The following is a 57,671-nucleotide window of genomic DNA, read 5'->3' on the forward strand; positions in this document are numbered from 1 at the left end:
GACTTGCTTCAGCTTCTCGAGCGAGTCGATCAGGGTGATTGCCGCCAGACAGGGCAAGAGGACCTTTGACAATGGTTCGACCATGAATCGCCAGGCATGGTCCGGATTGGAGCACGCTGATCCTGCGATCACCAGGCAAACCCAGAAGCCGAGCATCGCCGTCACGACCCCCTTGGCCCGCCCGAATGACCACGACCCGAAGCCATGGAGGGTCCATCCCATGAGCAATCCCAGCGCCACGACCAGACTGTATCGCCCCCCTTGCGGCAGGGAGTGGGCCCAAAGGTAATCGGGCCTGAGGATGGCGAACGCGATATAAACAAGCAATCCGATGAAAGGCTTGAACAGCGAGGTCGCCGCTCCACCGTAGGTCAGTAGCAAGGTGAAGATCAGGCCCTTCATCGATGCGAATCCCTTGCCAAGAGATGGGCCTCAGATAATATCCGCAAAGCTCCGCTCAACCCTTCGGAAGTAAAGGCATCCGACCACCAGGAAGATCAGGCTCACCGCGCCGGAGACGGCCAGGGAGTAGAAATCGAAATTGCCTCCCAGCACGGCAACTCGGAAGTTGGCGATCAGGCCGTAGGCGGGATTCAGGGGGAGCACAAGGTGGCTGAGCGAGCCGAGCTCGGAATCGGCCTGCAAATAGATGCTCGGGGTGGCGAACATCCAGAGCTGGACCATGAAGGGAACAACGTAGCGAAAGTCGCGGTAGGCCACCGTCAAGGCGGACAGCAGTGTTCCCACGCCGAGAGCGGCGATCATGAGGCCGAGGAACAACAGAGGGACCAGCAGGATGTTCCAGCCAGGCAGCATGCCGAAGCACAGCATGGCGAGGAGGACCAGGCCGAAGCTGATCACGAAGTCCACGGCCCCTGCCCCGACGGCTCCCATGGGAATAAAGAGACGGGGGAAGTAGACCTTCGTGACGAGGTTCTGATTGCCGACCACGCTCTGACCTGCGGTGCTCATGGCATTGGAGAAAAACGTCCAGGGAACCAGGCCCGCCAGGACGAAGAGGGGATACGGGATGCCGGAGGAGGCCTCGGCGGCAACTCGCCCGAGGAAGAGGCTAAAGACGACCATCGTGGCCAGGGGCTGGATGATCGCCCAGGCCGCGCCGAGCACCGTTTGCTTGTAGCGGACCTTGACATCGCGCCAGGTCAGGAAGTAGAGCAACTCGCGGTAACGCCAGAGTTCGGCGAAATCGACAATCTGCCAACCAGGCCGCCGCGTGATGACCGTGACGGGGGGTTCGTGCTCGGGTTCTACGGAGGCGTGGGTCGGCAGATCGTTCTCTCGTAGAAGCTCAGTCGTCGTGCTCACAACTCCTCCGGTCCGATGCTCGGCGTCGCTCAATCAAGTGTCCTGGGATGAATGGCTGTCCGTGATTGCCGTCGTGACGCTCACAACCGCGATGCTACGTCACTCGGATCCAGGAGTGTGGAGAACGCATTGAGGCAATGCTCCCAGCGATGCGTCTCCTCCACATAACGACGGCCGGCGGCGCCGAGTGACTGGCGACAATCCTCGCGGGAGAGCAAGCGGCTCAGATGCTCGGTCCACTGCGCGGGGGTCGCGGCTTCGAGCAGATGCGTTCCCGGTTCCACCGCCAAGCCATCGATCGCCTGGGAAGACGCCACCACGGGCTTGCTCATGGCCATTGCTTCCAGAACCTTGTTTTGCACCCCTCGAGCCATGAGCAACGGTGCCACCACGACGGCGCTTCGAGCGAGGTGCGGACGAACATCCGGGACAGAGCCGATGAGCTCGACTCCTGGAATCTCGGCGAGTCGCACCACCTCAGCTCCGGGATTACGACCCACGAGCGCGAGACGGGCTGCGGGATGTCGTCGCAAGACGCTGGGCCAGACCTCCCGGCAGAACCAGCGGATGCCGTCGATATTCGGACGGTAATCCAGGGCCCCCACGAAGACACATCGGGAGGGGTCCGATGGTTCAGAAGAGGGCTGGAAATACGAGAGATCGACCCCGTTGGTGACGGCTAGGACAGCACCGTCGCCTTCGGGCTGCAGTCGCCGATAGAGGGCAGCTTCGGCTTCGCTAACCAGCGTGACGGCCCGGGCCCAGCGCGGGAGGGAACGCTCCAGGCGGCGGACACGATCCCCTTCCAGTCGATAGAGCCATGCGCGAACGCCTCGCCCCGCCTCGGCGTAGTCGAGCCATTTTTGACTGTCGACATCGACCAGATCGACGATCGCCGGAACGTCTCGGAATTCTGGGAGTCGAAGGTAAGGCGCGACGCTCGAGGCGGATGCCAGAACGGCTTGAAATCGTGTTTGGCGGCCCCAATCGCGGAGAACTGTTCGTAACTGGGTCGAGGCGAATGCCCCCTCTGAGGCGGTCCGACCGCTGAGCATTGACAATGCGATCTGAGCGCGACGCGTCCAGCGACCAAGAGGGACGATCGCGACGCGATGACAGAGATGTTCTAGCGCCTTGGTAGTTGAGGCAGTAACCGGTTCATCGGCAAGCGTCGCGAGATGAACACGAGAGTGTCGGGCAAGAAATCGGAGCAGGTGATAGTTGCGGATGCGATCCCCCTTGTCCGGGGGATACGGCACCCGATGCGTCACATAGAGGAGTGCTGGAGCATGCTGGGCGGTTTCGGGGACTGCGGGTGTTGATTCCACGTGGAGCGTCACGTCATGCAATCCCCAATTACGGGTACCCACACCATCCCTTGATCAGGCCGGATGGGGCTCCGGGGTAGACTCGACGAGCCCCCGATAGGAACGCTCGGCGATCTCCTGGCTGGGAACCCGGAGCAGGGTCTTCGAGACCCAGAACGGAACGCCCGCCAGATAATTGGCCGTTCCCAGCAGGATTCCCAGATCCATGGCAAGGCTGACATGCTGGATGTAGTACAGATCACAGGCAAGCTTGCGGCGAACACTCTCAAGATCGGTGTCCGGCGGCAGTTGGACCTGAGCAAGGCCGGTCAGACCAGGGCGGACCAGAAGACGCTGGCCATAATGGGGGATCACCTCCTCCAGCGTGGCCACGATTTCGGGGCGTTCCGGCCGAGGCCCAACCAGGCTCATCTCACCGCGGAAGACGTTCCAGATCTGGGGTAACTCGTCGATCTTGAGTTTTCGGAGATAGACCCCGATCGGAGTGACCCGGACATCGCCGCGGACATCGCTCCAACGCGGGCCGGTTTCGTCCTCGCAGCGGTCATACATGGTTCGAATCTTGTAGATCGTGAACGGACGACCGCCCTGGCCAAGACGGGTTTGCGTATAAATCACCGGGCCGCGCGAGGTCAGGCGAACGCCCAGCATCGCCACGAGCATGATCGGAATCGCCGGAATCAGCAGAAGAAGCGTCAGCACAACATCGAGCAGTCGCCGAAACACCTGATACCATCCCGCAGACGGGACCTGGATCGTGTCGAATTCCGAGGATCGGATCTCGAAGACATTGCTCTTCTGGGCATCATCGTTTTTCATCAACATCCCTCCGAAGCCTGCTGGGCACAGGGGTTTTATTCTAGGATTCGAGTCTCAACTCATATTAGCGGCACGAACACGCACACTAGAAGCTATCAGGTCATTATGATTTCTCCTGATCAAAAAGCGCTGCGTCAACGACAGGAATGAGCTCTTTCATGAATTCCATTCGTTGGCTCGCTTGCTCGCTGCCGTCTTCATCGGCCGACGCATCTCGCACCACATAGAGCTTGTAAAGATGCCGTTGGGGAGCATAGGCGAGGCGAGGGTTCTCGGGGGCCTGCCAACCGTCACCGGCATTCCAGGCCCAGCAAATTTCGAGGCGCTCGGGAACGGCCGCCTGCTCCTTGACGAACAGATTCCGCCAGAAGTTCGCCGTCTGGTTCGCGCCGAGCTCGAGTTGTTCCGTCAGGTTGGCCGATTCGGCGTGAAACCCTGCCCCTCCGTAGCACCATTCGGGGGTATGCGCGGCGATCGGACCGGGTCGACCGCAGACGAGCATCACCGTGTAGGTCTGGCCCGCGGCATTCGCGTAGCGACGGACGACATAGCCGGCAATTTCACCAATCTGGACTGCCTGAGGATCGAGTTCGAAGTCGTACGCCTGCCATGAGCCGATCGTTTGATCGATTCCCTGGAGCCGATCCACCGCCTGCTGGAGCTCTTGCGAGGCTCCCCAGCGACCACTCAGATCGCCATGAGCCCAACCGGCCAGTACGATGAGGATCACTGCAATTGGGAACGCGAGGAAACGCATGACGGACTCCCAGAGGCGACTCAATCGGAGCATGCTCATCCTGCCGAGGCAGCGCCCTGGCTTGTGGTCGAGCCTGACGCACCTGAGCCGTAGCTGTAGGAATACGCATATTGAGACCCGTACAGGTCTCCCTGGACTCCCGTCATCACTGCGCCGAAGATCGGAATGCCCACCGATCGGAGTCTATCGACGGCGGCCTGGACCTTGGGAACGCGGCTCGCACTACGAAGGACCGAGTAGATCGCTCCATCGACGTTCTGACCCACCAGCAGGGCGTCGGCCACGGGTATAACGGGGGCGGTATCGACGACCACGAAGTCGAACTGCTCACGGAGCTGGCGGAAAACCGCCTCGGCCCTGGGTTGGGAGAGGGCCTGGATGGACCGCTCATCCACCGCGCCGGCGGGCATGATCCAGAGATCGACCGCCGGCGAGGGGTGAATGGCGGCCTCAACATCGGCTTCTCCTCGCAGGAACTCACTCAGGCCGGGTGCCTCGGCAATGTCGAAGAGCCGATGGACATCGGGCTTCCGCAAATCACAGTCGACCAGCAAGGTCCGGCGACCGGCCCGGGCCAGGCTTGTGGCCAGGTGGCTGGCCAGTGAGGTCTTCCCTTCGGCCGCTACGGCGCTGGTGATCATGACCGATCGGACCGAGTCGGTCGCCGACGCCCGCAGCAACAGGGTCCGCATGGCGTCGACCGACTCCAGCAACATGCTCCGCCACCGCGTGCTCGACTCTTCTTCAGCAAATGCGGCTTGTCGTCGGCGTGCCGGCAAGGCTGGCAGGGCTCCAACCAACCGGAGCTGCAGTTCGCCCATGATCGCGTCAACCGTGTGAATCCGACGGGTGCGGTATTCGAGGAAAGCGACCCCGAGTAAGGCCATCCCAAAGGCACCCATCCCGGCCATCCCGGCCATTTTCGGTCGTTTATCGTCCTGAAGCCGAGGGTTCTCCGCCTTCTCGGCCAGGCGCACGCGCTCCGGAGCGTTCAGTTCGACATTGAGAGCTTCGACCTCACTCCCAATCCGAGTGGCCTTCGCGTCGATCTGTTCCAGCTCATCCCGGACCTGGTCGAGCATCCAGGTATCCTGGTTGATTTGCTGCCGTTCGACATTCATCCCCTCGACGCGTGTGCGGGCCAGATGCTCCAGTTCCTCGAGCACACGTAGTTGTTCCTTCATGACGTTCACGTCATTGTGACCAGCGGTTGAGCCAACGGACTGGGACTGCTGGGCAAGCTGCATGCGGAGCTGGGTCGCGTATTCCTCCCGTGCCTCCTGAAGCCTGGAGATGTCTTGTTCAAGACGGCGGATGGCCGGATCACTCGGCCGACGAATCAGCCGTTGTTGTTGCTGAAGCCGATCCACCCGACTGGCAATTTCAGCATCGTACTGGGCGATTGTGGGATTTTCTGCCACCTGAGCCTCGATCGGCAGGCTGGACCCATGACGTGCCATCGGTTTCGATCCGGAGGGTGATTCCTCGCGAACCGCGATTTGTATCCGGAGACGCTCGATCTCCCGACCGAGAGTGGCAAGGTCTTGCAGCGCGAGTTCGCGACGTTCCAGCAGCAATTGTTCCGAGAACTGAATCGTCTCGCGGTCGTTCGAACCGAGCTGTTCTGACAGAGCCTTGAGCTCCTTGCGCTTGCTTTCGAGCCGCTTCTGATAGTCGGTGTAAATATCCTTCAGTTGCTCGTGATGAGCCCGGCGTTCCGTTTCGGTTTTGTTCAAATGTTCGCGGAGATAGGCATCGCTCACCGCATTGACCAGCACCGCCACTTCATTGGGATTGGGTCCGGTCATGGCGATCCGGAGCACTTCACCCTTGTAATTTGCCTGGATTTTCTCTTCGAGCCAGGCAATCGGGTCGGGATATCGCTCATCGAGCTGTAACGGGGTCACCGACTCATCATTCAGGGCGGCATTGAGTATTGTGTGGCTCTTGAGCAAGGTCAATTCGGTCTGCTGATAGGTTGCAAAATTCGCCTGCGCCTCGCCGGTTTCGAAGATGATGTGCGGTTGCTGTCCCGCCACGAGCAAGAGCGCCTGGGCCGAATATTCCGGAGCCGGCAGGATCTTCAGGCAGGCCCCGGCGGCCGCGGCGGCAAAGACAACACCGAGCGTCACCGCCAAGACCCAGCGGTGACGCAACGCCTTGAGCAGGTCCAGGGCATTGGGCATCCCGGTCGACGCCGGTGCCACCGGTCGGCTCGGTCGCATCCCCCGCTCAGCCAAGTTCTGAGAACGCAGGGCGGGGGCATCGGATTTCGGCCGGGGGGCCGGGATCGCGGGTGGGCGGTCGTCCGGCATGGTCATCGAATTCCCTCTCTCATCAACGTTCGTCGAACTTGCTCACTCATGAGGTCGGATGATCGCGCCGGCTGGCGTTGGTGATAATCGGGGCCAGTGGCGGGGGTCGGCGTTCCTTACGTGCCTCGGCCGAGGTGCGCGTCGCAGGACCGACCTCGACCGGAGCAAGCCGCCCCCGCTGGCTATCAGCGGGGTGATCCTCGACAAAGGCGTGGGAGAGAAACCAGAGTTCCACTCCCAGCAAGAGCAACGCCAGCGGGATCATAAGGAAGCCGGCCAGGTCGTGATACACGAAGCTGGACAGCTCCTCGCCAACCGTCTCGCTCAGGATACCGGTCACGGTGATGCGAGCCACGTTGACAATCAGGGCGATCGGTACCGCACTGGCAATGATCACGAGTTTGTCGAGCCAGGGCCTGTCGATCAGGATTGCCACGCCCGTCGACAGCGCGAAGAAGAGGAGCATCATGCTCAGGCCGCTGCACGCCTCGGCCACTCCGAGGGTCGACTGCGTCATGCGGATGATGTTGCCTTCCCCCACGGCCGGAAAGCCGACGGTTTGCAAGACAAACGTGCTCGCGATCGTGGCCAGCCGTTGCAATGGCCAACCAAGGGCCATCTCCAGGCGGAACGGCAGTGGCACCATGAAGAGCAAGAACGCCACTGCGGGCCACGACCATCGCAGGGCCTTCAGGCCACCCACAAGGGCGAATCCACCGGCGATGGTCACTATCAAGGACACCGCATCGAGCCAGTCGTTGTACGCATACCCGGCGGCGATCTTCAATCCGGCTCCTAGCCCAATCAGCGGGACTCCCAGCCAGCTCATGCGGAGCTCGCCCTCCTTGATCCGGTCGCGACGCAACCAGAGGAGCACCGCGGCGAAGGCGGGCACCAGATAGCCATGGGCGTAGCGCGGGTCATAGGTCCACCGGTCGACCATGATGGTCAGGATCGGCAAGTAGGCCCAGACCAACGCCGCACTGATCCCCAGGACGGTAAGGAGTGGCACAACCGTCGAGGAGCGGATGGGAAGACTCGTCGTCCTCGATTCCATGGTGTCGTGAAACTCCCTGGATTTACGCGGTTCCTGGTTCAACGCTGGCGGCATTCCCAAGGTTGTCTGAGTTTCGCGTCATCAGGGCACACTTCGTGCCCGTGGGTTGCGCGGCGATCACCGGCCCCATTGAAGGCGCACCATGACCGTGTCACCGAGACGGTCACAGCCTTAGCTTAGGCCATGATGTCTCTTTCCCTGTGATTCATACAGCGATCATCGCTGCAGTTGCGTTGCTAGAGAGCACTCAATGCAATGGGCCGACATCAATTCGACCGTGTTCAATACCTTTACCCGTACTCAACTCGACCGTACTCAACACCAGGGAAAACGTTGGGGGCTCTACTCAAATAGTCCGATGGTTTGCCATTGTGACGCCCCGCAGACCACCACGTCAACAACCAATATCTCATTTCCATAAATAGGTTTTATTATGACGTCGATTCCGCCAAACAGCCGCCAACTAATTCCACACAGTACCACCATCAATCTCGCCATTCTCCACGTCATCCAGGGAAAAAGTTGTCTTTCTCACAAAACATGAAACAGAAATATCATTAAACATTGAATACAATGATTCCCTTGAACTACGCCATCGATTTCCGTGTCGCCCATGACCATTTTCCTCATGAAACGCATGATGCAATCATCGTCACGACCCATCTTGAGGTACTCGCAATTCGCGAAGTTTTGAAAACGAGAAATTCAGGCGCTGCTTTTCATGACAACCTCTGATACGCTTTGTTATCCTAAAAAAAATTGGGGAAATGATGGCAAGCGGTCAGGTGGCGCTCGAAATTTGGTCCCTGGGGTACGGAGTTGAGCAAGGTCTCTTGCCAATAACCAACGGGTGAATTGAGTCCCGTTCGTTCGGACACTCACCTCAAAACGGCTGTTTGCGTTCTAGACTTTCATGTTGACGAATTCGGAGTTGGTATCCATTCTGCCGCGAATCTCGCGTGTCCCCCCCCAAAGACCTCGGTTTCTACTGCGACGTGATGTCCCGTCGCAGGTCACCCATTCCGGTCAGGGTTTGCGAGGAACGACCTCATGCTCGACGAGAAGTCGCTGCGTCGCCCGGATTTCATGGAGGGGATTGCCCTTCGCCTGGCTGATGGTGGTTTTTGGACCGTACCCATGCCTCCCCAGGGCCTTTCGACATCAAAGCCTCTCACTGCGGCTCGAGGTCGCACCCTGGAATCCTTCGGTCCACGTTATCTTGCCCTACTTAACGCCGTGCGAGACGCTGAGGACGATACCGAGGTTCTTCGCTTCGAGCTGGCGTTGGCGATCTGCCTCCTCCGGCAGAACTATCAGCTCGATCCCTCGACCCTCGCAAGCTTGTTGAGCTTTACTCACAAAGATGATCTGACCCGGATGCAGCGCAGCATGTCTGAGGTTGCCTCAGCCCACCTTCGGGCTGTGCCGCCCCCTGAAGAACAGCCCCATCGTGCGTCTGAAGGTCGAGTGTTCCAGTCGTCGAGGGCCCGCGTATTTTCTACCTGAGCAGATTGCTTCAAGGGATCCGGCTGTCCCTGCGCGAAGCATCCTGGCTTTAAAACAAATCAACCGGTTCATTGCTCTTCCAGGGAAGAACAACGACGATGAGATCATCGGATTGTGATCGTCCTGGATCCGGAGCGCGATCGTGTCGGAGGTAGCCATCCCCGGAGATGATGGGCAAGGCAAGCCGTGCGTGCTGTTTGTCGACCTCGACGGAAGTCTTGTCACAACCGATTTGCTGTTCGAGCATGTGTTTGTCCTGATCAAGCAAAAACCCTGGTGCGCTCCCCTGCTCCTCTGGTGGCTGCGTCTTGGCAGGGCAGGTCTGAAGGACGAGGTGGCTCGTCGGGTGACCATTGATCCGACGACCTTGCCGTACAATGACGCCGTGTTGACGCAGATCCAGCAACTTCGAGACGACGGGACTCTCCTGGTCCTCGCCACCGCCGCCCCTCGGGCCTGGGCCGACGCGGTGGCAAACCACCTCGGACTTTTCGAGGCCGTGCTTGCGACCGAGCCGGGCCGCAATCTTAAGGGTTTGGGCAAGCTCAACGCCATCCGGGCCTTCTGTCGTGATCGTGGTCTGGTCCACCTCGATTACCTCGGCGATGCGGCTCCCGATATCGTCATCTGGAGCAATGCCCGCCGCGCGTATGTCGTCTCCCCCTCTCGCCAGCTCGTGCGACGGCTTCAAAAGCATCTCCCACCTTCAGTCGAGGTTTGTCTCCTCGGACCTTCGCGACGCCCTCTCCTCGCAGCCATCAATGCCTTGGAACCTGCAGGTTGGTTGAAAAACCTGCTGGTTTTCCTCCCCTGGGTCCTCTCCGGAAGGTGGAATGACCCTTCGGCCGCGGGTTCAGTAATCCTTGCGTTCCTGGCGATGGGTCTAGCAACCTCGAGCGTCGGAATTCTTCAAAGCCTGATGGAGCTGGCAACGGATCGATTGCACCCGATTCGACGCCAGCGCTCGTTTGCCTCAGGACAGCTCCCACTGACCTGGGGTCCCCCCATGATCGTCGGCCTGATGTCGGCTTCGCTCCTGCTCGCCGCCACGACCCTCCCGGTCACGACTCTGGCTGCCGTGATCGGCTTCGGATCGCTTGCAATGATGGCCGCGATCTTGATTCGGGAATCCTCTTCCCTGGGAATGCTCATCACCCTCCTTCTCGATTTCCTGCGGCTCCAGGTCGGCGCGTCGGCCCTTCACACCGAACCAACTGCCGCGATGATCATCATTGTCACCGCCTTGTCCTTAACGCTCTCCGGATTGCGAAGAGCTTCGCCACCGTCCCAGGCCACTCCCCACCATTCTCGCCCGGCGTCCTGACATCCGACTCCCGGGGGAGGAAGTCTCCCGATCTGCCCTGCCCCGACTTTCAGCCTTCCGGGGAACAAAGAGCCATCCTGGAGATCCGACCGTTGAGGGAGGAACTCCTCCCCTGATTCCCGCAGTGTGTCCGACCATCGGGGGAGGATTGTCCGACCTTCGAGGGAGGAGTTCAGCCGCGATCTGGTGACCTTTCGCAATGCATGTCCGACCTTTGAGGGAGCGATGACGACAGAAGATCCGACCCTTGAGGGAGGATTCCCAACGGGGGCCTCCTCGGCATTCTCCGACCATTGAGGGAGGGTAATCCGACCGTTGAGGGAGGATCCTCACGACCATTGAGGGAGGAATGTTTTAGGGACAACGACCAATGAGGGAGGACCTTCACGACCAATGAGGGAGGATTTCACGACCAACGGGGGAGGATTTCACGACCAACGGGGGAGGACTCTCCGACCATTGAGGGAGGGTTGTCCGACCATTGAGGGAGGAAATTTGCCATAAGTCATTGTGGCGTATAGGCTATTTTTCGGGTAACTCTTATAACTCTTTAACTGGTGTAACTGAGTAACTAGAAGTTGCTGTCTCCGAATTGATTCAGAGAAAAGGGGACCAGGCGATGCGCGACGAGGCGCCGAACGAGCAGATCGAGGCGGTGCTCCAGGACCGGGGAACCGGGGGGCGGGATGAGATGAACATCGCCGAGTTCCCGATCACGCTCTTGGCCGACCGCGCGCCGAGGGGTCAGCGTCGGATTGAATACTCCGACCGCATCTTCGACCCCGGGACCAATCGGGAAATCGATCGACGGCTGGTCATCAGTGCCCCGGAGGAATACGGCCTGCCGACGGCGATTGACGATGACGTGATCTTGGCGTTGATCCAGCTAACCCGGCGGCAGAACGGCTTCGCCAGACCGGAAGTGCATTTTACAAGGCTTCAGCTGATCGACCTGCTCGGATGGCCGGACAAAGGGCGAAGTTACGATCGGATCACCGCCTCGCTCGACCGATGGGCGAGTACCTATCTGAAGTATGAGAATGCCTGGTGGGACAACGAGGGGCGGCGCTGGACGAGCGGCGGCTTCCACATCATCGACAGCTACAAACTTGGCGACGGCCGGGCTCCCGGGGGGCGGGCCTCACGGTGCCGGGTGGTCTGGGGAAGGGAATTCTTCAAGAGTTGCCAGGCCGGTTATCTGAAGGGGCTCGATTACGATCTTTACATCCGGCTCACGAGTCACCCGGCGCGGCGGATGTACCGGTTCCTCGACAAGCGGTTCTATCACAAGTCGGAGTGGGAGTTTGAGCTCAAGGACTTCGCCTTCGAGCACGTCGGTCTGAGCCGGACTTACCGCGATGCCGGCAAGATCAAGGAGAAGCTCCGCCGGGGGATCGAGGAACTGGAACAGGTAGGCTTCTTGGAGCCCTTGCCGCCGGACGAGCGGTTTCTCAAGCAAGGGCGAAGGTGGCTCATCCGGATGGCTCGAGCCCGCGAAGAGGTAATCGCTGTCCCTCCCTCGGAGGTCGGAGCCGATCCGGTCGTTCAACTCTTGATCGACCGAGGCGTCTCAGCGGCAACGGCCGTCGACTTGGCCGAAAAGTACCCAGCCGAATCGATCGCCCGTCAGATGGAGGCGCTCGACTGGCTCGTGGCACGAGAGGACCGCCGCATTCGCCTCAGCCCGGCGGGCTACCTGGTCGAGGCGATCCGGAAGGATTACGCCCTGCCCCGAGGTTTCGCCACCCGGGCGGAGCGCGAGACGAAGCGTCGGGAGGCCGAGGACCTGTTCAGCCAGGCTCACCAGGACCGCCTCCGTGAGCGTGAGCGGGTCTCCCAAGAGCGAGCCGCCCGTCAGGCGATCGACGGCTACTGGGAGGCCCTGAGTCCCGACGATCGGGCCCAGATCGACGCCCAGGCCCTCGATGCGGCCGATCCCGAAGTGGCCGAGGCGTACCGGGCGATGACCCCCGCCTCGCTCCGGGCGGTCTTCTTCCGGGACAACATCCGAGAACCGTACTTGCGGACCCTACTGGCCGATCAGGTCACATCGTGACTACAGGTCCGAGAACAAATCCGGAGTTGGGTCCAGAGGTCCGACCTTCACGGGTTTCACTGAGCCAAGTTGAGCGTCATTGATCTTGGAACGAGGAGGGAAGACCGGTGCTGCTTGCCGTCGTGATGACGCTCAGAAGACCCCCGCTTCGATGAGGAGTCGCCGGAGCTCGACCCGATCTGAATGGTTTATCGCGAGCACTTGGAGCGTTGTCCGTCCCACGGCTGTTCTGGCGACAATGACTGGTCCTGCCCACGCGAAGTGCGAGCCCCACCGATTCCGGCGCGGGTGAAACAACGGGGTCAATTTCCGGCTCACCGGGTCGAGCCCCGCGATGTTTGGGCCTTTGTGGAAATTGCAGTGAGGGCAGCAGAGCGCCAGATTGTCCAGGGTTGTCTCGCCCCCGTGCTGCCGGGCGATGATGTGGTCGATGGGGAATGTGAATTCGGAGACGAAGGAGGGGAGCCGACAATATTCGCAGCGGTGCTTGGCTCGCTCCCTGACGTTCCGCTCGAGCGAAGCATTCATGAGGCATCAGGGCTCTTGCCCGGCCTGCTTTAGGGCGAGGATGGCCTTGGCCCTGAGCAGCGAGAGCACGGTGTCAGCCTGGATGTAAGACTCAAGTTCGTCCCGTTCCTCACGGGTGAGGTGTCCCTCCTGCTGCTTCTGGAGAAGGTCGAGCATGCGCTGTTTGTCCTGGTCGCGAATTTCCAGGCTGAGGAGGAATCGCGCGGCCTCGGGCGGGACCGGACCGCCCTTGGTTTCCAGGGCACGGCTCAGGATCGTAACGCCGGTCGGTTTTGCGGTCGCGGATGGAGGCTGCATCGTCGCTTCTCCCACAGAGGTGTTCGGTTCCATCCTACCACAGATCACCGCTCTTGCGGCCGAGATGAGGTCCGGCTTTCCCTGCCCTGGCCTGCTCTGCCTTGCCCTGCTCTGGCGGCAGTTGCCGTTTCAGCGGAGGCGTTGCGCCGTCGAGGTCATCCAGTCCACGGTTCTGCGAAGGCCTTCCTCAAAGTCGATGATGGGCGTGTAGCCAAGCCCCTCGCGAATGGCGGTCAGGTCGGCCTGAGAGTCGCGGACGTCACCTTCGCGAGCCGGGGCAAACTCAGGGCTGATGGCGGTGCCGAGGGCGGCGTTGAGGTCATCGACGAGTTCGCGCAGGCTGATGCGCCGTCCGGTGCCAACATTGTACACGGCTCCACCGAGCGGACGCTCCGATCGCAGGGCGAGCAGGTTGGCGTGCACGACGTTGGCGACAAAGGTGAAGTCTCGGGTCTGATGACCATCACCGTAAATCGTTGGGTTTCGTCCCTCGGCCAGGGCACGCGCGAAGAGGGAGATGACACCGCTGTACGGGCTCGACGGATCTTGTCGGGGGCCGAATACGTTGAAGTAGCGGAGGCTGACCGCGTCGAGGCCCATCGTTTTCGCGTAGACGCTGACATAGTGCTCGCCTGCGAGTTTCCCCGCGGCGTAGGGGCTTAAAGGGTGAGGGAACATCCCTTCGTGCTTCGGGAGGATCTCGGTGTCGCCGTAGGCGCTGCTGGAGGCGGCAAAGACCACCCGTCGCACCGTGCCGGACAGCCGGGAGGCCTCCAGCACGTTCAGGGTCGCCGTCGGGCCGCTCGCATGCGACAGGAGTGGTTCTCGGATGGATCGGGGAACGCTTGGGATCGCGGCCTGATGGAGGACCCCGTCAGCCCCTTCCACTGCTCGTCGGCAGATCTCGAAGTCGGCCAGATCACCTTCGATCCATTCGAAGGCGTCTTTCAGGTGCTCGAGATTTCCACGATGCCCGGTCACGAGGTTGTCGACGACCCGGACACGATCCCCTTCGGCCAGCAAGGCTTCGACCAGATGGGAGCCGATGAATCCGGCTCCCCCGGTGACCACGATCAGCTTTCCCGAGGGATGCGACATCGACTTGGCTCGCTTGTGTTCACAAAGGAGGGGGCATTGCGTTCACCGTGCCCTGCCGGCGTAGTGACAAACGACAACGGTACTCAATGATGAGGAGCGTTCCGAGGGGCCGCCACCCCTTTGGTGTGGCCTCCCGTTGCCAGGACGTAACGCGCGAGTCTTGGTCAGTGAACGGAACGGCCTGACGGGCGTGACTCCCCTGCTCTGTCTCCTGCGCCGGTGGTGCTGGTGATCTCAACCCGCAGTGAGGTGATCACCCGGTGATCACCTCCTCAAGTCCCTCGCATTTTGGATCCCCTCCAAGACGCAATTCCCCCCGAATGCTTTGCGGTCCTGGATCGCCCCGCCAGGGCGCGATCACCCGGTGATCGCACCCTGGGGGCGGATGGCGAGATCAAAAGGAAGGCAGGGTGATCACCCGGTGATCAGAAGGATCCAGGTTCGTGGTGAGATGGTCCAGGCCGCGTTCAAAACGCTTCACGCAGGACCAGAGTTCAAGGCGCGATCACCGGGTGATCAAGGCGCGTTCCGGTCACGATTGAGGGGCGGAGTTGGAGAACTGCCAGGGACCTGAGAGCAGCCGTCATTGGAAGATCGAACGGGGGTGATCACCGGGTGATCGCGCTTCCGGAGAAGGACTTCATGAGCGGCGCGGCGACGGTCGATACCAACTTCGGAAACCCGAGCAAGGGAAGGAGCGCATGATGGCCATTGTGGCGATGGTGAATCAGAAGGGGGGCGTGGGCAAGTCGAGCACCACGATGCATCTGGGAGGAGCCCTGGCCCGGCGAGGGCTCCGGGTCCTGGTGGTCGACAACGACGCCCAGGCGAGCCTGACCAAGGGCTTGCTCGGCGACGAGTCGGCGAGGTCTCTTGACCCGGTCACGACCGTCTATGCCCTGTACGCCGGCGTCCCGACCCCGGAAGACCTTCTTGTCCGGGCAACCGACTTCGACGGCCTGGCGCTGCTGGCCGGCTCTCCCGCGTCGATCAGCTTCAACGTGCCGGACCCGCACCTGATCGACCCTCGCGAACAGGCGGTCCTGCGCGACGCCCTGCGACCGATCGCCGAAGGGTTCGACGTGACCCTCATCGACTGCTGCCCGAACCTCCAGCGGGCGACCTGGTCGGCGCTGCTCGCCTCCGATGCGGCCCTGATCCCGACCATGCCCGAACTGTTCGGCGCACAGGGGCTGGCCGAGGTCCGCGACTGGGTCGCCCTGGTTGAGCAGACCTGGGGTCGGTCGCTTCCGGTTGCCGGGGTCTTGATCACCATGTTCAACGGCCGTCGGGCGATGCACCGGACCTTTGCCGAACTTCTGGCCGACGGATGCCCGGAGCTGTTCGAGGCGACCGTGCCCGAATCGGCCGACTTCCCGGAGGCAATCGCCGCCGGCAAGCCGATCCACTACCACAAGGCCCGGGGCGCGGCGGCCAAAGCCATCGACGCCGTGGCCAACGAACTGCTCACGAGGCTGGCCGATCTGGGCCTGAGGGCGGACACGGACGAGTCGGACGACCTTTCGAGCAAGGAGGCCGCCTGATGAGCGCCGAGCCGTCGAAGGCCGACAAGGCCAAGGAAAAGACTCTCGCGAAGTACGGGGCGTCGATGAAGTCGAGCCTCGGCTTTAATCGCACGCCCGGTACTCCAGCCGGTATGGCCCCGCCAAGCGGGGTTGTTGGCGCTCGGATGACAGGAGTCATCAACGACCGGGAGGCCGCGGTCATCGGGGTCGATCGGATCGTCTCCGATCCCGATCAGCCGCGTCGCGAGTTCGATGATGAGGCTCTCGATCGGTTGGCGGCCTCCCTCAAAGGTCGGGGACAGCTCCAGAACGTCGTCGTGTACTGGTCCGAGGATCTCGGGTCGTATGTCCTCGTCTCCGGAGAGCGCCGGTGGCGAGCCGCCCGGCGGGCAGGGCTGACGACCCTGCGGTGCAAGATTCTCGACCGCAAGCCGGACGACTCGGATCGCCTGTCGATCCAGCTCGTCGAGAACTGCGTCCGGGAAGACCTGCGACCCGTCGAGCAGGCCGCAGCCTTCCGAGCCTTGATGGAGGCCAACGGCTGGAGCACCCGGCAACTGGCCGACGCCCTGAACATGGCCCAGGCAAAGGTCGTCTACGCGCTTGGCTTGCTCGACCTGCCGGAGGACCTCCGCGATCGCGTCGACCAGGGGGAACTCGCTCCTCGAACTGCCTACGAGATCGGCCGCCTTGACCGTCCCGAAGACCAGCGAGCCCTGGCCGATCGGGTCGCCCTTGAAGGCCTGACCCGCGACGAGGTCGCCGCCGAGGTTCGAACTTCGCGCGATGCGGCCGACGACGCGACAGGACGTCAGACCTCTCGCAAGGCCGGGACCAGGAGCAAGGGCAGGGGGGGGGCGGCCTCCGGTTCCAGGGGCAAGGCGTCCGTCCGACTCCCGACGACGAAGGTCTTTCGCGTCCCCGGGGGGAGCAAACTGACGATCGAGAAGGCCCGGGGGCTCGACGCTGAGAGCTACCGCGCCGCGGCTCGATTGCTGCTCGAACATGCCGATCGGCTCGATCCCCCCAGCAAGGCCACCGCGCTGGCGGCGGGCTCAGCGGCCCAGCCCCAGTCCCTTGCTGAGTCTCAGCCCGACGTGGCGGCCTGAGCTTCGCCTCTCGGCTCCCTCGATGCTGAGGGGGCCGTAAGGCTCGGCGGGAAGAAGACGAAAACACGACCGAACAGAGTGCAGCTTCTCGCCCAAATGACCACGCTGGCCCCCCACCTCCGTGAGCGGGATCCGACGAATAACACCGCGATGACGCAGCCGGTTGACGCCAAACCAGGCAGCGGTTACGTTCCAAGCGTTTCCAGGGTTGCGTCCATGCGTGATCGCTCAGGCTTTCTTCCGCTCGGCGAGTACCTCACCAACAAGGATGCGGCTCGTTTCCTCCAGGTCACTCCCAGGACGCTGCGCAACTGGGACCGAGCCGAGACGCTCACGCCGAGGCGGTATCCGATCAACGGTTACCGCCTTTCTCGTCGCGAGGATCTGAAAGCCTTGCTCGAACAGGTTGACCGGGGCAGCGGGCCTTCTCGCGCTCGTTGATGGCGGTTGCGTGATTTTCCCTGAGGCTCCACTCCATGACGACTCGATCGCAGCCTTCCGGATCGCAGGAGGAGAGCCGCGTCGATTGGCAGTTCCGAGTCCTTGCCGAGGCGATTCCGCAGATCGTCTCGACCCATCGTGCCGACGGCTCCTGCGATTACATCAACCGCCGCTTCCTCGAATTCACCGGACTGACGGTCGAGCAGACTCTCGGCTTCGGCTGGCTCAGCGCGATTCACCCGGAGGACAGGGATGAGTGCCTGGCTCGCTGGAATCGAGCGGTCGAGCGGGGCGAGTCGTTTAAGATGGAATACCGATTCCTCCGGCACGACGGCGCCGCCCGCTGGTTTCTTGGCCGGACCGAGCAGTTACGAGATCATAAGGATCGGCCCGTCCACTGGTTCACCACAGCCACCGACATCGACGATCGCAAGCGGGCCTCCGACCAGGCGATGCACCGTGATCTGTTCACCCGACGAGTCCTCGATAACCTCTTTGCGTTCGTCGGGGTACTGGAGCCTGATGGCACCTTGATCGAGGCCAACGAGGCCCCACTCCGCGCCGCCGGCATTTCAATCGAGGATGTGAGAGGAAAGAAATTCTGGGATTGTTACTGGTGGAACCACTCGGAACAGGTCCAGCGGCAACTCATGGAGGCCTGTGGTCGAGCCGCGCGAGGCGAAACAGTGCGGTACGACGTGTCGGTACGCGTGGCCGGTGCCCGCCGGATGCCGATCGACTTTCAGATCGCCCCCTTGCGTGATGACTCGGGGAGGATCACCCATCTGATCCCCTCGGCCGTCGACCGGGTTGACCGCGAACGTCTTGAGGAGGCTCGCCTCGAACGCGAGGAACGGTTCCGGATGGCTCTGAAGGGGGCGCATGCAGGGACGTTCGACATCGATGTGTCACTCGATGAACCACCGGTCGTGACCGAAGGAGTCCACCGGATCTTCGGGTTCGCTTCTGGGGAGCAGCCGAAAACGCGGGAGTTTCTCAGTCGTGTTCATCCGGACGACCGCGCGGTCGTGTCCGAGACGATCCGAAGATCGGTCGATCAAGGCATCGGCCATGACATCGAATACCGCGTCCTTCGGCCCAATGGGAGCGAGGTCTGGGTGGCTTCGCGAGCCGAGGTGATTCATGGTGAGGACGGCAAGGCCAGCCGTCTGATCGGCGTCTTGATCGATGTGACCGATCGCAAGCAAACGGAACTTGCCCTCCGCGCGAGTGAGGAGCGTTACCGGACCCTCTTTGAATCGATTGATGAAGGATTTTGCACGCTTGAGATGATTCTCGATGTCGATGGGCATCCGATCGATTACCGCTTTCTGGAAACAAACCCCGCCTTTGAGCGTCACACCGGCCTGGTGAACGCCGTGGGGAAACGGGTGCTCGAACTGCTGCCCGACCTGGAACACCACTGGATCGAGACGTACGGTCGGATTGCCGAGACAGGGGAGTCCTTACGCTTCGTCGAGGAATCCCCGGTCATGGGCCGCTGGTTCGAGGTCGAGGCGTTTCGGATCGGAGATCCGAAACGTCGCCGGGTTGCCTTGCTCTTTACCGACATCACAGAGCGACATCGGGCCGAAGATGCGCTCCGGGAACAGGAGCAGCGGCTCCTGCTGGCCCTGGAAGCCGGAGAACTGGGGTTCTGGGACTGGGACCTTGCCAGCGATCGTGTCCACTTCGGAGGGCAGTGGGCTCGAATGCTTGGTTACGAGCTTGATCAGATCGAACCGCATGTCCGATCCTGGGAATACCGGCTCCACCCCGAGGATCGAGACCGGGCGATCGACACGCTGAACCAGCATCTTGAGGGACGCACGCCGGACTACGAATGCGAGTTTCGGCTGCAACACGACGACGGGACCTGGCGTTGGATTCTGGCCCGAGGCCGGGTGGTCGAGCGTTCCCCAGACGGAAGGCCTTTGCGCATCCTGGGAACTCATGCTGATGTCACCACGCGGAAACTTGCCGAGCATGCGCTCGCCGAAAACCGGGAACTGCTTCAATCGATCATCGATAACGCCGAGGCGGCGATCTATGCCAAGGATCTCGAAGGGCGGTTCATCCTCAGCAACCGGCACCACGCCGGCCTGGCTGGCTTGGAGCCCGAGGTCTTGCTCGGCCAGACCGACGCCGAGATCGGCGATTGGGCCTCCGGCGCCGAAACGTATCGCGCGAACGATCAACGCGTGATCGAGGCCGACGGTCCCATCGAGTTCGAGGAGGTTGTCCCGACCGTTTTCGGGGAGCGTGTCTTTCTCTCGGTCAAATTCCCACTCCGCGACGCGGAAGGCCGCATCCATGCCGTTTGCGGGATTTCCACGGATGTCACGGAGCGGAAACATGCCGAGCGGGCGATCCAAGAGGCCGCCGAGCGATACCGGCTGATCACGCTGGCGACCAACGACATTATCTGGGACTGGGATCTCTCGACCAATCGTCTGAGCTGGAGTCCGGCGGCCCTGCACCACCTGGGTTGCTCACCGGAAGACCTGGAGACGTCGATCGAGTCGTGGTACGACCGCATCCACCCCGAAGACCGCCGCCGGGTGGTCGAGAGCATTCACGCGGCAATCGACCAGAACGAGGAAACCTGGAGCGACGAATACCGCTTTGCCAGAAATGACGGCTCCTATGCGACCTTGCTCCACCGCGGGACCATTGCTCGCGATGACGAGCGGCGACCCTCTCGGATGATCGCTTCCATGCTCGATGTGAGCCAGCGACGGGCGATCGAGGAGGCGATGGCCGAGGCGAAGCATCTGGCCGAGGCGGCCAGCCGTGCCAAGAGTGAGTTCCTGGCGAACATGAGCCACGAGATTCGGACGCCGATGACCGCCATTCTCGGTTATGCCGAAGTCCTCTCGCGACAGGTCTCCAATCCCGACGATCTTCAGTGCGTCGAGACGATCCGCCGCAATGGCCAGCACCTGTTGGCAATCGTCAACGACATCCTCGACCTATCCCGGATCGAGGCCGGACGTCTTGACCTGGATCAGCGTCGGTTCGAGCCTGATCGACTGGTCGCGGATGTGCACTCGATGATGGAAGTTCGGGCCCGAGAAAAAGGGCTTCAGTTGCGAATCGACTTCCCCGATCGATTGCCGCAGACCATCGAGAGCGACCCGACCCGGCTACGGCAGATCCTGGTCAATCTGGTCGGCAACGCCATCAAGTTCACCGAATCGGGAGAGGTCTGCATGGTGGTGCGACTTGAGGACGATCCGGTGTCTCCCCGATTGCGCTTCGAGATCGTCGATACCGGCATTGGTTTGCCGGCCGATCAGGTCCATCGGCTTTTCCGGCCCTTCGAGCAGCTTGATAGCTCGATGGCCCGTCGTTACGGCGGTTCGGGGCTGGGCTTGGCCATCTGTCGCCGGCTCGTCGAACTGCTCGGCGGCACCATTGCCGTCGAGAGTGAGCTGGCCCGCGGGAGCCGCTTCTTTTTCACCATTGCTACGGGAACGCTGACGGGTGTCCCAATGGTCGAGCCTCGCAAGCCGTCCGAGACGGCCCGCGATCTGAGCCCTGAGGAACCCCCTCGACGCGTAGCTGGCCGGGTGCTGGTCGTCGATGATCGTCCCGACATTCGGAGCCTGGCCCGGATGTTTCTGGAAGATGCCGGGGCCCGAGTGGAAACGGCCGAAGACGGCCTGGACGCCATCGAGGTCATCAGCCAATCCGAAACAACAGGCATGACCTTTGACGTCGTGGTCATCGATATGCAGATGCCTCAGGTCGATGGTTACGATGCGGTCGCCCGCCTTCGACGCAACGGATTTCGTCGCCCGGTCATCGCACTAACCGCCTCTGCCATGCGGGGCGACCGCGAGCGATGCTTGGAGGCCGGTTGCTCGGACTATCTGCCGAAACCGATCGACCCCCGACGGCTGGTCGAGATGGTCGCCCGGTACGCTCAGCATCGAGACGCACCTCAGGAGCCACCCAACGACGCTGGCCAACATGCGAACCCATCAGTGTTGCGAAATTCGCAGCACGAGCGAACCCCGGCACGTACCAGCCATCGGGTCCTTCTGGTCGATGACAGCGCGGATCTTCGTCGGGTGATCTCCCGATTGCTCGAATGGTCGGGCCATGAGGTACAGTCGGCCGGTGACGGGGGAACAGCGCTTGAGCTAGCTCGGACCTTTCGACCCGACATCGTCCTGCTCGATCTCGGCTTGCCCGACATCACTGGCGAGGAACTGCTGAGCCAGTTGAAGCAAATTGCAGGGTTGGAGACAGTCGTCTCCATCGCCGTGACCGGCCGGAACCTGCCTGCGGACCGAGTGCGAACTCTGAGCGCCGGATTTGATCACCATGTGGTTAAGCCAGTTGACATTGATTATCTTGTTTCCTTGTTCCCGAGTAGCGCCGCCAATTCCAAGTACAAAAGCGAATGATTGACAAAAATAATTATCATAAAAATAATGTAAGCAAGTAAAATAACTTTTCTAATCGAACTTGCAGCGAGGATGCTGTTGTCATCTTGGCTGATCGCTCAGACATTTCCCTCTGAAAATGCACCCGAGAATCCTGGGTTTTTGCTACACTCAATCATCATGGGATTGAATTGGGCACGGTCAACCTGAGACGCGGAAGGAACGCGTTTCTCCTTGAGAGAACGTGACAGAAACGCGCGAGAAAGTGGTCGAAAATGGACGATCAACACCCAAAGACGTGGCATCATCTGGCTGCCAATGAGGTCGTCACACAGTGGGAGAGCCACGCCGAGCGAGGTCTGGCGGACCGTCTGATCTCGGAGCGTCGGCAGCGATATGGTCGCAACATCCTCACGCCGGCCCGAGGTCAAGGGCCGCTCGTCCGGTTCTTGCTTCAGTTTCACCAGCCCTTGGTGTACATCCTGCTGGTGGCAACGATTGTCACCTTGGCGCTTGAGGAGTATATCGAGGCTGCCGTCATCTTCGGGGTTGTCCTGATCAATGCCGTGGTCGGCTTCGTTCAGGAAGGCAAGGCTCTCAAAGCCATCGAGGCGCTGGGAAAAACCCTGGTCGCTGAAGCCACGGTGATCCGGGACGGCCGCAAGGTACGCATCGATTCCACCGAGATTGTGCCGGGTGACCTCGTCTTGCTGCAATCCGGAGACAAGGTTCCAGCCGATCTGCGATTGCTCCGCACCCGAGATTTGCAGATCGCCGAGGCGGCGTTTACCGGCGAATCGGTCCCGGTGGAGAAGGCCAGTGCCACGTTGCCGGAAGCCGTTCCGCTGGCCGACCGCACGAACATGGCGTACGCCTCGACACTGGTAACGTTCGGTCAGGGATCCGGGGTGGTGGTGGCCACCGGCGACCACACCGAGGTCGGGCGGATCTCGCAGCTCATGGCATCGGTCGAGGAACTTCAGACTCCGCTCACGAGGCGGATTGCACAGTTCAGTAAGATCCTGGTCGTGATCATTCTGGCGCTGGCGGCGATCAACTTTGCCTTCGGTCTGGTTCGCGGACAGGAACCGGTCTATCTGTTCATGGCGTCGGTGGCCCTGGCGGTTGCGGCCATTCCCGAAGGACTCCCGGCGGCGGTCACGATTATCCTGGCCATCGGCGTCGGCCGGATGGCCCAGCGGCGGGCCATCATTCGCAAGCTTCCGGCGGTCGAAACCCTGGGAAGCACGACGGTGATCTGCTCGGACAAGACCGGGACGTTGACCCAGAACCAGATGACCGTCACCTCGATCGTGGCCGCCTCAGAGCATTTCCCGGTCATGGGGGTCGGCTACGATCCGGAGGGATTCATCCAGGCGCCAGTCGGCGAGCAAGCGATGCTCGATCCTTCAGAAGTCGTGCAACTGTCGGTCAACGACCTGCACCGACGAGTGACCCTGTTGGAATGCCTCCGCGCCGGTGCTCTTTGTAACGACTCGCAGTTGGTTCAGAAGGAACACGGGTGGGACATTCAGGGGGATCCGACCGAGGGAGCTCTCCTGGTCGTGGCCGCCAAGGCCGGCCTCAAACCAGAGGTTTTGCACGAGGAGAATCCCCGGGTCGATTCGATCCCGTTTGAATCCGATCATCAGTACATGGCAACGCTTCACGATCAAGGGCTTGATCGGCCCCGAGTGGTCTACGCCAAGGGATCGGTCGAGGCGATCTTGCAGCGGTGCGACTCGGCGATGGATGCGGTCGCTCGCCCTCACCCCTTGATCGCGGAGGAGATCCACACTCAGGTCAGCGAGCTCGCCGCGCGCGGACTCCGCGTTCTGGCCTTCGCGCGCAAGGAACTGGCGGCCGAGACCTCGAAGATCGAGCACGAAGATCTGCGATCGGGACTGACCTTCCTCGGTCTTCAGGCCATGATCGACCCGCCGCGCCCCGAGGCCCTGGAGGCGATCCGGATGTGCCAGTCGGCGGGGGTACGGGTCAAGATGATCACCGGCGACCACGCCCTGACCGCCTCGGCCATTGCTGGGCAGCTGGGACTGGAGCAGGGGACCTCGTCCTCGACCGCTTCGCTCGACCTTCCTCGGGCAATCACTGGCCAGGAACTCCACCAGTACTCCGAGGAGGAACTCATCGACGTGGCTGATGAGACGGCCGTCTTTGCCCGGGTGGCTCCCGAGCAGAAGCTTCGCCTCGTCCGGGCTTTGCAGGCCAGCGGTCACGTTGTGGCCATGACCGGCGACGGTGTGAATGATGCCCCTGCCTTGAAGCAAGCCGACATTGGCGTGGCCATGGGCAAGGCCGGCACTGACGTCGCCCGAGAATCGTCGGACATGGTGCTGACCGACGACAATTTCGCGTCGATCGAAGCGGCGGTCGAAGAAGGCCGAGGGGTCTTCGATAACCTCACCAAATTCATCGTCTGGACCTTGCCGACCAACGGCGGGGAAGGACTCGTGATCATGGCGGCGGTTCTGCTCAGCACCAAGTTGCCCATCTCTCCCGTGCAAATTCTTTGGGTCAACATGACCACGGCCATCATGCTGGGGATGATGTTGGCCTTCGAGCCGAAAGAACGCGGGATCATGGACCGCCCTCCCCGCGACCCGCAAAGCTCGATCCTCAACAAAAACCTGCTCAAGCGGATCGCCTTTGTGAGCCTCCTGTTGCTGATCGGTGCCTTCGGCCTCTTCGAGTGGATGATCGAGTTCCGGGGAGCGTCGCTGGCCGAAGCCCAGACGGTCACGGCAAGTGTCTTCGTGATTGGAGAGCTGTTTTATCTGTTCAATTGCCGGTCCCTGACTCGCTCGATGTTTCAGATCGGTGTCTTCTCCAACAAGGCAGCCATCGGCGGCGCGATCGGGATGCTCGTCTTGCAGGTTCTGTTTGCCCACGCCCCGCCGATGAATCAACTGTTCGGCACCGCCCCGCTTTCGTGGGGGGTCTGGCTGTTGATTGTTGCGTTCGGCGTCGCGCTCTATACCATCGTCGAGATCGAGAAATATCTCGTCGGCTACATCTTGCAGGGTGATTCCTTCAAACCGATACCGCATCATCACGAAACGCCTGGGTCGGACCACGGCCGATCCTCGAGTCAGGATTGAATGGTGTTTCTTTCCCAGCGAGCACTCGCGGTGCTTCCTTTGGACGTTGGAGACGAGATGCTGACGCGACGAACCTTACTGGGTGCCATGAGTGCAGCGCCGATGCTCGGGGCAAGGGTGAATCAAGGTCTGGCACAGGCTCCCAACGGTGCACCCGACCGAACGCGAATGGCAGTGATCACGACCGAGTGGCGCTATCATTCTCACGCCTGGCACATGGCCGAGCGGTTTCTCCACGGCTATCCGATTGCCGGGCGATGGCATACGCCTCCCATCGATGTGGTTTCGGTGTATGTCGATCAGTTTCCTGAGAACGATCTGAGCCGTCAGCGCTCCGAGGAATTCGGATTTCCGATCTTCCCAACCATCGCCGAGGCCCTCCGCGTAGGGGGGGATCAACTGGCGGTCGACGCCGTCCTCATCATCGGCGAGCACGGCAACTACCCTCGGAACGCGTACGGCCAGACCCAGTACCCTCGCTACGAGTTTTTCAAGGCGGTGACCGATGTCTTCCGCCAGGATGGGCGCTCGGTGCCGGTCTTCAATGACAAGCACCTGTCGTGGCGTTGGGATTGGGCCAGGGAGATGGTAGACCTCTCCCGAGAACTCGACTTCCCCTTTCTTGCTGGTTCGTCCTTGCCGGTCACGTGGCGGATGCCCTCGATCGACCTGCCCTACGACGCCTCGGTCGAGGAAATGCTCTGCGTTGCGATGGGAGGGGTAGACAGTTACGACTTCCATGCTCTGGAGACGATCCAGTGCATGGCCGAACGCCGTCGCGGCGGCGAGACCGGCGTGGCCGCCGTTCAGGGCCTTCGAGGTGAAGCGGTCTGGGAGGCCATGCAAGCCGGCGACTGGATCTCGGGAGGCTGGGACCCCCGGCTGTTCGAAGCCTGCCTCTCGCGCAGTCATACCCTGGCCCAGCCGGAGACGTTCAGCCACCGGTATCCGACCCCGGAGCAGATCCGGGCCTGGGTCCAGGATCCCGTGGCTTACCGAATCGAGTACCGCGACGGCACCCGAGCCACCATGCTCCTCATGAACGGTCTGGTCGGCGACTTCACCTTCGCTGCCCGGTTGACGGGGGAGTCTGAGCCGCTCTCGACCCTGTTCCACCTGCCGCCGAACCCGAACGTCGTCTACTCGGCCGCTCTGATGTCCAAGGCCGAGGAAACCTTCCTGACTGGCAAGACCCCGTATCCGATCGAACGAACCCTGCTCACAACCGGTCTGGTCGAATCCTGCGTTCGGTCGCTCGGCGACGGTGGCGAACGATCCGAGACCCCCCACCTATCCGTCCGCTATCAGGTTCCTCCCGCCTCCACGTTCGCGCAGCATTGAGGGTGTTCAGGGCCTAAGGAAGACGTTCGCTTCGGATCCGTATCTTATCCCCGATCCTTGATCCCCTTGAGGTGGGGAACTGCCTGGCCGCCACCTTCATAGACCGGACCGGGCCTTCTCAAGGAAGACTCCGAGCACGGCATCTCCGCAGGTGGTCGAACGTCATTCTGAGCGTTCAGGGTGATGCACTGAGGCATCAATGTCGTGTCAGGGTTGGGGGAAACGGTTTAAAATCGCAAGATGTGGGAGCGAGGGCGATCGCTGCGGGAAGGGCGAACGACGAGGAAGCAAGATCCGTCCGAGGAGGATTGTGATGGCAGGTCGGGGATCAAGGCCGCTCGGCGTCTCCTGGTATGCCGTGCTGGCGGTAGGCCTGCTGGTACTGACAGTCTACGGGTCGATCATTCCGCTCCGGTTTCAACCGATGCCGTACGAGGAAGCGATCGCCCGCTATCGGGCGGCGACCCAGTTCGACCCGACCCTACTCTTTGCCCGGGGAGACTGGGTGGTCAACGGGTTCCAGTATGCCCTGCTGAGTTTCTGTCTGACCGCGGCCTTGAGTGTCGACCTCCGAGCGATTTTCCGACTCGTGGCGGTGGTGGTGGTCATCCCGATCGGATTCCTGCTTGCGTCATGGCTGGAGTTCCTGCAGGTCTATTTTCCTCCCCGGACCGTCTCGGTGAACGACCTGATCGTCGAGGGCACCGGGATCGTGGCCGGTGCCCTCGCCTGGCTGACGTTCGGACAACCGCTGACGAACTGGTTGCGGCGCTTCTGGGAGATGAAGGGGCTCGCCGGCCTGGCGCGCCAGGCCTTACCGCTTTATGTCGCGGTCGTGCTTGTGTTCAGTCTGATCCCATTTGACTTCGTGGTCGACACTGATGAACTGGTCGCGAAGGCTCGACAGGGACGAATCGCGCTCACCCCGTTCGGCCACCTCCTGTCAGGGGGGACCAAGGCCTGGGTTGGGCTTCTGATCCACCTGGCCACGTTTGTTCCCCTCGGGGCCCTGGCTGCTTGGGTTTCAAGATCGTGGTTCCTGCGGTGGACCTGGGTGCTCACGTTGGGATTGGTAAGCACGGTCGTGATCGAGGTCTTGCAACTTTTTGTCTACACCCGTTATTGCGATGTGACCGACATCCTGACGGGTACTGCCGCAGTGATGATCGGCTGGTGGGTTGCCCTGTCGATCCGAGACCGCCAGGCCGCGATCCGCCTCGGAGGCACGGGACTGCACGATGCCTGGGAAGTCCTTCACACGACCATCCTGAAAGGCCACCGCCTTTCGTGGACGGCAGCGGTGCTGGGAGTGCTCTGGGTTGGGCTCCTGATCGCGGTGTCCTGGCAGCCGTTCACGTTTTCCACCGATCCGGAGCAGTTCCGTCAGTCCGACGCGGACCTGAGCGACGAGAACACGAGGGTCTTTGGCCTGCGTCGGATGAACTGGGCTCCCTTCATCGACTACTACTGGAATAGCCGCTACGGAGCCCTCGATCAGATCCTGTCACGGTCCCTCTCCTTCGCGCCGATCGGCGTGGTCTTCGCGCTAGCGTTCGGGCGGAAGGCGCGATGGGGGATGGCCACGACGCTGATCGTGGCGGTCCTGGTGGGGGGAATCATCGAGGTGGGGCAGTACTTCATCCCCGAGCGGCACCCTGGGACGACCGACCTGCTCATCCAGGTCTTCGGGGCCTGCCTCGGTTTTGCGTTGGCGAGGCATATCATCAAGGCTCTCGGTCCGGACCAGGAAGCCGTGGGGGAGGCTCGCTACCACTACGGGGCCGTGGGCGCCCGACCATCGAGAGTCAGCTCGGGATCGCCCTTCCGAAAGTTCGTTCCGCGTCGTGAGGGTGCGGGGCCGATTGCTGCGGGGTGGCAACGGTTGACTCATCAGGCTCCGGAGGGCTTGAGCCGAGTGGCGATCGCATTTGACCGTTGGTTCGAGCCGCTGTCTTATCCGCTGAAGGTGATCATCATCTCGGCCACGGCCGCATTGTTGACCGTGGGCCTGGTCGTGATCGCCGAACGATTGGGGTTGATCTGAGGGAGTGAGGCGGTCAGGAAACGGCTGGTTCAACAAGTCGGCTCAGACCAGCAGGTCGCGGAGGACTCGGCCGTGGACGTTGGTCAAGCGGCGCTGGATGCCGTTGTGGTAGTAGGTCAGCCGTTCGTGGTCGAGCCCGAGCAGGTGGAGCACGGTGGCGTGGAAGTCGTTCCAGTGGACGGGGGATTCGACGGCTTTCCAGCCGAGTTCGTCGGTCGAACCGTAGGCGATTCCTGGGTTCAGGCCAGCGCCGGCGAGCCAGACGGAGAAGCCGTATTGATTGTGATCACGGCCGGTGCCAACCACATCGGCGGCTGACTGCGTGAAGGGCGTCCGCCCAAACTCGGTGGTGAACAGGACAATCGTGTCGTCAAGCAGGCCTCGGCGGCGAAGATCGCGGAGTAACCCGGCGACCGGCCGATCGATCCGCAAGGCTTCCTGCCCGTGGTTCTGCCGGACGTCCTCGTGACCATCCCAGTTGCGTCGGGGGCTGCCGAAGGTCCCTCCGGAAAAGAGCTGAACGAACCGGACGCCCCGTTCGAGGAGCCGTCGGGCCAGCAGGCAGGAACGACCGAACTCGGCCGATTCGGGGCGGTCGATGCCGTAAAGGGCCAGGGTTTCGGACCGTTCGGAGGCAAGATCCGCGACCTCGGGCACAGCGGTTTGCATGCGGGCGGCCAGTTCGTAGGCCCGGATCCGGGCAGCGAAGGCGTCGTCTCCCGATCGGGAGGCGAGGTGGTCCTGGTTCATGGCATCGATGAGCGCTCGGGAGGCGCGTTCGGCGTCGGGATCCACTGGGCGATCGGGGAAAAGGTCCTCGATCGGTGCCCCTTCGGATCGGATCATCACCCCCTGATGCTGGGCCGGAAGGAACCCATTGGACCAGTGGATCGCCCCGCCTGCAGGGAGTTCCCGGGTGTCGGGAATGACAACGAAGGCAGGAAGGTCATCAGCCTCCGACCCGAGGCCATAAGAGAGCCACGAGCCGAGCGCAGGGAATCCGTTGAGCCGGAAGCCGGTATTCTCCTGGAACATGGCGGGCGTGTGATTCGACGTCTCGGCATACATCGACCGGATGATCGTCAGCTCATCGGCCAGCTCGGCGAGCGTGGGGAACAGGTCGGAGATCATCAGTCCGCTCTGACCGCGTGGTCGGTACGTCCAGTCCGGCGCCCTCAGGCGGCCGACCTGCCCGAAGAACACGTCGGGCCGCTCATCAGAGACCAGCGACTGGCCGTGCGCACGGATCAACTCCGGCTTGTAATCAAATGAGTCAAGATGACTCATCGCCCCGCAGAGGCAGATGTGGATGGCCCGGGAGGCTCGGGGGGAAAAATGCGGAGGGATCGCCTCAGACGCTTCGGACACGTCCGATATCCCGGCCCGCAGCGTGCCGTCTCGGAGCAAGAGCGACGCCGAGGCCGCGGAGGCCAAACCGTTTCGAGCCCAGCTCAAGAAATCGCGACGGTCCATGGTGGCCACCCCGGCGATCTGCCGAGAATTCGAGGAATGAATTAATCAATGAACAGAAATTCGTTACTGTTGAACAGCGCTCGGCAGACGGTGGCAAGACCGTGTTCCCTGGCGACCTCAGCCGCTCGGGATCGCTCCTCCTGCGAAGGAAGGCGGCTCAGCGCAAGCAAGTAGGCCAGGTCGATCCGGGCCTTGAGGTCGGGTCCTGCCTCAGACTTCAGCCGATCGGCGAACCATTCAGACAGGTCAAGCACCATCGTGTTGTTCAGCATCGCCAGGGCCTGAAGCGGTGTGTTGGTCACGGTCCGGACCGGTGCGGTCGTCGACGGGTCGGGGCAGTCCAGGGCGTCGAGGAAGCCGCTGCGCCCCCCCCGAGCCCAGGTACGGAACAGAGTCCGGCGATGCTCCCCTGGACCCATCGGATCGGTTGGCAGGTAGTGGGTAGTAATGGTCCCTTCAGCTCGGGCGATTTCGAAATCGCGAAACCCCGGCCCATCGATCGCCGGATCGAGCACCCCGGAGACGGCGAGCATCGCATCGCGGACCATCTCGGCGTCCAGCCGCTTCGCCGGGTTCCGCCAGAGGAGGCGGTTCTCGGCGTCGATCCGGACCGATTCAGGGTCGAACCGCGAGGCTCGCCGGTAGGCCGAGGACGACAGGATGCGGCGGTGCAGGTGCTTGAGGCTCCAGTCGTGCTCGATCAGATCGCTCGCGAGCCAGTCGAGCACCTCAGGATGCGAGGGATGACCCCCGTTGAATCCGAAATCGCTGGGGGTCGCGATCAGCCCGGTGCCGAAGTACGCCTGCCAGATTCGGTTGACGATCACCCGGGCAAACAAAGGGTTCTCCGGGTGGCTGATCCAGGTGGCCAGGCGGGTTCTGCGCTCCGCATCGGGAGCCTCAGGATCGATCCCAAACGTGCTTGGAACCGCGTTGATTGCCGAGAGGCCGCCGGGAGCAACGACCTCGCCCGGGCTGGCGGGATCGCCCCGGATCAAGAGACGAGACGCTTCCGGCTGCCGAGGCGCGACCGCATAGGCCTTGCGAGGCCTGGCCAGGCGATCCTGGACCCGGTCACGTTCAGCAAGGAGGTCTTCGCGGACTCGGCGGAGGTCGGCTGGCAGGGCCTCGGCAATCGCTCTCGGATCGATCGGGGCACCCTGATGGAAGGAGGCGGCGACTTCCTCAGCCGTCATCGCACAACCATACACCGCGGCGCGGGCGATCTGACCGGCGAGCATCCGGTTGCCCCCCGGGTTTCCGTGCCGGAGGCCGAAGACAACCTGAGCCTCGCCGGCCTTGAACGTCTTCAGGCCGGAGGATCGGTAGGGGGAGCCATACGGTTGGCCATCGCGATAGGCCGTGATTGTGCCGTCGGCCTCGTAAACGAGCGCAAGATGAACGAAGCGGCGGTCGGCCTCGACCTCAGGAGGGCCTTCGAATGATTTCGTCCGGGAAAAGCCGTCGCTGCCGGCCATCCAGTGCCCCTCCTCCTGTTCGCCGAAGACGATCGCGTCGAACGTCTGGCCGTCGAGCGTCTGCACGCTCACGACCCCGCCGCCGCGCTGCGAGAGGGTGTCGAGCTGGACCCAGGCTTCCAGGGTTTTGACCCCGAGATCCTCCGTCAACGGGGCCGAGGCGAGATAGCCGGAGGATCCATCGACGACCAGGCTCTCGCCGTCGAGCCGCGCACCGCCCCGAAGCGATCCGGGTAGACCTCCCTGCAGATCGGTCGGGCCGCGATCGAAGTCCCACCGAGCCGCGGGAGCGGGAATCGCATCGAGCGATTCGGAGAGAGCTCGACCTCGCAATCGTTCTCGGATCGGCTCTTCCAGGGTCCGCAAGCGATCGGAGATCTCCGCGAAGCTGCGGCGGTCGGCCACGAGTTCCGGGTCGATTGCCGAAAGGTCGCGGACCCCGTGGCGGACCCCGTCGAGCGCCGAGGCCATTCGGTAGTAATCCGCCTGGGGAATCGGGTCGAACTTGTGGTCGTGGCACCGGGCGCAGTGGACCGTCAGACCGAGGAAGGTCTGCGAGACGGTACTGACGAGATCTTCCAGCTCGTCCTGACGCACCACCTTCCGCATGGCCTCGCTCTGTTGCCCCTGGCCGACGGAGTCGTAGGAACCCGCCACCAGGAAGCCGGTCGCCTCGATTGCGCTCGGATCGTCGGGGGCCAGCAGATCGCCGGCGAGTTGGAGGCGGGCGAAGCGGTCGTAGGGCATGTCGGCGTTCAGCGCCTGCACGACCCAGTCGCGGTAGCGCCAGGCGTCGGGCCGGAATTCGTCGTGCTCGAAGCCGTTGCTCTCGCCGAAGCGGGCCAGGTCGAGCCAGGCCCGCGCCCATCGGACCCCGTACTGAGGAGATGCCAGCAGCCGATCCACCAGGCGATCATAGGCGTCGGCCCGGTCGTCGGCGACGAACGCCTCGACCGCATCTGGCTCGGGAGGCAGGCCAGTCAGATCAAACGTCACGCGACGGATGAGCGTGCGACGATCGGCCATCTCAAGCGGTTGGAGTCCTTCCCGGTCGAGGCGATCGAGGATCATCGCATCGATCGGGGTTGCTTCCTCCGAGTGAGCCAACACCGTGAGGTCCGGTCGTCGGAGCGGCGCCAGCGACCACCAATCGCGCCCCGCCCTGTGATCGGTCGAGGCAGTGAAGGGGTCGATCGGGTCCGATCCCCAGGGGGCTCCGCGTTCAATCCAGGCCCGCAGCCGTTCGGCCTCCTCTTCCGGCAAGGGATCGTCGGGCGGCATGAGACCGTCCTCCACCACGATCCAGAGAAGGCTCTCGTCGAGGTCGCCCGGCGAGACGGCCGGGCCGCTGTGGCCGCCCTTGAGCGCTCCTGCCTTGCGAGACAGATCGAGCCCGCCTTTCGGGTCTGGACCGGCGTGGCAGTCGAGGCAGCGAGTGGTCAGGATCGGGGCGACTGATTGATCGAACTCGAACTCCGGCGGCGGGTCCGGCTGACCGATCGCGACCGAGCCGTACGACAGGGTCGCCGCGAAGATCAGGGCAAGGCGCATCCCGCACACTCCTTCGGCTTCCGGATCGAGATCGACCCTCACGACCCGCATACAGATCGAAGATGATTGCTCATGTCCGATCGTTCCCGACCCATCCCGGTCCGTCAAGCCTCCGGCGGGTCCGGTCCGCGGTGCAATCGCCTCAAGCGGTTCGGATCACCTCCGAAATATCGAAGGCCGATTGAGCCTGGAGGGAGAAGTCGAGGCCAGCGATGGAACGGGCCGAGGCCGAGGGTGCCGGGAGCCATTGGGCAGACATCGTGACGCGATCCGGTAGACTAATCTGCAGGAGGGTCTCCATCATGCCGCTGCGCGACCATTTTCGCCCACCACTGGATCAGCTCATGTCGTGGGACGGGGTCCATGGAGGCTGGCCCATGAAGATCGTGGACCACCTCGGCCCAAGGCTGCCCGGCCGGTATGTGGCCGCACCACACATCCACCTGGGATCGTCAATCGAGGTGGCCGTGGCGACCTTCGATCGGCCCGAGGCAGGGGCGGAACCCTTTGCCGGACCGGACGAAGGCGGCGGGACGGCAACGGCGACCGCCACGGCGACGATGACCGCGACCTGGGCGCCGCCGAAGCCGACGCTGGCGATCATGGCCGACGTGCCGAAGGCGGACGAATACGAGGTGCGCGTCTATGACACCCGGAGAGGGCGTCGGCTGGTGGCGGCGGTCGAACTGGTCAGCCCTTCGAACGAGGACCGGCCGGAGCACCGCCGGGCGTTCGTAACCAAGTGCGCGGCGATGCTGGCCGAGGGGGTCTGCGTGGCGATCGTCGACGTCGTCACGACCCGGGCGGTCAACCTGTATGGCGAACTCCTGGCAATGATCGGCCATGCCGACCCGATGCTCGGGCACGATCCCCCCTTGATCTCGGCCGCCTCGTGCCGATGGATCCGGCGCGGCGGCACCCGCGTTTTCGAATCCTGGGCCTACCCGCTGGAACTCGGCAAGCAACTGCCAACCTTGCCGCTCTGGCTGGCGCCCGAGCTGGCCGTACCGCTCGACCTGGAAGCCAGCTACGAGGACACCTGTCGAGCGCTGCGCATCCCGTGACCGTTGTGGGGGGCCGAGTTTCGCTTCGGCCGTCATGCCGATGAGACCCCGGCCGCCGGCCCCTTGAAGATTGGAGGCCGAGGGATCATCTCGGAGCAGCCTGGTCCTCAAGGGGCCTCTGGCTGGCCGGTCGCGCCGGGACAACGCAAATCCCTTATGGCGATGTTCTGCCCGTGATCCAGCGCACTGGCAAGGCTTCTGGGCCTTCGGGGACAAGTTTTGCGTGGTAGACTCACCTGGGAGAATCTGGCGACGTGTCTTGCCAGACCATCGCCCCAACGCCTGAGTCTCAACAAAACATGGTCGACACGATGACGACCGTAACGTGAGGGATTCTGAGAAGGTTCTTGCTTCCCACGGAATCCCAATCAAGGGTCGGGTCGGAATCGAAGCAGGGAGCACGCCATGCACGCGGAACGGAATCGGCGGAGGGGATCGGTAATTGCCTGGATCGGAGTCGCGATCGTGGCTGCTGCGGCTTGCGTCCTCCCTCGGGGCGAGGCCCAGGCCGATTACGACCCACCCCGAGGCTTTGACGCAATCGGCTACGGTCCCGAGGGGCTCGCCGGGCAGGGCTACGGCAAAGGGGCCTGGTACGCCTGGCCGTACCACACCAAGAGCTCGGTGTACGGCTATCGCGATTTCGCATACGGCCGAGGCCCCCTGATCAACCTCGGTGGGGCGGCCTTGCAGCCCGGTTTTCGGGGATACGGCGTGCTGGGAAGCCCCGGCTATGGCCTGGGGATGTATCCCAGCACCTGGGTCGATCAGCGTCCCGTTCATGGAATCGGCCGCTGGTTGGGACATGGAGCCCCTCGCGGCTCCCGACATGGTTGGTAAGGGCGAACGATCGTCGTCGAGTCAGTCGAGTTTGACGGCTGCGAAGGATTTGTGCGGGGTGTCAAGATCATTTTGACCCGGAAGACCGTTCGAATCGCGCTCTTACTCAAGGTGCGATCGAAACGCTTCCGATTCTTGGGGTGAGCCGACCGTGGCCGGTTGCAAGGAATGCGGCCCGGGCATGGTCTGATCGTGTTCTCGCTGCCCCGAGGATGGTGTCGAATGAATCAATCGAATCGACCGAGGGAGCGAGGCCGGCGGCTCGGCCTCGCAGGACTCGGCATTCTCGCGACCTCCGTGTGCTGGATGGCCGCACTGGAACCTTCTCGAGCGAGGACCTTTCAGGCGGTTGAATCGGATCTCGAGAGCGTCCCGGTCATGGCACTCGAGCCGATGGCTTCCGATTCCTTGACTGAGGCGATTCCGGCGCTCCCCGATTCGCCTCCTGAAGTCCCATCCATCGAGCCAGTCATCGCGGAGCCGTCGATTCGTTCCGAGACACCGTTGCCGGCGTCGCCCGACACCGACGCCAACTCCTTTATGCCGACCCACGAAGGGGACGTGGACATTCCGGAAGTGCCGTTGTTTGCGGACGAACCCTTGCAAAACGTTTCGAACCCTGATCCCGAGACGCCTCCCCTTGCTTCGGAATTGACGGTTCAGTTTGTCCCGGGGCAAATTCCGGCGCCGGAACTATTTCCCAGTCCTCCACAGAATCCCAGCCCAATCCCACCACAGTATCCGCTCCAGGTTCCTCCGCAGTATCCTCCGCCGTACCCGACATCGCCGTTGCCTGGACCCGGAGGAGCGCTCCCGGAAGCCCTTCCTGAGGAGGAACAGCCCAGGCTCTCGCTCCGGGTCAACAATCAGGACATTCGTCAGGCCCTGGAACTGCTGGCAGCGCAAGCCGGGGTCAATATTATCCCGTCTCAAGGGGTCAGCGGTTCGGTCAGCATTGTGCTTGAGGACGTGACCTTTGACCGGGCGTTGGAAATCCTGCTGAGGATCGCAAACCTGGAAGCTCGCCGGGAAGGGGAGCTAATCTTCGTCTACACGGCGGCGGAAGCCGAGGCATTGCGTCTCCGAGAAAACGAGCCGATCATCCGGGTGTACCATCTCAACTATGTTCGAGCGTTTGACATCTTCGCAATGATCAGCCCCTTCCTAAGCCCTCAGGGGACGATCTCGTTAACCCCCCCCAGCGGCCAGGGAATCACCGGGGCAGGCGGTGCGGGAGCCTTTGGGGGATCGACGGGCGGCATTGTAGGAGGCGCGGGAGGCGTCGGTCTGGTGGGAGGCGGTGGCGGTCTGGTCGGTCCGGGAGGCGCCGGCGGTGGTGGTACGGCAGGGGGTATGGCGCTCGGCGGAAACATGGCAGGAGGGGGATTCCCCGGGCCGGTCGGCGGCGGCGGCTCGACGGGCGGTGATTCCTTCGCCTTGCACGACATGGTCGTCATTCGAGACTTCCCCGAGAACGTGAAAGTCATCGACGAGATCGTCGCACGGCTCGATGTCGAGCCGTTGCAGGTTCTGATTGAAGCCGTGATCATCAGCGTCGAATTACGTGATGGCCAGGAACTGGGCGTGAACTTCGCCGTGGTCGATAATCTCGCGACCGAAGCAATCGTTTCCGGAAGCGGCGCGGCGATCAACCTGGCGGGTGGGTTCAGCCCGGCTCAGGTGCTTTCGGCCGCCAGTGCTCCGACGGCACCTCCCCCGCTCGGAGGCTACATCGGCCCTCGCCCCGGACAGTTGTTACCAGGCTATCTGGCCGATCAAGGCTTGAAATACGGCTTCGTCAGCAATAGCGTTGCCGGGTTCATTCGAGCCCTGGAAACGCTCAACAAGATCAACATCCTTGCCAGCCCTCGGCTCCTGGTCCTGAACAAACAGCTGGCTGAGATCCAACTCGGTCAGCGGCTTGGTTACGCGACCACCTTCACGAACCTCACGACCGCTTCGGAGCAGGTGCAGTTCATCCCCATCGGGACCTTGCTGGCGATTCGTCCTTACGTCTCGCAGGAAGGCATGATCCGCCTGGAAGTCCATCCCGAACGTAGTTCGGGATTCATCGACGCCAATGGCATCCCTCAGCTGACGACCTCGGAGTTGACAACGAACATCATGGTCCCCGACGGCGCAACCATCGTCATCGGCGGTCTGATCGACAACACCGACGAGATCCGGGAAGACGGGGTCCTTGGCCTGAACCGGTTACCCTTCTTTGGGCCCTTGTTCCGGACCCGCACAACGCGGGCCTTGAAGCAAGAACTCCTGGTCTTGCTCACCCCTCGCATCATCAACCGAGACGGCGGCCTGCCCAGGCCGGTGCCGGGAAGTCCTCCCGTCGGACCCTCGGGCGTCCCCAACTCGGGGCCGATGCCTGGCCAGCCGTATTTTGTTGAGGCCGGATGCGAGATGCCCGTCCTGGCGCCAACCCTGCTTGATCCGGATATCCTGATGCGTCGATCGTCTCAGGAAACCCTCGGGGCGGTCTCGGGACTGCATGATCTGCTCCGCAGCGATTTCGGCAACGCCTCCCCTTCCACCGTCGACGAGATGCTCCAGGCCGCTCAGATGACCTCGACGCAGGACCTTTTGGCTGAACAGCCAGAGCCCGTTGCCGAGCCACCGGCTCGCCGCGGTTGGTCCTGGAGGAATCCAAAAGCCTCGGCTCAAGCTCCAGATCCGGCCCCAGCTGAGGTCGCCCTCGAAACACCCAGGGGGTCCCAGACCGCACCGACACCCCCTGAGGCCGCGCCCAATCAGGAAGACGAGACACGAGGATACCGACCGGGGGATCTGACCCGCGCCATGTTCTCTCGGATCGCTCAGCGTCGCAAGAAACCCCATCCGCCTTCGCCGACAATGCAAGGGCCCGCCCCCACCGAGGGCCAGATCGCGTCAAACGTTGCCGGGCCATCCCAGCCCCCGGCTGGCCCGACCCAGGATGCGACAGTCATGCCGGTGGGCATCGCGCAACATATCGTGGCTCCTGGAGAGGATTTCCGGTCAATCGCCAGCCGATACTACGGGAATCCTGCCCTGCACGCAGCACTCTGGGCCGTGAACCGCCACTCCTCACCGTCCCTCGAAGGATTGCAACCGGGCACGATGCTCATGCTGCCTCCGACCGAAGTCCTGGAACGCGTCTACATCGACGCGGTTCAGACAACGCTCCGGACGCAGAGTCCGGTCGAACCGATCTCGAAGGAATCGAAACGCCAACCCCGATTCCGCTTCTTTGGCAAGAACGAGATCCGCCAATAGCCCTGTGTCGAAACGATGGGACGCGATCGGATCGGGCCAGGACTTCGCGAACTGGCCCGATCCGCTGCGGGTCATGATCGAAATCGAGACATCTGTTTGCCGGTAAGGTCGATCGGTCACGGCTGGACAGGGATCACCGGACTGATCTGGCCGGTGCCAAGGACGCTTCGGCCGGCGAAGAGGAGGCGGACCCCCTCAAGAATCTGTTCCCGAGAACTCTCGATCATTATGTCGATCGTCGCCAGGTACAGTTCCACGGCCGCGTCCGAGCCCGATGGTAAGGGCTGCGAGGTCAGTTGCTGGAGCAACAACTGAGGCCCCTGACCGGCGATCTGGTTTGCCAGCAAGAACTGAATGGCGGTCTCGGGCCGAGGAGTATGGTACGCTCCCGGGATCCGAGGGAGTCGGATCGGGAGCCGGTTGAAGTAGGTGACCAGATCCTGTGAAAGCCTCAAGGTTCGATCAGCCACATAATTGAGGTACTGGGAGCTGACGTTGCCTGAATCGGGCGAGGGAACAAGGAAGACCAGCTCCATTGGTGTGCCGGCCGGCAAGGGGCCATCGTTGCTCACGGAGCCGTCCTCGTTGACGACGACCCCGAATTCTCCGGACAGCGGGTTAAACGGCTGAACTCCGGTCAGGAGCCCCGAGGCCGTTCCGGTAATCTGATAGAGTCGAGGAGCCGACCCGACCGGCTTGGCGGCGACCCGCAGCGGTGCCGAATCCGTTGCAGGGGGCAACTCCAGACGGTCGACCGCAAACAGGCCGCCACCCGGTTGATACGGAGCGGTCAGCGTCAACTGGAGCGTCTGAGACGATTCGGTCGTGAACGATCTCAGGTACAGCTCAATCGCCTCGGCGATCTCGGTGCGGAACGCGTCGTACTGCTCGTTGATCACGACAGCCGGCGTCTGAAGCGTCCGGGCCATTGCCGCCTGGGGCAATCGTGCGGCCATCGGCGCCTGAGGGAGTCGTGCGGCCGTCGGTGCCCCGTGGAATCGTGCGGCCATCGGCGCCTGAGGGAGCCGAGGAGTGGGCGGTGTGGGTCGGTTGGCTGCTCGAATGACCGCGAGCGACTGGGCCCAGTCTCTCATCGCCGGACGCGCCAAAGGCTCTCGGAAACCGATCGAGGACAGAACGATTCGCTCTTCCAGCGCGTCCCAGGTCCCGGGACGAAATCGAGGTCGTCGAGGCGTACTCATCGGCGATTGGCCCTCCTGGATTCGACAGCCCCTCCCTGGGTTCGACGGCCGCTTGGCAACGTGACGATCCCCGTGCCGAGCCGGACCGCCCACCGAACGAATGGGACGAACTGCCAAAGCCTATCGGTCTCGATGGTCGGCAATCGCCACCCGAGCCGAGGGGACCACGATGGAACCTCCTGGATCATCCGGCACGATCACCCCCTTCGGATCAATGCGTCAGGAGGGGCCGCGCCGGTCGAGCGTTGACCGAGACTCCTTCACCCAACTTGAGCATCGAAGGAGAAGCAGATTGTGTTGTTCGGATCTGGGAATCGTTCCGAGACGGTGGCGAACGTGGGGATTGAACGCCGCTCCAAAGCCTCTGACGTTTTCTTCAGCAAATGGATCTGATAGACAAGCAGCGACAGGTAAAGCGCGATGAAGATGGGAAAGAAGTGCCGGACCCGAAAGCACGAGCCGAACATCCGATAGTGCTGAAAGACCAAAAGAATTGGTAGGCAGACAGCCGTCATCAGGTACTTGCCCAGAACAAAGGTCATCGGCCCCTGTTCGATCAGGACCGCCATGAGGGGGTTCGCCTCTTCACAGAAGAGATCGATGAGAATCATCGTCAGCACGCCATCAGTGAGCGTCAGGATCAGAAGTAAAAGGATCATCACGCCGAGCGATTTGTCGTAGCGATCGACGAACGAGAACGGGCCGAGATCCTCTTGCCGTCGATGGCTCCGACGACGGCCCGGCGACGAGAAGCAATCCCAGGGGCGTGTTCGTCGCTTCCGACGCTCGACGAAGCCGTTTCGGTTCTCAGGGGTGTTGTCCACGAGGCAGCTCCATTGCCAGGTCTATTCGGGTTGCTCGTGAGGTGGCTCAAACGTGGTCATCGGCCCCTCGACGTCGAGATGAGTGACCGGGTCGTAGGGCACGGCCGTCAGGCTCCAGTGACTCGAAGGAGGATCGGGGAGCGGGTCCGGAACCGGGAGGCGCTGGAAGATCAGGGTGTACCGAACCAGGGTGCCGGTGGTCACATCAAGAAACATCACGAAACACGAATAGGAGCCGAATTCATCCAGTTTGTCCTCGGCCGGCAACCCGGTTTCGAGCAACCCGAGTCCCACCGCGATCGCCGAAAGCGTGCCCGCATGTTGATCCGTTCGTCTGCTGAGCGCTTCCTCCATTCCGATGGTTGCGGTGCACTGGCGGTTAGCCAGGCTCCATGCCATGAACAACAGCGTCAACTGGGCCAGGACCGCAGTGAGAGCGATTCCCGGCCGCCGGAGAGGAACGAGTGGTCGTCTCACGGGAGAATCGCCTCAAACGTGTAGAACCGGGAATGAGTTTGCTTGAAGATGCGATACTCAAATTCGAGCGTCAGGATCATGCGCTCCTCAGACCCATACGGGATGTCGATCTCCATCGATGCAAGATCCGTGGCGACGACCGACGATGTTCCCGATCTCGAATCGGAGCGAACGAGCACACCTCGTGACGAATCCAATGGATACTGAAACGAGTAAACAATTGCGTGATTTGGTTCCGAGAAGATTGAAGGCGCTTCCTCGGGATCCGGGTCGACGGGGTCCTGCCCACTGTCGTACCAGAGTTCCAGGTTGCCGTGCTCGGATCGCCATCCGACCAGGCGATGATCCTCACGATCACCCGTCGGTCCGCTGAATGGCGGGAGCGAGCCACCCAGATCGGCGGACAACGAGGCCGCGGCCATGATGGCTTCGCCTGCCAGTCGGCTCCGGTAGTACGAATCAACCGCGGGCACTCCGAAGGCCTTCCACGAGAGCAGGCAGAGGACACCAAGCATGCCGGTCAAGGCCGTGGCAATCGCCATCTCAATCAGCGTGAAACCATGACGTTGAAATCGTCTTCGCGTCGTTCGCGTCATGACGAGGGCTCCGGATCGGGGGGCGGATCCTCGCCGGAGGGGCCGGTGCCTTCAGGCTCGGGATCGATCGGAGTTACAGAGACTTCGACCCAGGCATTCTGTTCAATCAAAGAAAGATTTGAGGAGGTGATCGAAATCGAATTTGCTCGATCGATCGGCGTTTCGAGGTTGGTCGCCGGAGGGTTCACAGACAGGGTCGCGTCGAAGCCGAGCTTGCGGACCCAGAGATTTTCGGACGCCCCGAGGTGCTGAGCCGGCACGAGATAATTGACAGCGTCGGTCGAGATCATTTGCTCGATCTGAGAAATCAAGCGGGTCTGAGAGGCGACAATCGGTGCCAGGCCGGCCAGCGCCACCCCGAGTACGGCAAAGGCGACCTGCACTTCAAGATAGGTCGAACCCCGCCGCAGGGTCGAAGGGGGCCAAACATCGAGGATCGAGCGTCTCATGATCAACCCTTCCGATTAGCGGAATCCAGGCCGAACAACTCGCCCGGAGGTATCGGCGACCTGCCCGCTGACAACCCCAGCAGCGTCGATCGTCAGCACTCCGTGAAAAGCGGTCCCGGCGGCTCTTGTGGCCGTGGCCTGGAACTCTCCGTTGGGCTGGAGCACGATCCGGTAAATGAACGTGGGATCGTTGTACATCAAGAACGGTCCACCGGCCGGGGCGCTTGAGATCTCAGACGCTTTGAACACACCATAGGCAATTAAGTCGTTTGTCTCGGAGGTGTAGTACCGTTCGTTCAGATAGAAGAACCGCTCGGCAGCCCAGAGGGTGCGAAGATTCGCAGCGGCCATGTCGGTCCGGGCCTGTTCCACGGACGATCGATAGGACGGAATGGCCATGGCCGCAAAGATACCGATCAGCAGGGTCACGATCATGAGCTCAACGAGCGTCGATCCGGCGCGGCTCGGCCTTGGTCGTCGACTCGACAAAGCAGTCATTGGATACCACCGGACATGTTGAACATGGGGAGGTAGATCGAAAGCATCATCACGGCAATCGCCGCCCCCATTCCCACGACGATCAACGGTTCGAGCGTCTTGGAGAGCTTGGAAATGAGTGTCTCAACCTTTTCTCGATAATAGGGCGCCACACGATCCATGACCGGCGCCAGTTGACCGGATTCCTCTCCTGTGCGGACCATGTTGATCACCATGCCGGTAAACAGGCCGCTTTCCTCAAGCGCCGATGCGAGCGATTGACCCGAGGCCACCCGTCGTTGGGCCAGTTCGAGGGCGTCTCGGTAGATCGGATTCCCGCCGAGGATACCGCGGAGGGTTTCCAGGGTTTCGAGCATCGGGACGCCGCTCTTGAGCAGCAGGGCGAGGTTCGACGCGAAGCGGTACATGGTCGACTGAATGACAAGATCCCCCACGGTCGGAGTGACCATCAGCAAGCCCAGTACGCGGCGACGTCCCTCCTCGGTCCGGTAGTAGCGTCGGAAGGCGAAGATCACCAGGCCGATGCCCAGAAGGATGTAGAGGCCGTAGCTGACGACGAACTGCGAGGCGGAGACCACGAACTGTGTGATCTCGGGCAGTTCGGCCCCCATCTCCTTGAACATCCGGTCAAAGGTTGGGACGACGAACCGAAGCATGGCGGCGATCGCCAGTGTGGCCACGCACAGCAAGACGATCGGATAAAACATCGCCCCACGCATCTTTCGCTTGGCCTCGCGAGCCTCCTGGACCTGGCCCGAGAGCTCACGGAGGACGTCGGACATCCGGCCCGTGATCTCCCCGGTCCGGATCATCTCGATCCAGGAATGCTCGAAGGCCTCAGGGTAGTTGGCGGCCGCGGCATGAAAGGAACTTCCGGCCGATAGCCTGGCGGCGATCTCCGAAAGGATCTGACGCAGCCGCAGGCTTTCCGCCTGCTCCGAGCCGATCTGGATCGCCTGGAGCAACGGCGTTCCGGCGGCCACCAGCGTCGCCAGTTGCTGAAAGAAGGCCAGAATATCGTCGATCTTGAGCGTGTTGTGCGGCTTGCTGGACACCCGGGCGTGAGACATTACCCATTCGTCGAACACCATTGTCGGCACCCTTTCGAATCGAATCAGTCGTCGCCGCCCATTGCAACGGTCAAGGCGGCTTCGAGACTGGTGAGGCCGAGCCGGGCTTTCTCAATCGCATTATCGATGAGCAACGAGGCTCCCTGCGCACGGGCCGCGGCTCGTAATTCGGGCAGTGGCGCCCCCGCCTGAATCAGGTCCGCCAGTGGCTGAGTGATTCGGACGACTTCGAACACGCCGGTTCGGCCCCGGTAGCCGGAACCTCGGCAGGCATCGCAACCGACGGGGCGGTAGAGCACCTGGTCGGCGTCGAGGTTGTACCGTCTCGCCGTCTCGGCATTGCATTCATAAGGAGCCTTGCAGTGAGGACAGAGCTTCCGGACCAGCCGCTGGGCCTGAAGCAAGCGGAGGGTCGACGCCAGCATGAACGGTTCGAGCCCCATGTCCTGCAACCGGCTGATCGAGCTCAGGGCGTCGTTGGTGTGCAAGGTGGAGAGCACCAGGTGGCCGGTTAGGGCCGATCGCATGCAGATCTCCGCGGTTTCCGGGTCGCGGACCTCGCCGACCATGATGATGTCCGGGTCCTGCCTCAAAAACGCACGGAGGGCGCTGGCGAAGGTCAGGTTGATCTGTGCTTTGACCTGAACCTGGTTCAGCCCCTTGAAGCGATACTCGACCGGGTCCTCGGCGGTGCAGATGTTCGTATTTGGCTCGTTCAGGAGATTTAAGCATGTGTACAGAGTCGTGCTTTTGCCACTCCCGGTCGGACCCGTCACCAGAACCAGACCGTGGGGCGATCGGATGGCCTCGGTCATGTCTTCCATCTGGCGATTCGAAAGACCCAGACCGCGCAAATCGAGCGGGATGGCCGACTTGTCGAGCAGCCGGATGACCATCTTCTCACCGTAGACCGTGGGCATGGTGCTCAGGCGAAGGTCGATCCGGCGGTCACCGCTTCTCAGGCTGATGGCACCATCCTGAGGCACCCGTTTCTCGGCAATATCCATGCGGCCGAGAATTTTCAATCGTGAGACGATGGTCACGAAGACCTGACGGTTCAGGACCTGGTACTCCTGAAGATTGCCATCGATCCGCAGTCGAATTTTACAGGTATCTTCAAACGGTTCGAGGTGGATGTCGCTCGCCCCGGAACGGATGGCATGTTCGAGGATCTGGTTGACCATGCGGATGACGCGACCATCCCGACCCGGCGGAGGAGCCTCATCGAGGACCAAGGTCCCGGCTCGGTCTTCTTCCTCAGAGATCTCGTCGTCAAGGTCCGCCTGTTCGAAGCTCTCGGCGTCGGGAGCAAAGGCGGCAGACGATCGGTTCGATCGGTACAAACCCTCGATCAACTGTTCGACGATGCCGATCGGCGCGATCATCGGTCGAACCCGCAGACCGGTCAGGAGCTGGACCTCGTCGATGATGAGCATCTCTCGGGGAGTCACGAAGGCCAGATCGAGCTGATCGCCCCGAATGGCGACCGGGGCAATCGTCTGATCCCGGCAGAGCTTTTCGGTGAGCAATCGGGACAGCTCCGGCTCGGGAGTTGGCAGCTCAGCTCCGGGATCATAGAGCGCAACGGCAAGGTATTCGGCATAGGTCCTGGCGATTTCCGAATCGCCGATCAGGCCGGCGAGGATCAAGTTCCGCTCGTTCAGTTCCTGCCCGCGGCTTCGGATCTCTCGCAGTCCTTCGGGGGTCACGGCTCCTCGCTGCAGCAACAGCTCAATCAGCAGTGAGCGATCATCGGTCATGGCTGTTGCGTTCATCGCGATCCCTCCCCAGAGGCGGCGAGCGCGGGAGCGGGCGCGGCACGGTTCGAGGGGGGAGAGACAAGCAATCGAAGCAACGCCTTGGAGATCTCCGGCAGACTCCCGCCCGATTGTCGGGCAATCTGTTCCATCAGGTCCGGGACGGGAAGATGAACCCCGGCCGCCGCCAGCGCGGCCCGGGCATCGGCCAGCGTTTCCAGTCCAAAGCGCGAGCCGCGATCGTCGGTCGCTCTCGAAGGCGCTGGGCCAGCCTCCACCATCAGCGCGGCCAGACGGTCGGGAAGCTCGAGCACCAGCGGATCCCGACGGTCCCTGCGGCCGAGGACGACCCGACCAGGCTCGATCTGGGTAACCGTCCACTCGTTCCGGGTCGAGCTTTCTGGCCGTTCGAGCGCCTCCCCCTGTCGATAGACGCGGCCATCAATGATCGCCGCCCGGCGATCTCCCGAGACGAGCGTCGCCCCCAGCGTAAAGGCCGAGGACGGCATGCGAGGCGTCACCGCCGCTTCCGGCGGAAGCGATGGCACATTCCGGAGGGGGGCTTGGCTCGCCTCACCGTTGCTCGGCCGAGCTGCCAACTCCGCCGGATGATTGGTTTCTCGAAACGGATCCCGCGTCGAAGGTGGTCCAAAGGCGGGCTTCAGCAGACTGGAATCGATCTTCGGCAGCGCCGGGGTCGGCGCGGCCTGGTGCAGTGGTGGTGCCACGTGAGGCCAGACGCAGTAACCGACGGCCAGAAGAAAGCCGGTGAGCGGACCGAGTTTGATGAGCTCGTCGGGCATGATTTACCCCTCGATTCCTACCAGCAAGAGTTGCATTTCGTTGATGCTTCCTCCCTGCGAAGCGCTGTTTCCGTTCTTCGGTGTGATCTGGATCGAGTCGATTCGGATCAGCCGAGGAGACTCTTCGAGCCATCGAAGAAATTGCTCAAGGATCGGAAAAGATCCCTCGATCACGATGTGATGGACCGAAGCCGAGTAGGGGCCTACCTTGATTGAAGGACGCGGATTGAGGGAAACCAGCTTGATCTCTGGAAACTGCCGCACCCCGGCCATGATGAAGGGAACCCAGACATCTCCGTCGTCCGGCTCCGGCAGAAACGCCCCGAACCCATCAGCCTGCTGGCGAAGGTGTTCCACTTCGTGGGCCAGGGCCAGCCGTTGGCGGCCGATCCTGAGCCGGTGCTCGTCCTGAGCAATCGCTCGATCAAGTGGGGAGTAGGTTGCAAGATACCAGGCCACGAGCAACACGAGGTTGAGAGCCAGACCCAGTTGGTTCGGCTTGTGCAGCAAGTCCCGGAGGGAATTCACCAGTCGGGATGAGGAGGTCGCTTCGTTCATCGGGACGTCTCGCGAGACGGTTTGGAGGAGGTGGCTCCCGGCTGGCAATGAACCACGAAGGACGCTGTTGGAGTGCGAGACGGGCCTCCTGAGTTCCATCGCAGGCCAGCCATGTCGACATCCGGGAGCGTTTTTTGGAGCAGCGGGCTTTCTCGGAGTGCCTCGATCAACACCTCAACTTCCGGAGAGACGGCCCTGCCCGAGGGAATCGGCGCATCGATCGCCAGGGTTAACGACCGCTTCGGCGCGGTCTTCCTACCCTTCCCTCCCACGACTTCGTAGGTGGCCTGACCGTCAAACTTGGTGACCACCATCCCGTCGGGGAGCAGATCGGCAATCTCTCGCTCGCACTCGGTCCAGAGAATTCGGCTCGAAAGATAGCGCTCGATCGATGAGGTTCGCTGCATCAGATCGTCACGCTCCTGGCGAAGCTTCGGCAAGTCGAGCGACTGGAGCCAGGGATACTGGCTCTGCTCCGCCCGAACCGCGATGAACTCCCGGTCCAGCGAGCGTCGGTGTTCAATCATCAAGAAGGTTGCCAGCGCAAGCACCGAGGCCTGAACGGCCATCTGCCCCCAGGGCAGCAGGCTGAAAATCGGTTCTGGCGGCCGCAAGTCTCGGGCCAGGTTGAACGTGGACAGGTGCGGCAAGCACCCCAGGGCCAAGCCGGTGGCGATCTCGCCCGCTTCGTATGCCGGACCGGGATAACGCAGGACCCGGATCGGCACTCCAGACCCGTGAGACAGTTCAGCCAGCGTGTCGAGATCGGGACGTCCGTGAATGATCAGGGCGGCCGGGGGGGTATCGGCTCCGTACACGCGATAATTACTGGAAACAAACCGATGCATCGAGAGAATGGCCATTCCCTCAGAACCCGCTTCGAGTGGAAAGTACCGCCACATGAGCGGCGTGTCGTCGGCGGTCACGATGGCCATCGCGTGCTCGTGACCAAGAAAGACCCGCAGCGCCACGGGGCATCTGCGGGGGGTTCGATACCGCTCGACGGCAACCCGCAGCAATGCGCAGGGAGCCGGTTCGACCTGATAGGGGCGAACCTCGCACTGTTCCAGAGCTTCAAGAATCGGACTGAGCGCCTTCTTTCGACAAGCCGCCAGGCTGGCGAGCGATCGACGCCCCAATTGCCATCGAACAGCATCGACCTGCATATGATCGATATTCAAATTGGCCGACTGCAGGATCTCGTGCAGCAAGACCTGAGGAGACTGGTCCTCGGTGTTGCGCTGGATCTGCACGGGACGCGTGGAGAAGAAGACGCCCATGCCGGGCATTCCCACGGCAATGGGTGCCCGTCGCCATGCTCGGCTGGTCCGCAGCGGCTCAAGCAGTCGTTGGATGATCGGTGTCGGCGATTCCGACGCTCGGGGCTCCACCTGCCGATCCACGACGACCGGTCCCAGGGGAGTGAATGCGATCCGAGAGAGGGCAATCTCGCGTTCACCGACATGCAGACCAATGCTGCGCCTTCTCGGAACGTTTGCCAGGATCGCTTTCATCGATCGCTCGCCTTCCCCGGCCGGTCAGATTGGGAGTGAGGGGGAATCGCGTCACAGACCCTTCCAGGAGCGATCAAGGCCCGCCGCCCGCGGTGGTTGGGGTGGCGGGCCTCGAAGAAGGACCATGAACATGCGGGTGTTCGTCCTGACCACCTGGGGTTTTGATGACTCGTGCCGCCATGAGTTACAGCCCAGCACCAAGCCCGCCGATCGGATTGATCTCGGCACTGATCGTGCTGTTGATCGCGTCGTAGCCTTCCTCGTTAAACGTCACCTCGTACTGCTCATAGCCGGCTGAAGGCCCGGATCGTGTGAGCGTCATCGTCCACGAGAGTTCGAGGTCCGGATTCCCCGTGATCGGGCCGGGGTTGAAGTATTTTGGGATCGGTGCCTGAATATCCAAATCCGTCAGGGTCTCTGCATAAATCGATTCCCGAGCAAAATAGCGTTCCTGAGCCGTGCGGACGGCGGAGAGATACGCGAAGGCTTCGGCCGCTTTGGAACGTTCGACCGATTGCAGGAAGCGAGGGACACCGAAGGCCGCCAGAACGCCGATGATCACGACGACCACGGCCAGCTCGACCAGCGTGAAACCCTGGAAAGGCCTCTGGATGGTTCGGTTTCTTTGCATGGAACCCGCCCTACCGCATCGAAAAGACGCGTCCGAGAACCCTTGCGGTGCCGCTACCCTGCAGAATCGTCAGGTCATCCGCTGCCGTTCCTGCCAGGATGACCGCGAGTGTTTGTGATGGAACCTTCGACGATGGAAGACATGCGAGGTCGGAATCCCCGCCGCTCGATGGACGGGTGGCGGGGCTCTCTTGGGGGAGAGGTATCGTCGACGACCATGTCTCGAAACGTCGTTTGGCCGCCCCCCAACCCGCAAGAGGTTGTGAGAGCGGCCTGACTCCGGGCGAGAACGAGGATCAGGTTTGCGGATCAGGGGCGGCGCCCTGAGCACCGATCGGGTTGATCTCAGGATCAATGTCGCTGTTCGTCGAATCGAAGCCTTGATCGGTAAAGGTCACCGTATACGGTCCGTAACCGGCCGACGCACCAGATCGCGTCAGCGTCAAGGTCCAGGAGTCCTGGAGGTCCGAGTTTCCAGACACCGTACCGATGGAGAAATACTTCGGGGTGGGTGCCTGGATGTCCAGATTCTCCAGAACGTCGGCGTAGGTGCCTTCCCGAGCGTGATAGCGTTCCTGCGCGGTGCGGACGGCGGAGAGATACGCGAAGGCTTCGGCCGCTTTGGAACGTTCGACCGATTGCAGGAAGCGAGGGACACCGAAGGCCGCCAGAACGCCGATGATCACGACGACCACGGCCAGCTCGACCAGCGTGAAACCCCGTCGGGGCTTGGGAATTGACAGATTCGCGTACATGAAAACCCTCGTTGTTCGGTGGCGGATAGAGACACTGCCCCGCGACACCATCGCCCGCCGTCTTGCCGGTCTCCCCGGATCGGCGGTCGAGCGTTCGCCCCGGAACGCCCGCGGGCGAGGCGATCGCGTGGGACCTCGTCGTCCCCGCCGGTGCCGCTTCAGTGTCGCTGCCAGATACCTAGGTTGAGCTTGGGCCGCTGTCAAATGGATCCCTTGATGGCTGCAATGGTCCTCCTCCCCAGTTGCAAGATCGACGGTTCAGCGCCATCTGCTCGGGTCCGCGCACGAAACCGCCCCGACCGCCGGATCGACGGTCAGGGCTGGAAACGTTCGATCGCTCGTCACCGAAGCCATTCGACCAAAACGGCTAGGGTAACAGCTGCCACCCTGAGGCAGCGACCGAAAGGCTCGTGTGCCCCTTGTAGCGTTCGAAAACCTCGTGCATCTCCTCAATCGAATCAAAATACCCAACCACATGGGCCGCGCTAAACGACTCTCCTGCCTTGACTGGACGCCCGTGGATTTCCTCGATCATCACGATGATTCCCCCCGGCCGCTGACTGCACCAGGCCTCATAAACGACTGAGGGTTCCAGCGTCAGACCTCCGAGCCAGGGCCCCTCGTCCCCTGTCTCTGGATCGCGGAGCCGGTACGCGCGAATGAAGTGCTCGGGCGTTCGGTTCAGGTCGCGTCGGTAGCCGAACTTCAGGTCGGGAGGGAACGGTTCAAAGAACTCTTGAGACGGAATCCGAATCCCGTTGGGGCCTCCCAGATAGCTGAGATAGACCTCGCTGAATGTGTCCCCCTGCTCGTGCCGAATGCAGCCCGGCGTGTCGTTGCGGAGGAACATCTCCGGAGAATCATTAACGCTGTCGATCCGATCCATCAGGAGGAAAAAACGCTTCCCTTTAGGAAACACAATCAACTGAGTCCAGGTTGATCCGGGAGTCCGACCAGGCGCCGCATATACAAACTGATAAGTGGTTTTCACGGCAACGAAGTCGTCTCCCTGGATCACCTCCGGCTGAACCGGCTTCATGCGATGACAGAGCTGCGGCCCTTCGATCATTCGCTTGCGGTGGCTGCTCCCGTGCGCCATCAGGGCATACGACCGGCGGCCGGGATCTTCCTCGTTCTCGAACCAGGTGTAGCGCCCGACCCCGTTCCCGTCGGGGGCAAACACCTGATCGGCCCAATCGTCATCGCTGCCGGGCTCCATCAGCCAGTCGATCACCATCAAGCCATCACCGACTTCTCGGAATCCGGTCGTCTTGTCGAGAAACGATCCTTTCTCGATCCCGGTCATCCACTGTTTCGGGTCGCGCTTGGGAATCACCGCCTCAAGCAGATCCGTCTCGATCGTGATTGCGCGGTCGTCCTCGGTCACCTGAACCCATCCTGGTTCGTCGGCAACGGTGACGAGAGGAACCAGCGCGACAACGGCAACACTCAGGGCTGTACGAATCAAGATCATGAGCAATCCTCAGTCATGATGGCCCGGCCAGGGCCAGTTCGAAGGGGGAATTCCGTCCGTTGCGTCGGACCGAGTTCCGAGGGGCGAACGCGTTCCGGCCGATCGGGGCGACCGCCACGACCGCGACCGTCATGCTATCCGGCTGTCGGTTCGGCGTCTTGAGGGCATCGTCGGGGCGGCCCTGGTGCCCCGGTCCCCGGTCACGCGAGTTTCTCCCCGGGCGCGGTACAATCACGACAAAGGAGGTGGCCCATGCCGATCCACGACTGGACCCGTGTCGAAGCCGGCACGTATCACGATTTCCACCAGGATTGGACGATCGAAATTCGGCGGACACTGAATCGAGGAATTCTTCCCGAAGGCTACTTCGCGATGGCTGACCAGCGCGTCAGCGGTCCAGAACCGGACATCGTCGCATTACGCCTGCGAGGCCCCGAGCCGACGGGCGGGTTGGCCGTCGCTGAGGTCCCTCCCCGGATGAAAACGACGGCCCAGGCGGAGCTGGACGCAGCTCGGTACGTCATGAAGGCCAACCGCATCGTGATCCGGCAGGGGCTGGGGCGGGTGGTGGCGATGATCGAGGTGGTCTCTCCGGGCAACAAGGCTTCGAGGTCGGCCGTGGGCGAGTTCGTCTCCAAGGCGGTCGATTTCCTCCGCCACGGGATTCATTTCCTGATGATCGACCCCTTCCCAACCGGCCCTCGCGATCCGCAAGGGCTGGCGCATTTGATCTGGGACGAGCTAGTCGATCACCCGCCAGGGCCCCGCCCCTCCGACGCTCCCTTGACCGTGGCCGCGTTCGATGCCGGACCGCCGTTGACCACGTACATCGAGCCCTTGGCCGTTGGCGATTCCTGGCCCGAGGCCCCGCTCTTCCTGGCCCCGGGATGGTACGTCAACGTCCCGCTCGAAGCGACCTACAGGGCCTCGTGGGAGGTGACCCCGCTGCCAATCCGAGATCTGGTCGAGCGCCCAAAAACGATTGAAAATCCAGAAGTGTAAAATGTCAAAACGCCTCGTGATGCTTAGTGACCCGGGACCCTGGCCGTCGCCGCCAGTGCCTCGGTGACAGGCCGGGCGATCCAGCACTCCGGCGGTGTGATCCCCAGCAAAACCGCGGCCGTGGCCGCCGTGTCGTAGGTGTTGATCGGGTCCGCCAGCTCGACACCGCACCCAATCCCCGGACCGCTGAGAATCCAGGGGATGAGCATCTCGTCCATTGTCGCGCCCCCGTGCGAGGTTCCCCGCCCCCCGTGGTCCGACGTGATCAGCACGGCAGCCCGATCGGTCAGACCGGCACGGTCAAGGGCCGAGACGATTCGCCCGATGAACCGATCGGCCTGTGTCACGGCATCGAGGTACGGCTCGCTCAGGAAGCCGTGATCGTGCAGCGCATGATCCACGTGATCCAGATGAACAAACAGCAGGGTCGGTCGCCGATCGACGAGGGCCGCCTCGGCCGCAGCAGTCGCCGCCTCGGGTCCATCGGCGTCGAGGTCCAGGTCAACCTCGTCTCCGTTTAGCAAGCGGCCGAACCCGCCCCAGTCGTAGATCACCGCGATCTCAGCCTCGGGCCGTTGCTCGCGAAGGATCGAGAAGATCGTCGGGAACCGTCCGTCCGGCCCGGCCACCGTCGGCGCGATCTCAAAGGCGTCGGGTTCCCAGGCGTTCGAGGTCACGCCGTGCTGTTCCGGCCCGGCTCCCATGATCATCGACGCCCAGTTCGGGCTGCTGGAGGTTGGCATCACGGCCCTCGCCCGCATCGACCAGGCCCCCCGAGCGATCACGGCGTCGATTGCCGGCGTCTCGGCGCGACGGATTCCCTCCGGCCCCAGGCCATCGACCCCAACGATCACCAAATGATCCACCCGGGCGCGCGGAGCAGGTTCGGCCCTCGTCTCTTGCTCAGTCGGATTGCCGGAAATCGGCATCGAGGTCATCAGCGCAAGGGTCAGCAGCGATGTCGGCAGCAGGAGGCGAATCATGGCAAGGTCCTCTCGGCTCGGCGATCAGTCCGCGTGGTCCTGGCGACGATACCCGGAGCGTGTTGAAGATTCACCTGAAGGGTCACTCGGAATGCCGGCAATTGCGGCCTCCTCGATCACCGTTGGCTTTACAACGGGCTCGGGTCGCAGAACAATGGCGATCGCTCCGCGATCGGCGAGGGGGGCATTGAGTCCACGATGACGAGTCATCAACGAGGCAACGCAATGGACGGTCGAATTCCGCAGACGCTCGCAATCGGGGCCGTGCTGATGCTCGGAGCGGTCGCGAATGACCCAGACCAGGCCACTCCCCTGACCGAGACGGGCGCCTTCACCCCCGGCATCGAGGGGCCCAACTGCGATGCGGCCGGGACCATCTATGCCGTGAACTTCGCCGAGCAAGGCACGATCGGCCGGGTGACTCCCGAAGGCGTTGGCGAGGTCTTTGTCCGTCTTCCCAGTCCAAGCGTCGGAAACGGCATCGTCTTCGACTCCAACGGCATGATGTACGTGGCCGATTACGTCGGCCACAACGTCCTTCGAGTCGATCCTGAGACCCGCGCGATCACCGTCTTCGCCCACGAACCCCGCATGAACCAGCCGAACGACCTGGCCATTGCCCCCGATGGGACCCTCTTCGCGAGCGATCCGAACTGGTCCGAAAGCACCGGGCAGATCTGGAAGATCTCCCCCTCGGGCGAGGTCTCTCGGGCAGCGGCCGACCTGGGAACGACCAACGGCATCGAGGTCAGCCCCGACGGGGCCTGGCTCTACGTGAACGAGTCAGTGCAACGAAATGTCTGGAAGTTTCCTATCCGCGATGATGGCTCCCTGGGCGAGAAGCAGCTCATCAAGCAATTTCCCGACCACGGCTTCGACGGGATGCGCTGTGACGTCGACGGAAACCTCGCCATCACCCGGCACGGCAAGGGGACGGTCATCCTCATGACCCCCGACGGCGAGATTCTCCGGGAAATCGACGTGCTCGGGAAGTTTCCCACAAATCTTTGCTTCGGCGGCCCCGACGGCAAGACCGTTTACGTCACCGAGGTCGAACACACGAGACTCGTCTCGTTCCGCGTCGAAACGCCGGGCCTGGCCTGGCAACGACATCACGATCGGTAAGGCCGCACCCTCGTTCGAAGCGGTCCATTCGTCCATTCAAACTGCACCATTTTGTGCCTAACAGGATCTCATCAGCTCATGAATCCCCAAGACAAGGCGGAAGCACTCGGCCTCACCTTCTCGAAGCAGGAGCCCGGCTACCTGGCATTGGTCGTCCGCAGCGGGAATCTTTTGATCACGTCAGGACACGTCAGCGACATCAAAGGGAAGCTCGGTGCCGGCCTTTCCGTCGACGAGGGGAAGGCCGCCGCCCGCGAGTGCGCCGTCAAGATCCTCAACTCGGTCTGGAACGCCCACGGAACCCTCAACGGCCTGCGCGTTCTGAAGGTCCTCGGCTGCGTCAACTCGACGCTCGAATTCCACGAGCAACACCTTGTCATCAACGGTTGCAGCGACCTCCTGCACGAGATCTTCGGCAAGGACGGCGACGGCTACCACGCCCGCAGCGCCCTCGGCTTCGCCCAGCTCCCGACCGGCGTCGCCGTCGAGGTCGAGGCCATCTTTGAGATCAAAGGTGAATAAGCTGCCTGGAGTATTCCTCGGTTTACTCCTCCTTGGCAATTTCTGTCATCAATGCTACGGTTGACGGGGAGAGGAGGGAGTTATGACCACCATGAACATCTCGCTTCCCGAAGAAATGAAGGCCTTTATCGACGCACAGATCGCTCGCGAGGGTTATGCCTCGGCGAGCGAGTATGTTCGTGATCTGATCCGAGAGGCTCAGCGGCGACACGCGAGGAACGAGCTGGATGTCAAGCTGCTGGAAGGCCTTGAAGGTCCTGCTGTCGAGATGACCCGTGAGGACTGGGACGCGATTCGTCGCGAGGCGCTCGAAGGGCTTCGCGACGGAGGCTCAGCCCCGTGAACGGAATCGTCCGCCGCCGGGCCTCAGCCCGACGGGATCTGGTGATGAACGCTCGGTATTTTGCTCGTGAAGCGGGATTCACCGTGGCCAATCGGTTCCTTGACGCGGTTGAGACGACGTTGGATCAGCTAGCAAGGCAGCCAGGCCTAGGGACCCGGTACGAACTCGAATCTGACGTGGTCGGTGAACTGAGGGTTTTCCCCGTCACTCGGTTTCGTAAGCACCTCATCTTCTACCGGTCGATCGACGGCGGGATTGAACTGGTCCGCGTCCTGCACGGTGCCCGAGAGATTCACCCTCTCCTTGCCAAGGAGTTTGGCATCGACGATACGGTCCCAGACGCAGACGAATGAGTGTCGCGTGCCTCCCGATCGCAATGTGATGGACGAGCGAGAATTCGTTCGTTCTCTTTGAATAAGAGTGCATTCACTTTTTAGAGAATCTCCGTCACCACCCTCCCCGCCACGTCGGTCAGGCGGAAGTCTCGGCCGGCGTAGCGGTAGGTCAGGGCCTCGTGGTTGAGGCCGAGCAGGTGCAGTAACGTCGCGTGCAGGTCGTGGATGTGGACCTTGTCCTCGACGGCGTAATAGCCGTACTCGTCGGTCGCGCCGTGTCGGTAGCCGGATTTGACGCCACCGCCGGCGAGCCACATCGTGAACCCTTCCGGGTTGTGGTCGCGACCGTTCTTCCCCTGGGCGGTCGGGGTTCGGCCGAACTCTCCTCCCCAGAGGACGAGCGTGTCGTCGAGCAGCCCTCGGGCCTTCAAATCGGTCAAGAGGCCGGCGATCGGCCGATCGACTTCCCGGGCGTTCTTCTCGTGGCCGGCCTTCAGATCGCTGTGCTGGTCCCACTGCACGTTCGTGTCGCTGTGCGTCACCTGCACGAACCGCACCCCGCGCTCCGTGAGCCGACGGGCCAGCAGGCACTGGCGGCCGAAATCGGCCGTCACCGGGTCGTCGAGCCCATAGAGGCGATGCGTCGCGGGAGACTCGCCCGCGATCTCCTGCACTTCAGGCATCTCCGTTTGCATTCGGAAGGCCAGCTCGAACGAATCGAGCCGGGCTTCGAGCGCCTGGTCGGGGCCGGAGACGTCGAGGTGATCGCCGTTCAGCTCTGCCAGCAGGTCAAGCTGCGCACGCTGCACATCGGTGGTGAGCCGTTCGTTTTTGATGTAGCGGACCTGGGCCTGATCCGACGGCACGCTCGCATTGCCAAGCGGCGTCCCTTGATAGGCGGCCGGCAAAAAGGCCGATCCCCAGTTGCGAACACCGCCGTGGGCCAGGGTCGGGCAGATGGTGACAAACCCTGGCAGATTCTGGTTCTCGGTTCCCAGACCATACGTGATCCACGACCCCATACTCGGCCGGACGAACGTGTCGCTGCCCGTGTGCAGCATCAAGAGCGCCCCGCCATGTGCCGCGTTTGTGCCGTGCAAGGAGTGGATCAAACAGAGGTCATCCACATGCTGGGCCACGTTCGGGAACAGCTCGCTGACGGCGATCCCACTCTCGCCGAAGCGCCGGAACTTCCAGGGAGAGGCGAGTAAGGCCCCCGTCTCGGCGAACTGCACCCGGGGCTTGGCGAACGGCAGAGGCTTGCCGTCATCGCGCTGAAGCCTCGGCTTCGGATCGAAGGTGTCGAGGTGCGACGGCCCCCCCTTCATGAACAGGAAGATGATCCGCTTCGCCTTCGGCGCGAAATGCGGGACCTTCGGCGCGAGTGGATTCGAGGACAATCCCCCTTCACCCTGCGAATGCTCGGCCAGCAAGGCGGCCAGGGCGACCGAGCCGAACCCGCTCGCAGTGTTGCGAAGCATCTGGCGACGGTTCCACAGGAGGGGCCACAATCGATCCACGGCTCGAACTCCTTCCTATCTCATCGAATGTACATGAATTCGTTCGCTGCCAGGATTACCTGGCACAGTGCCGTCCACGATTCCCGCCGCAGCGCATCCTCATTCATCGTGCTCCCATCCGATTCCCAGGCCTCAGCCAATCGATCGATCGCGGCAAGTGCCCTCGCCGTTTCCTCGTCCGAAGGGGGCCGAGCGTAGGCCCGTTCGTAGAGCAAGGTAATCCGCTCCGCATCGCTCCGATCGGTTTGCCCAAGAAGATCCGTCGCCAGGTCCGAGGCCGCCTGAAGCACCAAATCACTGTTCATCAGGAAGAGTGCCTGTGGCGCCACGGTCGTGCTCTGCCGATCGCCGACCGCCACGCTGGCATCCGACGCATCAAAAAGCTGGAAAACGTCGTACAGGTGGTTCCGTACGATCGGCAAGTAGAGCGATCGGCGGTTGCTGTCGTAGTTCGTCAGGTCCTTCGAGGTGTGATTGAAGAAATACCCCCGATTTTCGACCGTCAGGAGTGAGCCGCCGACCTCTCGATCGAGCCGGCCGCCTAGCGCTAGCAAGGCGTCCCGGATCGCTTCGGCCTCCAGACGACGGATCGGCATCCGCCAGAGGAAGCGATTCTCGGGGTCGATGGCCGTGGCCATCGGGTTCGGATCGCTGCTCATCTGATAGGTTTGCGATCCCATGATCCTCCGGTGCATCGCCTTGATCGACCAGCCATCCTCGACAAACCGATGAGCGAGCCAGTCGAGCAGGGGACCATGCGTCGGCTCGTCGCCCAGCACGCCGAAGTTGTCGGTCGAGGCGACGATCCCGTTGCCGAAGTGCCAACGCCAGATCCGGTTGACCATCACCCGGGCGGTCAGCGGGTGCTCCTCGTCCGCAATCCAGCGCGCCAGTTCCAGCCGTCCGCTGCTCGACTCGTTGAACTCCGGTGTTTCGAAGCGGGTCAGGGCCGTCGGCACGCGCCTCGGGACGACCTCGCCGAGCGTCAGATGACTCCCTCGGATGTGGATAGCCAGATCGGTCACGGCCTCCCCTTCGGTCACCCCCATGGCCGTCGGGAGTTCGGGAGCAGCCTCCTTGATTGCCTTCAAGGCCTCCTGGAGCCCCTTCAACTCCTCCTTCGTCTCGTCCGGATACAGGGACTCCGGTTTCTCGGGAAGCTCGAAGCCCTCG

47 protein-coding genes (2 of these 47 running past the window's edge) are annotated in these 57,671 nt (G+C 62.3%); 18 read left to right on the plus strand and 29 right to left on the minus strand.

Translation table 11 applies throughout. From position 1 onward, the window contains the following. From HG800_RS20665 to HG800_RS20695, 7 genes are all read right to left on the minus strand, one after another. On the minus strand, positions 1-402 hold the 5' portion of the coding sequence (locus tag HG800_RS20665; protein ID WP_169979028.1) for an O-antigen ligase family protein. The gene continues 906 nt to the left of window position 1, outside the view; 402 of the gene's 1,308 nt are visible here — the first part of the coding sequence; it begins with the start codon at positions 400-402; its stop codon lies off the left edge, out of view. Between the two features lie 30 nt (positions 403-432). Continuing rightward, positions 433-1,326, minus strand: a complete 894-nt coding sequence (locus tag HG800_RS20670) for an ABC transporter permease (protein ID WP_169979030.1) — start codon at positions 1,324-1,326, stop codon at positions 433-435. 80 nt (positions 1,327-1,406) lie between these two features. Then, on the minus strand, positions 1,407-2,666 hold the full coding sequence (locus HG800_RS20675) for a TIGR03087 family PEP-CTERM/XrtA system glycosyltransferase (protein WP_169979033.1): 1,260 nt from the start codon (positions 2,664-2,666) through the stop codon (positions 1,407-1,409). 42 nt (positions 2,667-2,708) lie between these two features. Further along, on the minus strand, positions 2,709-3,473 hold the full coding sequence (locus HG800_RS20680; protein ID WP_169979035.1) for a sugar transferase: 765 nt from the start codon (positions 3,471-3,473) through the stop codon (positions 2,709-2,711). Positions 3,474-3,576: 103 nt separating this feature from the next. Continuing rightward, positions 3,577-4,230: an exosortase-associated EpsI family protein gene (locus HG800_RS20685; protein ID WP_169979037.1), complete on the minus strand. Its 654-nt coding sequence runs from the start codon at positions 4,228-4,230 to the stop codon at positions 3,577-3,579. Between the two features lie 35 nt (positions 4,231-4,265). Continuing rightward, positions 4,266-6,455, minus strand: coding sequence for a polysaccharide biosynthesis tyrosine autokinase (locus HG800_RS20690; protein WP_169979039.1), 2,190 nt, complete (start codon positions 6,453-6,455; stop codon positions 4,266-4,268). Positions 6,456-6,591: 136 nt separating this feature from the next. Beyond that, a complete protein-coding gene (locus HG800_RS20695; protein WP_169979041.1) occupies positions 6,592-7,602 on the minus strand; it encodes an exosortase/archaeosortase family protein in 1,011 nt (336 codons plus the stop codon). A 1,050-nt stretch (positions 7,603-8,652) separates the two neighbouring features. On the opposite strand from HG800_RS20695, the gene HG800_RS20700 reads away from it, so the two are divergent. The 3 genes from HG800_RS20700 (at position 8,653) to HG800_RS20710 (ending at position 12,488) form a co-directional block, all read left to right on the plus strand. After that, a complete protein-coding gene (locus HG800_RS20700; protein ID WP_169979043.1) occupies positions 8,653-9,108 on the plus strand; it encodes a hypothetical protein in 456 nt (151 codons plus the stop codon). A gap of 142 nt (positions 9,109-9,250) precedes the next feature. Continuing rightward, positions 9,251-10,432 (plus strand): haloacid dehalogenase-like hydrolase, encoded by a 1,182-nt coding sequence (locus tag HG800_RS20705; protein WP_169979045.1) that lies wholly within the window; start codon positions 9,251-9,253, stop codon positions 10,430-10,432. Between the two features lie 619 nt (positions 10,433-11,051). Then, on the plus strand, positions 11,052-12,488 hold the full coding sequence (locus tag HG800_RS20710; protein WP_169979047.1) for a replication initiator protein A: 1,437 nt from the start codon (positions 11,052-11,054) through the stop codon (positions 12,486-12,488). 132 nt (positions 12,489-12,620) lie between these two features. Here HG800_RS20710 and HG800_RS20715 read toward each other — a convergent pair whose 3' ends face one another. The 3 genes from HG800_RS20715 to HG800_RS20725 form a co-directional block, all read right to left on the minus strand. After that, positions 12,621-13,016 carry an HNH endonuclease gene (locus HG800_RS20715; RefSeq protein ID WP_169979049.1) on the minus strand — a complete coding sequence of 132 codons (396 nt, stop codon included), beginning with the start codon at positions 13,014-13,016 and terminating at the stop codon, positions 12,621-12,623. A 6-nt stretch (positions 13,017-13,022) separates the two neighbouring features. Continuing rightward, entirely contained in the window at positions 13,023-13,313 is a 291-nt protein-coding gene (locus HG800_RS20720) for a hypothetical protein (RefSeq protein WP_169979051.1), read from the minus strand. 129 nt (positions 13,314-13,442) lie between these two features. After that, on the minus strand, positions 13,443-14,411 hold the full coding sequence (locus tag HG800_RS20725; RefSeq protein ID WP_169979053.1) for an SDR family oxidoreductase: 969 nt from the start codon (positions 14,409-14,411) through the stop codon (positions 13,443-13,445). Positions 14,412-15,112: 701 nt separating this feature from the next. On the opposite strand from HG800_RS20725, the gene HG800_RS20730 reads away from it, so the two are divergent. From HG800_RS20730 to HG800_RS20760, 7 genes are all read left to right on the plus strand, one after another. Continuing rightward, on the plus strand, positions 15,113-15,955 hold the full coding sequence (locus HG800_RS20730) for a ParA family protein (RefSeq protein WP_169979054.1): 843 nt from the start codon (positions 15,113-15,115) through the stop codon (positions 15,953-15,955). Beyond that, positions 15,955-17,046, plus strand: coding sequence for a ParB/RepB/Spo0J family partition protein (locus HG800_RS20735; RefSeq protein ID WP_169979055.1), 1,092 nt, complete (start codon positions 15,955-15,957; stop codon positions 17,044-17,046). Before HG800_RS20730 ends, HG800_RS20735 begins: the two co-directional genes overlap by 1 nt. Positions 17,047-17,196: 150 nt before the next feature. After that, positions 17,197-17,487 carry a MerR family DNA-binding transcriptional regulator gene (locus HG800_RS20740; RefSeq protein ID WP_206352377.1) on the plus strand — a complete coding sequence of 97 codons (291 nt, stop codon included), beginning with the start codon at positions 17,197-17,199 and terminating at the stop codon, positions 17,485-17,487. A 35-nt stretch (positions 17,488-17,522) separates the two neighbouring features. After that, complete coding sequence (locus HG800_RS20745) at positions 17,523-21,902, plus strand: PAS domain S-box protein (protein ID WP_169979056.1); 4,380 nt, start codon at positions 17,523-17,525, stop codon at positions 21,900-21,902. A 254-nt stretch (positions 21,903-22,156) separates the two neighbouring features. After that, a complete protein-coding gene (locus HG800_RS20750) occupies positions 22,157-25,000 on the plus strand; it encodes a cation-transporting P-type ATPase (RefSeq protein ID WP_169979058.1) in 2,844 nt (947 codons plus the stop codon). Between the two features lie 57 nt (positions 25,001-25,057). Further along, entirely contained in the window at positions 25,058-26,341 is a 1,284-nt protein-coding gene (locus HG800_RS20755) for a hypothetical protein (protein WP_169979060.1), read from the plus strand. 313 nt (positions 26,342-26,654) lie between these two features. Continuing rightward, positions 26,655-28,385 (plus strand): VanZ family protein, encoded by a 1,731-nt coding sequence (locus HG800_RS20760; protein WP_169979063.1) that lies wholly within the window; start codon positions 26,655-26,657, stop codon positions 28,383-28,385. Between the two features lie 42 nt (positions 28,386-28,427). Here the strand turns inward: HG800_RS20760 and HG800_RS20765 are convergent, their stop codons facing one another. Further along, positions 28,428-29,858: a DUF1501 domain-containing protein gene (locus HG800_RS20765; RefSeq protein WP_169979065.1), complete on the minus strand. Its 1,431-nt coding sequence runs from the start codon at positions 29,856-29,858 to the stop codon at positions 28,428-28,430. Positions 29,859-29,899: 41 nt separating this feature from the next. Further along, on the minus strand, positions 29,900-32,887 hold the full coding sequence (locus HG800_RS20770; RefSeq protein ID WP_206352378.1) for a DUF1553 domain-containing protein: 2,988 nt from the start codon (positions 32,885-32,887) through the stop codon (positions 29,900-29,902). Between the two features lie 302 nt (positions 32,888-33,189). Here HG800_RS20770 and HG800_RS20775 point away from each other — a divergent pair, with 302 nt between their 5' ends. The 3 genes from HG800_RS20775 to HG800_RS28270 all read left to right on the plus strand — a co-directional run bounded on the left by HG800_RS20775 (position 33,190) and on the right by HG800_RS28270 (position 38,061). Further along, positions 33,190-33,951, plus strand: a complete 762-nt coding sequence (locus HG800_RS20775) for a DUF4058 family protein (protein ID WP_169979070.1) — start codon at positions 33,190-33,192, stop codon at positions 33,949-33,951. A 465-nt stretch (positions 33,952-34,416) separates the two neighbouring features. After that, positions 34,417-34,791, plus strand: coding sequence for a hypothetical protein (locus tag HG800_RS20780; RefSeq protein WP_169979072.1), 375 nt, complete (start codon positions 34,417-34,419; stop codon positions 34,789-34,791). Between the two features lie 378 nt (positions 34,792-35,169). Then, complete coding sequence (locus tag HG800_RS28270) at positions 35,170-38,061, plus strand: hypothetical protein (RefSeq protein WP_169979074.1); 2,892 nt, start codon at positions 35,170-35,172, stop codon at positions 38,059-38,061. 116 nt (positions 38,062-38,177) lie between these two features. Here the strand turns inward: HG800_RS28270 and HG800_RS20790 are convergent, their stop codons facing one another. From HG800_RS20790 to HG800_RS20855, 14 genes are all read right to left on the minus strand, one after another. Beyond that, complete coding sequence (locus HG800_RS20790; RefSeq protein ID WP_169979076.1) at positions 38,178-39,263, minus strand: hypothetical protein; 1,086 nt, start codon at positions 39,261-39,263, stop codon at positions 38,178-38,180. Positions 39,264-39,523: 260 nt separating this feature from the next. Beyond that, positions 39,524-40,087, minus strand: coding sequence for a DUF5658 family protein (locus HG800_RS27600; RefSeq protein ID WP_169979078.1), 564 nt, complete (start codon positions 40,085-40,087; stop codon positions 39,524-39,526). A 21-nt stretch (positions 40,088-40,108) separates the two neighbouring features. Next, positions 40,109-40,564 (minus strand): hypothetical protein, encoded by a 456-nt coding sequence (locus HG800_RS20800; protein WP_169979080.1) that lies wholly within the window; start codon positions 40,562-40,564, stop codon positions 40,109-40,111. Then, the gene (locus HG800_RS20805; RefSeq protein ID WP_169979082.1) at positions 40,561-41,160 is read right to left on the minus strand and encodes a PulJ/GspJ family protein; all 600 of its coding nucleotides are present in this window, start codon (positions 41,158-41,160) and stop codon (positions 40,561-40,563) included. The genes HG800_RS20800 and HG800_RS20805 overlap by 4 nt, the downstream gene beginning before the upstream one ends. Next, a complete protein-coding gene (locus tag HG800_RS20810) occupies positions 41,157-41,609 on the minus strand; it encodes a type II secretion system protein (protein WP_169979084.1) in 453 nt (150 codons plus the stop codon). Before HG800_RS20810 ends, HG800_RS20805 begins: the two co-directional genes overlap by 4 nt. Positions 41,610-41,624: 15 nt before the next feature. Continuing rightward, positions 41,625-42,107, minus strand: a complete 483-nt coding sequence (locus HG800_RS20815; protein WP_169979086.1) for a type IV pilin protein — start codon at positions 42,105-42,107, stop codon at positions 41,625-41,627. Then, entirely contained in the window at positions 42,104-43,177 is a 1,074-nt protein-coding gene (locus HG800_RS20820; protein WP_235963841.1) for a type II secretion system F family protein, read from the minus strand. Before HG800_RS20820 ends, HG800_RS20815 begins: the two co-directional genes overlap by 4 nt. A gap of 44 nt (positions 43,178-43,221) precedes the next feature. Next, complete coding sequence (locus HG800_RS20825; RefSeq protein WP_169979088.1) at positions 43,222-44,952, minus strand: GspE/PulE family protein; 1,731 nt, start codon at positions 44,950-44,952, stop codon at positions 43,222-43,224. Further along, entirely contained in the window at positions 44,949-45,737 is a 789-nt protein-coding gene (locus HG800_RS20830; RefSeq protein WP_169979090.1) for a hypothetical protein, read from the minus strand. Before HG800_RS20830 ends, HG800_RS20825 begins: the two co-directional genes overlap by 4 nt. A 3-nt stretch (positions 45,738-45,740) precedes the next feature. Beyond that, positions 45,741-46,295, minus strand: a complete 555-nt coding sequence (locus HG800_RS20835) for a hypothetical protein (protein ID WP_169979092.1) — start codon at positions 46,293-46,295, stop codon at positions 45,741-45,743. After that, positions 46,292-47,809, minus strand: a complete 1,518-nt coding sequence (locus HG800_RS20840; RefSeq protein ID WP_169979094.1) for a hypothetical protein — start codon at positions 47,807-47,809, stop codon at positions 46,292-46,294. The genes HG800_RS20835 and HG800_RS20840 overlap by 4 nt, the downstream gene beginning before the upstream one ends. A gap of 184 nt (positions 47,810-47,993) precedes the next feature. Beyond that, entirely contained in the window at positions 47,994-48,440 is a 447-nt protein-coding gene (locus HG800_RS20845; protein WP_169979096.1) for a type IV pilin protein, read from the minus strand. Between the two features lie 295 nt (positions 48,441-48,735). Beyond that, positions 48,736-49,194: a type IV pilin protein gene (locus HG800_RS20850; protein ID WP_169979098.1), complete on the minus strand. Its 459-nt coding sequence runs from the start codon at positions 49,192-49,194 to the stop codon at positions 48,736-48,738. A 367-nt stretch (positions 49,195-49,561) separates the two neighbouring features. Continuing rightward, positions 49,562-50,668 carry a hypothetical protein gene (locus HG800_RS20855; RefSeq protein ID WP_169978906.1) on the minus strand — a complete coding sequence of 369 codons (1,107 nt, stop codon included), beginning with the start codon at positions 50,666-50,668 and terminating at the stop codon, positions 49,562-49,564. A gap of 252 nt (positions 50,669-50,920) precedes the next feature. Here HG800_RS20855 and HG800_RS20860 point away from each other — a divergent pair, with 252 nt between their 5' ends. Continuing rightward, positions 50,921-51,670: a DUF4058 family protein gene (locus HG800_RS20860; protein ID WP_169979099.1), complete on the plus strand. Its 750-nt coding sequence runs from the start codon at positions 50,921-50,923 to the stop codon at positions 51,668-51,670. A gap of 23 nt (positions 51,671-51,693) precedes the next feature. Here HG800_RS20860 and HG800_RS20865 read toward each other — a convergent pair whose 3' ends face one another. Beyond that, positions 51,694-52,653 (minus strand): alkaline phosphatase, encoded by a 960-nt coding sequence (locus HG800_RS20865; RefSeq protein ID WP_169979100.1) that lies wholly within the window; start codon positions 52,651-52,653, stop codon positions 51,694-51,696. 225 nt (positions 52,654-52,878) lie between these two features. Here HG800_RS20865 and HG800_RS20870 point away from each other — a divergent pair, with 225 nt between their 5' ends. From HG800_RS20870 to HG800_RS20885, 4 genes are all read left to right on the plus strand, one after another. Continuing rightward, positions 52,879-53,778: an SMP-30/gluconolactonase/LRE family protein gene (locus HG800_RS20870; protein WP_169979101.1), complete on the plus strand. Its 900-nt coding sequence runs from the start codon at positions 52,879-52,881 to the stop codon at positions 53,776-53,778. Positions 53,779-53,856: 78 nt separating this feature from the next. Next, the gene (locus HG800_RS20875) at positions 53,857-54,300 is read left to right on the plus strand and encodes a RidA family protein (protein ID WP_169979102.1); all 444 of its coding nucleotides are present in this window, start codon (positions 53,857-53,859) and stop codon (positions 54,298-54,300) included. Between the two features lie 82 nt (positions 54,301-54,382). Further along, the gene (locus tag HG800_RS20880; protein ID WP_169979103.1) at positions 54,383-54,643 is read left to right on the plus strand and encodes a type II toxin-antitoxin system ParD family antitoxin; all 261 of its coding nucleotides are present in this window, start codon (positions 54,383-54,385) and stop codon (positions 54,641-54,643) included. Next, complete coding sequence (locus tag HG800_RS20885) at positions 54,640-54,996, plus strand: type II toxin-antitoxin system RelE/ParE family toxin (protein ID WP_169979104.1); 357 nt, start codon at positions 54,640-54,642, stop codon at positions 54,994-54,996. The genes HG800_RS20880 and HG800_RS20885 overlap by 4 nt, the downstream gene beginning before the upstream one ends. A gap of 80 nt (positions 54,997-55,076) precedes the next feature. Here HG800_RS20885 and HG800_RS20890 read toward each other — a convergent pair whose 3' ends face one another. Then, positions 55,077-56,459, minus strand: a complete 1,383-nt coding sequence (locus tag HG800_RS20890) for a DUF1501 domain-containing protein (protein ID WP_169979152.1) — start codon at positions 56,457-56,459, stop codon at positions 55,077-55,079. 59 nt (positions 56,460-56,518) lie between these two features. After that, positions 56,519-57,671, minus strand: partial view of a PSD1 and planctomycete cytochrome C domain-containing protein gene (locus tag HG800_RS20895; protein ID WP_235963842.1) — the final stretch only. The gene runs 1,292 nt beyond the window's last position; the window shows 1,153 of its 2,445 coding nt (coding positions 1,293-2,445); the start codon falls outside the window, past its right edge; the stop codon is at positions 56,519-56,521.

Origin of the sequence: Tautonia rosea (genome assembly GCF_012958305.1) — a bacterium.
Lineage (GTDB): Bacteria > Planctomycetota > Planctomycetia > Isosphaerales > Isosphaeraceae > Tautonia > Tautonia rosea.

Bases quoted from the DNA above. Each gene is read 5' to 3' on its own strand.
- HG800_RS20680 (WP_169979035.1), bottom strand. From the start codon at position 3,473: ATGAAAAACGATGATGCCCAGAAGAGCAATGTCTTCGAGATCCGATCC.
- HG800_RS20685 (WP_169979037.1), bottom strand. From the start codon at position 4,230: ATGCGTTTCCTCGCGTTCCCAATTGCAGTGATCCTCATCGTACTGGCC.
- HG800_RS20690 (WP_169979039.1), bottom strand. From the start codon at position 6,455: ATGCGACCGAGCCGACCGGTGGCACCGGCGTCGACCGGGATGCCCAAT.
- HG800_RS20695 (WP_169979041.1), bottom strand. From the start codon at position 7,602: ATGGAATCGAGGACGACGAGTCTTCCCATCCGCTCCTCGACGGTTGTG.
- HG800_RS20700 (WP_169979043.1), top strand. From the start codon at position 8,653: ATGCTCGACGAGAAGTCGCTGCGTCGCCCGGATTTCATGGAGGGGATT.
- HG800_RS20710 (WP_169979047.1), top strand. From the start codon at position 11,052: ATGCGCGACGAGGCGCCGAACGAGCAGATCGAGGCGGTGCTCCAGGAC.
- HG800_RS20715 (WP_169979049.1), bottom strand. From the start codon at position 13,016: ATGAATGCTTCGCTCGAGCGGAACGTCAGGGAGCGAGCCAAGCACCGC.
- HG800_RS20720 (WP_169979051.1), bottom strand. From the start codon at position 13,313: ATGCAGCCTCCATCCGCGACCGCAAAACCGACCGGCGTTACGATCCTG.
- HG800_RS20725 (WP_169979053.1), bottom strand. From the start codon at position 14,411: ATGTCGCATCCCTCGGGAAAGCTGATCGTGGTCACCGGGGGAGCCGGA.
- HG800_RS20730 (WP_169979054.1), top strand. From the start codon at position 15,113: ATGATGGCCATTGTGGCGATGGTGAATCAGAAGGGGGGCGTGGGCAAG.
- HG800_RS20735 (WP_169979055.1), top strand. From the start codon at position 15,955: ATGAGCGCCGAGCCGTCGAAGGCCGACAAGGCCAAGGAAAAGACTCTC.
- HG800_RS20740 (WP_206352377.1), top strand. From the start codon at position 17,197: ATGACGCAGCCGGTTGACGCCAAACCAGGCAGCGGTTACGTTCCAAGC.
- HG800_RS20745 (WP_169979056.1), top strand. From the start codon at position 17,523: ATGACGACTCGATCGCAGCCTTCCGGATCGCAGGAGGAGAGCCGCGTC.
- HG800_RS20750 (WP_169979058.1), top strand. From the start codon at position 22,157: ATGGACGATCAACACCCAAAGACGTGGCATCATCTGGCTGCCAATGAG.
- HG800_RS20755 (WP_169979060.1), top strand. From the start codon at position 25,058: ATGCTGACGCGACGAACCTTACTGGGTGCCATGAGTGCAGCGCCGATG.
- HG800_RS20760 (WP_169979063.1), top strand. From the start codon at position 26,655: ATGGCAGGTCGGGGATCAAGGCCGCTCGGCGTCTCCTGGTATGCCGTG.
- HG800_RS20765 (WP_169979065.1), bottom strand. From the start codon at position 29,858: ATGGACCGTCGCGATTTCTTGAGCTGGGCTCGAAACGGTTTGGCCTCC.
- HG800_RS20770 (WP_206352378.1), bottom strand. From the start codon at position 32,887: ATGCGCCTTGCCCTGATCTTCGCGGCGACCCTGTCGTACGGCTCGGTC.
- HG800_RS20775 (WP_169979070.1), top strand. From the start codon at position 33,190: ATGCCGCTGCGCGACCATTTTCGCCCACCACTGGATCAGCTCATGTCG.
- HG800_RS28270 (WP_169979074.1), top strand. From the start codon at position 35,170: ATGGCACTCGAGCCGATGGCTTCCGATTCCTTGACTGAGGCGATTCCG.
- HG800_RS20790 (WP_169979076.1), bottom strand. From the start codon at position 39,263: ATGAGTACGCCTCGACGACCTCGATTTCGTCCCGGGACCTGGGACGCG.
- HG800_RS20805 (WP_169979082.1), bottom strand. From the start codon at position 41,160: ATGACGCGAACGACGCGAAGACGATTTCAACGTCATGGTTTCACGCTG.
- HG800_RS20810 (WP_169979084.1), bottom strand. From the start codon at position 41,609: ATGAGACGCTCGATCCTCGATGTTTGGCCCCCTTCGACCCTGCGGCGG.
- HG800_RS20815 (WP_169979086.1), bottom strand. From the start codon at position 42,107: ATGACTGCTTTGTCGAGTCGACGACCAAGGCCGAGCCGCGCCGGATCG.
- HG800_RS20820 (WP_235963841.1), bottom strand. From the start codon at position 43,177: ATGTCTCACGCCCGGGTGTCCAGCAAGCCGCACAACACGCTCAAGATC.
- HG800_RS20825 (WP_169979088.1), bottom strand. From the start codon at position 44,952: ATGAACGCAACAGCCATGACCGATGATCGCTCACTGCTGATTGAGCTG.
- HG800_RS20830 (WP_169979090.1), bottom strand. From the start codon at position 45,737: ATGCCCGACGAGCTCATCAAACTCGGTCCGCTCACCGGCTTTCTTCTG.
- HG800_RS20835 (WP_169979092.1), bottom strand. From the start codon at position 46,295: ATGAACGAAGCGACCTCCTCATCCCGACTGGTGAATTCCCTCCGGGAC.
- HG800_RS20840 (WP_169979094.1), bottom strand. From the start codon at position 47,809: ATGAAAGCGATCCTGGCAAACGTTCCGAGAAGGCGCAGCATTGGTCTG.
- HG800_RS20845 (WP_169979096.1), bottom strand. From the start codon at position 48,440: ATGCAAAGAAACCGAACCATCCAGAGGCCTTTCCAGGGTTTCACGCTG.
- HG800_RS20850 (WP_169979098.1), bottom strand. From the start codon at position 49,194: ATGTACGCGAATCTGTCAATTCCCAAGCCCCGACGGGGTTTCACGCTG.
- HG800_RS20855 (WP_169978906.1), bottom strand. From the start codon at position 50,668: ATGATCTTGATTCGTACAGCCCTGAGTGTTGCCGTTGTCGCGCTGGTT.
- HG800_RS20860 (WP_169979099.1), top strand. From the start codon at position 50,921: ATGCCGATCCACGACTGGACCCGTGTCGAAGCCGGCACGTATCACGAT.
- HG800_RS20865 (WP_169979100.1), bottom strand. From the start codon at position 52,653: ATGATTCGCCTCCTGCTGCCGACATCGCTGCTGACCCTTGCGCTGATG.
- HG800_RS20870 (WP_169979101.1), top strand. From the start codon at position 52,879: ATGGACGGTCGAATTCCGCAGACGCTCGCAATCGGGGCCGTGCTGATG.
- HG800_RS20875 (WP_169979102.1), top strand. From the start codon at position 53,857: ATGAATCCCCAAGACAAGGCGGAAGCACTCGGCCTCACCTTCTCGAAG.
- HG800_RS20880 (WP_169979103.1), top strand. From the start codon at position 54,383: ATGACCACCATGAACATCTCGCTTCCCGAAGAAATGAAGGCCTTTATC.
- HG800_RS20890 (WP_169979152.1), bottom strand. From the start codon at position 56,459: ATGCTTCGCAACACTGCGAGCGGGTTCGGCTCGGTCGCCCTGGCCGCC.